This is a genomic window from Kitasatospora sp. NPDC096140, from assembly GCF_040303045.1.
Taxonomy (GTDB): domain Bacteria; phylum Actinomycetota; class Actinomycetes; order Streptomycetales; family Streptomycetaceae; genus Kitasatospora.
The window spans coordinates 1-57,671 of the sequence record NZ_JBEOUW010000032.1 but is presented as its reverse complement, the minus strand read 5'-3'; the positions used below and the strand labels follow the sequence as shown (position 1 = coordinate 57,671).

Annotated in this window: 38 protein-coding genes (1 of these 38 running past the window's edge); 15 read left to right on the top strand and 23 right to left on the bottom strand. The window is 72.1% G+C overall.

The features are described 5' to 3' along the window. Positions 1 to 1,055: the 5' portion of a glycoside hydrolase family 15 protein gene (locus ABT048_RS28660; protein ID WP_350524424.1), read on the bottom strand. 769 nt of this gene lie to the left of the window's left edge; only the first 1,055 of its 1,824 coding nucleotides appear in the window; its start codon is at positions 1,053 to 1,055; its stop codon lies beyond the left edge, outside the window. Between the two features lie 315 nt (positions 1,056 to 1,370). On the opposite strand from ABT048_RS28660, the gene ABT048_RS28655 reads away from it, so the two are divergent. Next, positions 1,371 to 1,736: a hypothetical protein gene (locus tag ABT048_RS28655; RefSeq protein WP_350524423.1), complete on the top strand. Its 366-nt coding sequence runs from the start codon at positions 1,371 to 1,373 to the stop codon at positions 1,734 to 1,736. Positions 1,737 to 1,790: 54 nt separating this feature from the next. Here ABT048_RS28655 and ABT048_RS28650 read toward each other — a convergent pair whose 3' ends face one another. Together ABT048_RS28650 and ABT048_RS28645 are read right to left on the bottom strand one after the other, a co-directional pair. Then, the gene (locus ABT048_RS28650; RefSeq protein ID WP_350524422.1) at positions 1,791 to 2,558 is read right to left on the bottom strand and encodes a hypothetical protein; all 768 of its coding nucleotides are present in this window, start codon (positions 2,556 to 2,558) and stop codon (positions 1,791 to 1,793) included. A 299-nt stretch (positions 2,559 to 2,857) separates the two neighbouring features. Further along, entirely contained in the window at positions 2,858 to 4,228 is a 1,371-nt protein-coding gene (locus ABT048_RS28645; RefSeq protein WP_350524421.1) for a family 16 glycosylhydrolase, read from the bottom strand. Positions 4,229 to 4,687: 459 nt separating this feature from the next. Here ABT048_RS28645 and ABT048_RS28640 point away from each other — a divergent pair, with 459 nt between their 5' ends. From ABT048_RS28640 to ABT048_RS28615, 6 genes are all read left to right on the top strand, one after another. Then, complete coding sequence (locus tag ABT048_RS28640) at positions 4,688 to 5,965, top strand: aspartate aminotransferase family protein (protein WP_350524420.1); 1,278 nt, start codon at positions 4,688 to 4,690, stop codon at positions 5,963 to 5,965. A gap of 360 nt (positions 5,966 to 6,325) precedes the next feature. Beyond that, a complete protein-coding gene (locus ABT048_RS28635) occupies positions 6,326 to 7,588 on the top strand; it encodes a phenylacetate--CoA ligase family protein (RefSeq protein ID WP_350524419.1) in 1,263 nt (420 codons plus the stop codon). Next, a complete protein-coding gene (locus ABT048_RS28630) occupies positions 7,585 to 8,964 on the top strand; it encodes an MFS transporter (RefSeq protein ID WP_350524418.1) in 1,380 nt (459 codons plus the stop codon). The genes ABT048_RS28635 and ABT048_RS28630 overlap by 4 nt, the downstream gene beginning before the upstream one ends. Continuing rightward, positions 8,961 to 10,112 carry a GNAT family N-acetyltransferase gene (locus tag ABT048_RS28625; protein ID WP_350524417.1) on the top strand — a complete coding sequence of 384 codons (1,152 nt, stop codon included), beginning with the start codon at positions 8,961 to 8,963 and terminating at the stop codon, positions 10,110 to 10,112. Before ABT048_RS28630 ends, ABT048_RS28625 begins: the two co-directional genes overlap by 4 nt. 19 nt (positions 10,113 to 10,131) lie before the next feature. Continuing rightward, positions 10,132 to 11,298, top strand: coding sequence for a LuxE/PaaK family acyltransferase (locus tag ABT048_RS28620; protein ID WP_350524416.1), 1,167 nt, complete (start codon positions 10,132 to 10,134; stop codon positions 11,296 to 11,298). Then, entirely contained in the window at positions 11,295 to 13,940 is a 2,646-nt protein-coding gene (locus ABT048_RS28615; RefSeq protein WP_350524415.1) for an acyl-CoA reductase, read from the top strand. Before ABT048_RS28620 ends, ABT048_RS28615 begins: the two co-directional genes overlap by 4 nt. A gap of 67 nt (positions 13,941 to 14,007) precedes the next feature. On the opposite strand, the gene ABT048_RS28610 is transcribed toward ABT048_RS28615, so the two are convergent. Then, on the bottom strand, positions 14,008 to 14,688 hold the full coding sequence (locus ABT048_RS28610) for a TetR/AcrR family transcriptional regulator (RefSeq protein ID WP_350524414.1): 681 nt from the start codon (positions 14,686 to 14,688) through the stop codon (positions 14,008 to 14,010). A gap of 169 nt (positions 14,689 to 14,857) precedes the next feature. Between ABT048_RS28610 and ABT048_RS28605 the strand changes: the two genes are divergently transcribed. Both ABT048_RS28605 and ABT048_RS28600 read left to right on the top strand, forming a co-directional pair. Continuing rightward, entirely contained in the window at positions 14,858 to 17,113 is a 2,256-nt protein-coding gene (locus ABT048_RS28605; protein ID WP_350524413.1) for an MMPL family transporter, read from the top strand. A 131-nt stretch (positions 17,114 to 17,244) separates the two neighbouring features. Continuing rightward, a complete protein-coding gene (locus ABT048_RS28600; protein WP_350524412.1) occupies positions 17,245 to 19,875 on the top strand; it encodes a SpoIIE family protein phosphatase in 2,631 nt (876 codons plus the stop codon). Between the two features lie 101 nt (positions 19,876 to 19,976). Here ABT048_RS28600 and ABT048_RS28595 read toward each other — a convergent pair whose 3' ends face one another. Genes ABT048_RS28595 through ABT048_RS28575 form a run of 5 tightly spaced genes read right to left on the bottom strand, consistent with a single transcriptional unit; the run spans position 19,977 to position 24,163 of the window. Next, a complete protein-coding gene (locus ABT048_RS28595) occupies positions 19,977 to 20,549 on the bottom strand; it encodes a hypothetical protein (RefSeq protein WP_350524411.1) in 573 nt (190 codons plus the stop codon). Then, complete coding sequence (locus ABT048_RS28590) at positions 20,546 to 21,943, bottom strand: hypothetical protein (RefSeq protein ID WP_350524410.1); 1,398 nt, start codon at positions 21,941 to 21,943, stop codon at positions 20,546 to 20,548. The genes ABT048_RS28595 and ABT048_RS28590 overlap by 4 nt, the downstream gene beginning before the upstream one ends. Next, on the bottom strand, positions 21,940 to 22,749 hold the full coding sequence (locus ABT048_RS28585; RefSeq protein ID WP_350524409.1) for an ABC transporter ATP-binding protein: 810 nt from the start codon (positions 22,747 to 22,749) through the stop codon (positions 21,940 to 21,942). Before ABT048_RS28585 ends, ABT048_RS28590 begins: the two co-directional genes overlap by 4 nt. Positions 22,750 to 22,781: 32 nt before the next feature. Further along, the gene (locus tag ABT048_RS28580) at positions 22,782 to 23,606 is read right to left on the bottom strand and encodes a zf-HC2 domain-containing protein (RefSeq protein WP_350524408.1); all 825 of its coding nucleotides are present in this window, start codon (positions 23,604 to 23,606) and stop codon (positions 22,782 to 22,784) included. Next, a complete protein-coding gene (locus ABT048_RS28575) occupies positions 23,603 to 24,163 on the bottom strand; it encodes an RNA polymerase sigma factor (protein WP_350524407.1) in 561 nt (186 codons plus the stop codon). The genes ABT048_RS28580 and ABT048_RS28575 overlap by 4 nt, the downstream gene beginning before the upstream one ends. Before the next feature lie 272 nt (positions 24,164 to 24,435). Between ABT048_RS28575 and ABT048_RS28570 the strand changes: the two genes are divergently transcribed. Beyond that, positions 24,436 to 25,170, top strand: a complete 735-nt coding sequence (locus tag ABT048_RS28570; RefSeq protein WP_350524406.1) for a DUF899 domain-containing protein — start codon at positions 24,436 to 24,438, stop codon at positions 25,168 to 25,170. A 139-nt stretch (positions 25,171 to 25,309) separates the two neighbouring features. On the opposite strand, the gene ABT048_RS28565 is transcribed toward ABT048_RS28570, so the two are convergent. After that, positions 25,310 to 26,815 (bottom strand): DEAD/DEAH box helicase, encoded by a 1,506-nt coding sequence (locus ABT048_RS28565; protein ID WP_350524405.1) that lies wholly within the window; start codon positions 26,813 to 26,815, stop codon positions 25,310 to 25,312. Between the two features lie 371 nt (positions 26,816 to 27,186). Then, positions 27,187 to 27,390 (bottom strand): cold-shock protein, encoded by a 204-nt coding sequence (locus ABT048_RS28560; RefSeq protein WP_045694210.1) that lies wholly within the window; start codon positions 27,388 to 27,390, stop codon positions 27,187 to 27,189. A 502-nt stretch (positions 27,391 to 27,892) separates the two neighbouring features. On the opposite strand from ABT048_RS28560, the gene ABT048_RS28555 reads away from it, so the two are divergent. Then, positions 27,893 to 28,120, top strand: a complete 228-nt coding sequence (locus ABT048_RS28555; RefSeq protein WP_350524404.1) for a hypothetical protein — start codon at positions 27,893 to 27,895, stop codon at positions 28,118 to 28,120. Between the two features lie 261 nt (positions 28,121 to 28,381). On the opposite strand, the gene ABT048_RS28550 is transcribed toward ABT048_RS28555, so the two are convergent. The 8 genes from ABT048_RS28550 to ABT048_RS28515 all read right to left on the bottom strand — a co-directional run bounded on the left by ABT048_RS28550 (position 28,382) and on the right by ABT048_RS28515 (position 46,205). Beyond that, entirely contained in the window at positions 28,382 to 29,608 is a 1,227-nt protein-coding gene (locus ABT048_RS28550) for a TIGR02679 family protein (protein ID WP_350524403.1), read from the bottom strand. Continuing rightward, positions 29,605 to 33,690, bottom strand: coding sequence for a TIGR02680 family protein (locus ABT048_RS28545; protein ID WP_350524402.1), 4,086 nt, complete (start codon positions 33,688 to 33,690; stop codon positions 29,605 to 29,607). Before ABT048_RS28545 ends, ABT048_RS28550 begins: the two co-directional genes overlap by 4 nt. Positions 33,691 to 33,706: 16 nt before the next feature. Then, entirely contained in the window at positions 33,707 to 34,924 is a 1,218-nt protein-coding gene (locus tag ABT048_RS28540) for a TIGR02678 family protein (RefSeq protein WP_350524401.1), read from the bottom strand. 34 nt (positions 34,925 to 34,958) lie between these two features. Next, a complete protein-coding gene (locus ABT048_RS28535; protein ID WP_350524400.1) occupies positions 34,959 to 36,473 on the bottom strand; it encodes a TIGR02677 family protein in 1,515 nt (504 codons plus the stop codon). A 430-nt stretch (positions 36,474 to 36,903) separates the two neighbouring features. Then, positions 36,904 to 39,006 (bottom strand): DEAD/DEAH box helicase, encoded by a 2,103-nt coding sequence (locus ABT048_RS28530; protein WP_350524458.1) that lies wholly within the window; start codon positions 39,004 to 39,006, stop codon positions 36,904 to 36,906. A 317-nt stretch (positions 39,007 to 39,323) separates the two neighbouring features. Next, entirely contained in the window at positions 39,324 to 40,709 is a 1,386-nt protein-coding gene (locus tag ABT048_RS28525; protein WP_350524399.1) for a hypothetical protein, read from the bottom strand. A gap of 25 nt (positions 40,710 to 40,734) precedes the next feature. Further along, entirely contained in the window at positions 40,735 to 41,586 is an 852-nt protein-coding gene (locus ABT048_RS28520; RefSeq protein WP_350524398.1) for a hypothetical protein, read from the bottom strand. Beyond that, on the bottom strand, positions 41,583 to 46,205 hold the full coding sequence (locus tag ABT048_RS28515) for a PDDEXK-like endonuclease domain-containing protein (RefSeq protein WP_350524397.1): 4,623 nt from the start codon (positions 46,203 to 46,205) through the stop codon (positions 41,583 to 41,585). The genes ABT048_RS28520 and ABT048_RS28515 overlap by 4 nt, the downstream gene beginning before the upstream one ends. Before the next feature lie 285 nt (positions 46,206 to 46,490). Between ABT048_RS28515 and ABT048_RS28510 the strand changes: the two genes are divergently transcribed. Together ABT048_RS28510 and ABT048_RS28505 are read left to right on the top strand one after the other, a co-directional pair. After that, positions 46,491 to 46,877 carry a hypothetical protein gene (locus ABT048_RS28510; protein WP_350524396.1) on the top strand — a complete coding sequence of 129 codons (387 nt, stop codon included), beginning with the start codon at positions 46,491 to 46,493 and terminating at the stop codon, positions 46,875 to 46,877. Between the two features lie 252 nt (positions 46,878 to 47,129). Next, complete coding sequence (locus tag ABT048_RS28505; RefSeq protein WP_350524395.1) at positions 47,130 to 47,624, top strand: universal stress protein; 495 nt, start codon at positions 47,130 to 47,132, stop codon at positions 47,622 to 47,624. A gap of 119 nt (positions 47,625 to 47,743) precedes the next feature. Here the strand turns inward: ABT048_RS28505 and ABT048_RS28500 are convergent, their stop codons facing one another. Next, on the bottom strand, positions 47,744 to 50,137 hold the full coding sequence (locus ABT048_RS28500) for a sodium-translocating pyrophosphatase (RefSeq protein WP_350524394.1): 2,394 nt from the start codon (positions 50,135 to 50,137) through the stop codon (positions 47,744 to 47,746). A gap of 219 nt (positions 50,138 to 50,356) precedes the next feature. On the opposite strand from ABT048_RS28500, the gene ABT048_RS28495 reads away from it, so the two are divergent. Then, positions 50,357 to 50,845: an inorganic diphosphatase gene (locus tag ABT048_RS28495; RefSeq protein ID WP_350524457.1), complete on the top strand. Its 489-nt coding sequence runs from the start codon at positions 50,357 to 50,359 to the stop codon at positions 50,843 to 50,845. Positions 50,846 to 51,105: 260 nt separating this feature from the next. Here ABT048_RS28495 and ABT048_RS28490 read toward each other — a convergent pair whose 3' ends face one another. The 3 genes from ABT048_RS28490 to ABT048_RS28480 all read right to left on the bottom strand — a co-directional run bounded on the left by ABT048_RS28490 (position 51,106) and on the right by ABT048_RS28480 (position 54,359). Further along, positions 51,106 to 52,482, bottom strand: a complete 1,377-nt coding sequence (locus ABT048_RS28490; protein WP_350524393.1) for a GH1 family beta-glucosidase — start codon at positions 52,480 to 52,482, stop codon at positions 51,106 to 51,108. A 64-nt stretch (positions 52,483 to 52,546) separates the two neighbouring features. Then, positions 52,547 to 53,308 (bottom strand): bestrophin-like domain, encoded by a 762-nt coding sequence (locus tag ABT048_RS28485; RefSeq protein ID WP_350524392.1) that lies wholly within the window; start codon positions 53,306 to 53,308, stop codon positions 52,547 to 52,549. 403 nt (positions 53,309 to 53,711) lie between these two features. Next, positions 53,712 to 54,359 carry a hypothetical protein gene (locus tag ABT048_RS28480; protein ID WP_350524391.1) on the bottom strand — a complete coding sequence of 216 codons (648 nt, stop codon included), beginning with the start codon at positions 54,357 to 54,359 and terminating at the stop codon, positions 53,712 to 53,714. A 1,288-nt stretch (positions 54,360 to 55,647) separates the two neighbouring features. On the opposite strand from ABT048_RS28480, the gene ABT048_RS28475 reads away from it, so the two are divergent. After that, positions 55,648 to 57,576: a putative Ig domain-containing protein gene (locus ABT048_RS28475; protein WP_350524456.1), complete on the top strand. Its 1,929-nt coding sequence runs from the start codon at positions 55,648 to 55,650 to the stop codon at positions 57,574 to 57,576. Positions 57,577 to 57,671: the final 95 nt, after the last annotated feature.

Here is a 57,671-nt window from a genome sequence, read left to right as displayed (position 1 = left end):
TGGTCGGCGGCGGCGTTCCCGGCCCGCACGGGGTGGGAGCCGCGGTAGCCCTCCAGGTGGTCCAGGATCTCCTCGGTGAGATTGGGGTCCCCGTCGACGCGGTACATGATCTGCAGGCGTTCCCCCGGGGAGTCCGCCCGGTCGTGCATCCGGTCCCCGAGCCACCTCGTGAACCTGGCCGCCTCCTCGACGAACCCGAGGTCCAGCAACGCCCGGACCGACAGCGCGCCGTCACGGACCCAGGAGTACCGGTAGTCCCAGTTGCGCTCACCGCCGACCTGCTCGGGCAGGCCCATGGTGGCGGCGGCGATCGGCGCGCCCGTGGGCGAGTAGGTGAGCAGCTTGAGGGTGATCGCCGAGCGGTTCACCATGTCCGGCCAGCGGCCGCGGTAGTGGGAGGTGCGCACCCAGTTCTGCCAGAACTCGCCGACCTCCCACATCTGCTCGTGGAGTGCGCCGAGGTCGAGCGGCGCGGGCGCCTCGCCGTCGGGTCCGCAGACGGTCAGCTGGGCCCCGGCGGACCCGCCGGCGTCCAGGACCACCTCGCCGCGGACGTCGTCCCCGTCCCGCACCAGGGGGAAGGTGCTCTGCAGGTGTGCGGCGATGCCCGGTGCGCGGAACGAGGCGCCCTCGGGGCCGAGCCGCAGCTCGTGGGCGGCCCGCCCGTAGTCGAAGCGCGGCCGGCACTCCAGGGTGAAGCGGACCCTGCCGCGCACCGCCCGCACCAGCCGGACCAGGGTGTGCCGGTCGGTGGGGCGCTGGGTGCGGTCGGGCGGCATCCAGTCCACCACCTCGCCGACGCCGTCCGGCGACATGAACCGGGTGACCAGGACGGCCGTGTCCGGGTAGTAGAGCTGTCTGCGGGTGTCCTCGGGATGCTCCGGAGACAGGCGGAAGTAGCCGCCCCGGTCGTGGTCCAGCAACGCGGCGAACACGCTCGGTGAGTCGAATCTCGGGGCCGCGAACCAGTCGATGACGCCCTCCGCGGACACCAGCGCGGTGGTCTGCAGGTCCCCCACGAGGCCGTGGTCGGCGATGAGTGGGTAGCGCTCCATGGCGTTTCTCCGAAGGTCTGCCGGACTCCGTCCGATGAAAGTCCTTCTGCTGCCACTGTCCGGTATGTTCGGCCCGCGCGCGCGATGTGACCGCCGGACCCGCCCTGACCAGGCGGCCGTCCGCCATGGGGCCTGTTGGCCCGGGCCGGGTCCACCCGGCGGGATCGCCCTCCTTGCGGCCCGCGGTCGTTTCGTCTTCAACCTCACGGTCGGCGCGGACCACGGGCCGCCAACTCGTCGAACGCCCTTTCCCACCACGGCTCCCCGACTACGCTTGCCTGCGTCAGGCCAAGATCGAACGAGGGGGGACCACCCATGCCGTACGAGACCGGCACGAGGGTGAAGCTGACCAGGGACGTGCAGGTCACCGCGGACGGCGCAGTGGCCAGGGGCGGCTCCCCCGGTCCGCTGTTCCTGGCCGAGGGCTTGCAGGGCATCGTCACGGGCTCGGCGAAGGAGGCCGGCGGCGGTGCCCAGGACCACCTCGCGAGCTTCGACCAGCAGATCCGCGGCCAACAGTTCGACCCCTTCGCGGCGAGCCTGATCGACAACCTCCGTCAGCGCGTCGTCCAGTACTCGGCGTACGACGGCGGAGCCGGTGCCCGGATCACCTACAAGGTGCGCTTCGAGAACGGGTTCGTTCTCCACGGTCTCGAAGAAGAGTGGCTGACCGGAGCCTGAGTGACCGCCCCCGCGGCCCCCGCAGGGCTGCGGGGGCCGGCCGGGCCGCGGCGATCAGCCCGGGTAGGTGATCGAGCCCAGCGGCGGGCAGGGGACGAGCGTGGTGTCGGCGCCGGGGCGTTCGACGAAGGCCCGGGCCTCGGCGGCCCGCCGGCGCCGGGTTTCCAGCTCGTCCGCGTACCAGGCGTCGCGCATCGCACGGGGCTGGTCCCACGAGCCGTCGATCAGATCGAGGCTGGTGTTGCCGGCGCTGCGCTGGAACTCCGCCTTCACGGCGGCCTGTTGGATCGCGGTCTGGGCCGCGGCGACATCGAGGCGGGTGATCAGGACACCCGGCGTGTTCGGTTCGCGGGTCGGCAGGGGGGCCTGCGGGAGCAGCGACACCCCGGTGTCGAGGCGGCCGATGTTGTCGACGGTCGCGTCCTGGGCGTCCCTCACCATGATCTGCATCTCGCGGTGCAGCCAGAAGTACTCGTCGAGGTCGGCCTGGGTGATGCGCATCCGCTCGTACAGGGCCCGGAAGCGGGGGTCCCGGTGCAGCGGAAGCATGGGGGCCATGTGGAGCGCCACGCAGTCGTTGAAGCCCCCGGACACCGCGGCCTCCAGGTGGAGGACGGTCGTGTCCGCCTGCCCCTGCGCCCACGCCAGCCCGGCGAGGCTCGCGTGGCCCGACGCGGCGAGCCAGGCACCCGCGGGGCCGAGCGCCCCGGCACGGGCGACGACGTCGTGGAGGCCCCTGGTCCCCACGCCGGGCCCCTTGCTCAGGAACTCCACCAGCACTTCGTGCAGACGGGTGGTCAGGGAGCTGACGGTGTCGACCATGGATCTCCTCGGGGCCTCGGCGGTGAAGAGCTTCAGGGCGTCAAGTCTTCGACGCCCCGCGGGAGATGACGTGCGGGCGGGGCGAGCGGTTCCGGTTCGTCCGGGCCGACGCCCTCGGGGCACCGGCAGCAGTGGTCGCAGGCCCTCGCCCGCTCCCCCTTCGGGCGGGTCTCGACGGACGGGGGTCGCCGGGGCCGGGGTCGCCGGGGGCCGGGGCCTCCGGGGCCGGCACGTGCGACGCGGCGGCCCGGCCGCGCGGTGGGAGTCCGCGCGGCCGGGCCGCTGTCAGGGCGGTGGGGTCAGTGCTGCCACACCCGCACGTAGTCGACCTGCATGTCGGCCGGGGCGACGGCCGGGTACTTGGAATCGACCGCGTTGTTCAGGATCAGGTACATCGGCGCCGAGGTGATGCCCGTGGTGATCTGCCCGACCTTCACGCCGTCGTAGTAGTAGGTGACCGAGCCCGGCGCCCACTCCGCGCCGTAGGTGTGCCAGCCGCTGTAGTCCCCGTGGGCGCAGCTGCCGGGGCCGCCCGCATCGGAGTGGAAGTGGTAGCAGGCGTCGCCGCCCAGGCCCTCCATCACGTCCATCTCACCGTCGGTCGGCCAGCTCTGGCCGTCCGTCCAGAACGCGGGCCAGTTGGCGACCTGCGAGCCGGACGGCGGCAGGTAGATCCGGGCCTCGAACGCACCGTAGGTGAACTGGGCCTTGCCGTTGGTGTTGATCAGGCCCGAGGTGTACGGGTAGGTCTTGCCGTTCACGGTGGCCGGCTTCTGGACCGCCGTCAGGTGCAGGCTGCCGCCGTTGACCGCGACCTGGGACGGGGAGTACGCGGCGGACTCCTGGGAGTTCACCGGCTGGGTCGTGCAGGTGCTGCAGCCGAACCAGTTGGGGTTCCACTTGGCGGCATCGAGCGAGCTGCCGTTGAACTCGTCCGCGAAGACCTGGTGCCAGGTACCGGGGACGCCGACCGGTCCGGCGGAGGCGCCGCCGGTCGCCGTGGGCGTGGCGGTCGGCGACGGCGTGCCCGTGGCGGACGCGGTCGCGGTGGGCGAGGGCGTACCGGTGGCGGTGGCGGTCGGCGACGGCGTGCCCGTCGCGGTGGCGGTGGGCGAGGGCGTACCCGTGGCAGTCGGGGACGGCTTCGCCGTGGCGGTCGCGGTGGCGGTCGGCGACGGCGAGGCGGTGGCCGTCCCGGTGGCCGTGGGCGACGGGCTCGACGCCGGGGCCGAGGGGGCACCCGAGGTGAAGGTGTTCACCGGGCTCAGGTTGTGCCAGCGGTTGGCGCTCTCGTACGCCACGAAGTACGTGTACGTGCCCGCCGGGAAGGTGCGGCTCTCCGGCGTGAACGTGAGCTGCGAGGAGGTCAGGGTGGCCGGGATCGCACCGCGGAAGTCGTAGTGGGCGCCGCTGGCCGACCGCACCGCGATGGTCAGCGCCTGGACCGCGGTCTGGCGCGTGGCGTGCAGCTTGGCGGTGGCCGTGACCGGGCTGCCGGCGGCGGAACCGGTCGGCGCGACCGAGATCGAGTCGACCACGACCGGCTCCGTCGAGGTGCTGGGCATGGCCCAGGCGGCTGCGCCGGTTCCGGTGGCGGCCAGCGCGATCCCGAGCGCGAGGAAGCGGCGCCCGCCGGTCGTGCTGCGGCGGTGCTTCGAGTGTTTCGCCATACGAGGAAGGACCCTTTCGTTCCCCCCTCGGCTGTGGACTCGCAGCAGCCTGAATGAGGGATGGTCCGTATGCAAGCTCGATGCCCCGGCCGGATCCGCGGCATTGATCATGCACCTGGCCAAGTCTCCTGGTCGGGCGGGGTTTCGGGATGCCGCCGCCGGCCGGCTGTGATTCGGCACACAAGCCGTTCCCCGACCGGGCCTGCGGGCCACCACTTTTCGCTCAATACGGACAAATCACACCAAAACCCCTAGGGGCTCCCGCTCTTGATCCGAATCCGGCCGGGGAACCGGGCGGCCGCGGGTCGCGGCGCATGGAGTCGCGGCCCGTGTCGCGCCCGATTTGGCCGGTTTGCGGAGCGGAGGTCGGGTAGCTTCTCTTCTCCGGCAGCCGTCCACGCGCCCCGGCCGTCCGGTCGAACACCAAGTCGATGCCGTCGCAGGGAGAGTGAGCCCCGCATGTCGAACCTGCTCGGCCGCCATCGCGCGGTCATGCCGAGGTGGATGTCGCTCTACTACGACGAGCCGATCGAGATCGTGAGCGGCCGGGGGCGCCGCGTCACCGACTCCGACGGGCGCAGCTACCTCGACTTCTTCGGCGGCATCCTCACCAACATGCTCGGGTACGACGTGCCCGAGGTCCGGGAGGCCGTCGAGCGGCAGCTGCGCACCGGGGTCGCGCACACCTCGACGCTGTACCTCATCCGCCCCCAGGTGGAGCTGGCCGAGCGGATCGCGGAACTGTCGGGCATCCCGAACGCCAAGGTCTTCTTCACCAACTCCGGCACCGAGGCCAACGAGACGGCGCTGCTGCTCGCCACCCACGCCCGCCGGTCCGACCAGGTGCTCGCCCTGCGCAACAGCTACCACGGGCGCTCGTACGCGGCCACGGCCGTGACGGGCAACCGCAGCTGGAAGAACTCCTCGCTCTCCCCCGTCAACGTGCACTACCTGCACGGCGCCGACCGCGCACGCTTCCCGCACCTGTCCGACGAGGAGTTCCTGGCCTTCTGCGCGGACGACCTGCAGCACGTCCTCGACACGGCCACCGCCACCGACGTCGCCTGCCTGATCGTGGAGCCCGTCCAGGGCGTCGGGGGCTTCACCGCCGCACCGGACGGGCTCCTCGCGAGGTACCGGGAGACCCTGGACCGGTACGGGATCCTGCTGGTCTCGGACGAGGTGCAGACGGGCTGGGGCCGTACCGGAGAGCACTTCTGGGGCATCCAGGCCCACGGCGTGACACCCCACGCCATGACCTTCGCGAAGGGCCTGGGGAACGGCTTCGCGATCGGCGGCGTCGTCGCGGACGGCGCACTGCTGGACGCACTCCCGGCCAACGGCATCTCCACCTTCGGCGGCAACCCGATCGCGACGGCGGCGGCCTGGGCCACGCTCGACTACCTGCTCGCCCACGACCTCCAGGCCAACGCACACCGGCTCGGCCGCCTGCTGATCGACGGCCTGCGGACGGCGGCGGAACGGCTGCCGATCGCGCGGGACGTTCGGGGCAAGGGCCTGATGTTCGCCGTCGACCTGATCGACCCCGGCACGGGATCACCGAGCCCGTCGCTGGCCGCCAGGGTGCTGGAGCACGCGAAGGAGCGGGGCCTGCTCATCGGCAAGGGCGGCCTCTACGGCCACGCCCTGCGGATGGCCCCCGCGCTCACCCTGACCGAGGACGAGGCCCGGGAAGGGCTCGACATCCTCGTCGACTCGCTCGCCGCCGCCTGCTGACACCGCCCCGGGCGGCCGGCACTCCCCGAGCGTGGCCAAAATCCTCCGCGATTACCTTTAGTTGAATTCGAGACATTTCATGTGCGGCTGTCGAATTCTCGACTGAGACGCAGGTCACCCTTCCATTCCGGGCAGCCGGAAAACCCTGCTGATGAAGCCTCAGTTCGCACCATCACCAACCCAACGACAGGCTGTCGACTGGGATCCGAAGGTCCATCAAGGTGCTAGCCTCTCTTCCTGCGAGTAGGAGACCAGTTCCTCCTGACTTCGCCTCAGTGTCGACCGAATGATCTGTGCGCATCCGGATTCGTGATGCGGCACGCTCGGTCCGTTCTCCTCACAGCCTCAGAGCAGGAATTGATGCCCGTTCAACCAATAGCGGAACTCGTACGGTTCGCGCGCCGCAATTCGCCCTTCTACGCGGAGCTGTACGCCGGCCTGCCGGACCGGACCGTCCGGCTGACCGACCTCCCGGTCGTCCCGCAGGCCGACTTCTGGCAGGCCAACACGCCTCGCGACAACCGGCTGCTCACCGGACCGCTGGAGGAGGCGGTGGTCTTCAAGAGCGGTGGCACCACCGGCTCGCCGAAGTTCTCGTTCTACAGCCGGGAGGAGTGGCGGGAGTTCACCACCTCCTTCGGCGCCGGGCTGGTCGATGCCGGACTGCGCCCGGGGCACCGGGTCGCCGACCTCTTCTACGCGGGCGACCTGTACGCCAGCTACACCTTCATCCTCGACGCCCTGCACCGCTCGCCCGTCGCCAACGTCCGGCTGCCGATCGGCGGGGCCGCGCCGCTGGAGTCGACCGCGCAGACCCTGGAGCAGTTCGCGGTCGAGGTGGTGGCCGGCACTCCGACCACGCTGTGCGGACTGGCCGACCACCTGCTGGCCACCGGCCGCGAACTCCCCTCCGTGGAGCTGCTGTTGTTCGGCGGCGAGGGCCTGTACCAGGACCAGGAGCCGCTGCTCGGCAAGGTCTTCCCCAACGCCCGGATCTCCTCGATCGGCTACGCCGCCGTCGACGCCGGGCTGGTCGGCCGACCGGTGGCCGGGGAGGACACCCGGGTGCACCGGGTGTTCACCCCGGAGACGGTGGTGGAGATCCTCGACGAGCACACCGGCGAGCCGATCACCCGGGCCGGCGTGCCGGGGCGGGTCGTGGTGACGGACCTGCGGCGACGGCTGATGCCGGTCCTGCGCTACCCCGTCGGGGACCGCGCCGAGTGGACCGACCCCGCCGCCGGGCAGTTCCGCATCCTCGGCCGGGCCCAGGAGGGCGTCCGGGTCGGGCCGGTGTCCCTGTACACCCAGGACGTGCTCGACCTCGTCCGGGCCGCCGACCCGGCCGGCCGGGTCACCGGTGTGCAGCTGGTCGTGCGCCGCTGGGACGGCCGGGACGGCCTGGTGCTGCGGCTGGCCTGCGACGGGAACCCGAGCGGCCTCCCCGAGCTGGCCGCCGCCGTCGAGGCCGGGATCCACGCGGCGCGACCGCTGTACCCGGAGGCGGTCGCCGCCGGCTACGTCCACCCGCTGTCCGTCAGCTGGGTGCGCCAGCAGGAACTCGCCGTCAACCCGCGGACGGGCAAGCTGATCCGCGTCCTCGACGAACGGCCGCACTCGTGACGGCCCACGGAACGGCCGCCGGGACGGCTCCCGAGACAGCCACCGAAGCGGCCCCCGCGACGACCCCCGCCGCGGGCGGCCGCCGCCTGCCGCTCGTACTGCGCAACCGGCGGTTCGGCGCCGTCTGGGCCGCCCAGGTCCTCACCCAGGCCGCCGGACGGATGTTCCAGGTCGGCGCGGTGTGGTGGCTGGTGGGATACGCCGGCGGCGCGGACCGCGGCCTGGCGTCCGGCGTCTTCCTCGCCGTCAGCACCCTGCCCGCGGTCGCGTTGGCACCGCTGGTGGCCAGGGTCATCGCCCGCTGCCCGCACCGGACGGTGCTGGGCGGCTCGGCCGCCGCCGCCGGTCTGGTCGCCCTCGGCACGGCCGTGTGGACGTACAGCACGGCGCTGCCGATGGCCGTCGCGTACGGCGCGGCGCTGCTGCTGGCCGGCTGCCAGGCGCTCTTCGACCCCTGTCTGACCACCTCCGTGCCGGAGCTGGTCGAGGACGCCGACATCGAGGCCGCAACCGGCTTCGAGCTCGCCACCCAGTCGCTGGCCGGGCTGGCCGGCGGCCTGCTGGGCCCGCTGGTGGTGGACGCCGCCGGGCCGGCGGGGATCATCACCGGGTGCGCCGGCGCCTACCTGCTGGCGGCCGCCCTGATCGGCGCGACCCGCTTCCCCACCGGCCCGGACGCCCACGCCACGGACCAGGCCAAGGACGCCCGGGCCCCGGACGGCGGCGGACCCGCCGCGCCACGGCCACTGCGCCGGATCCTGGCCGAACTCCCCTTCGTCCGACGGGTGTTGCTCTGCTTCGCCGCGGCGAACCTGTTCACCACGGCGGTGTTCGTGGTGATGCCCCTGTTCACCCGCGCGGTGCTGCACTCCGACGGCTCGACCGTCGCCGCACTGGAGGCGGCCCTCGGCGCCGGCACCCTGGTGGGCTCGTTCACCGGCGGCCGCGTCCCGGGCTCCCCCACCGCGGTCGGCGCCGGATGTCTCGGCCTGCTGGCCGTCGCGCTCGGCCTGCCCGGTCTGCTCGGCAGCCAGGCCGCGGCCGTGGGGTCGATGGCGGTCGCCGGCTGGTGCGTGGGCGTGATCGGTGTCCGGTTCGTCGCGCTGTTCCAGCGGCTGGTGCCGACCGGGGACCGGGCGGGCTTCTTCGCCGTGATGCAGGCGCTGCTGGGCGCCACCTTCCCGGTGTCCTCCCTGGTGTTCGGCCTGCTCGGCGACCACCTCTCACCGCGCACGCTCTGCCTGGTCCAGGCCCTCGGCGTCCTCCCGGTCGCCGCCGCCCTGTGGTGGACCGGCCGACGCGAACCGGCCACCCCCGACCCCTCGCCGGCCCCGCAGGGAGCCCCGGCCGCGCAACCGATCGAGGACGCCCGATGACCGTGACGATCGCCCCCGCGGCCCCCCAGGACGTCGCCCAGCTGCGCCAGCTCTACTTCGACGTCTACGGCCACGGATATCCCGTCGCGCTCGGCAGCGACCCGGCCGAGATGCGCCGCCTGATCGCCGACCCGCACACCCACTGGCTCACCGCACGCCGCGAGGACACCGGCCACCTGGTCGGGTCGGTGGCCGTGCAGACCGACCCCGGCAGCCGGATCGGCAAGCTGGTCGGCCTGGCCGTCCACCCCGAGCAGCGCGGCGGCGGCCTGGCCGGCCGGCTGACCGCCGCGGTCTGCGCGGACGCCTTCGCGACCGGCGCCCAGGACTCGATCTACGCGACCGTGCGGGTGGTCACCCCGGGCCCGCAGCAGGTCTTCGCCCGCAACGGCTTCCGCGCCCTCGGCCTGCTGCCGAACGCGGTCGAGGTGGCGGGCTGCGAGAGCCTGGCGCTGTTCGCCCGGCACGCCGACGGCGTCCTGGCCCGACGCGAGAGCGTCGACCTGGTGCCCGGAGCCCTGCTCCCCCTGCTGGAGGCCGCGCGGCAGAGCACCGGCGTCCACTACGGCGACCCGCAGCCGGTGGACGGCCCGCTCGCCCCCGGCGGGCGCAGCGCCCCGGTGACCGCGCCGATGGAGCTGATCACCGCACCCGCCTTCGTCCGCCGCCGGTTCCTGGAGCTCTTCCCCGACCCTGCGCAGCGGTTCTTCCCGCTGCACGTCCCGAACGCCGTCCTCACTCCGCCGGACGGCGCGTTCGAGGCGTACGCCGACCTGGACCCGGTCGCGGCGAGCTGCTCGCTGGTGGCGGTGCACCCCTCCCCGGCCGCCGTCACCGGTGCGCTGGAGCCGCTGATGGCGGCCGTGACCCGCGCGGGCGCCGACTACGTCGAGACGCTGCTGCCGCTGTCCGACACCGCCGGGCTGCACGCCTTCCTGGCGGCCGGGTTCATCCCGAGCGCCGTCTACCCGGCGATGCGCCGGATCGGCGAACGCTTCCACGACTACGTCGTGCTGTCCCGCACCAGCCGTCAGATCGACTTCAGGACCACCGCCGTCGGCAGCCCGCTCCAGCCGTACCTGCCGGCCTACCTGACCGCCTGGACCTCGACCTACCTGCCCCTTCCCCTGGCCGAGGTCGCCCCATGACCGATCCCGAGGTTGCCCCGTGAACATCCATCTCGCGCCCGTCGAGGTCCCGGACCCCGCCGCGCTCCCGCACGTCCAGCAGCTGTGCGACCTGGCCGCCCCGTACGCGGCGGGGCCGGAGACCGACCGCCTGTTCGCCGCCGCGATGGCGGAGAGCCACGCCTGGCACGCGCAGCGCTCGCCGTTCTACCGCTCCCTGCTGGACGGCCCGGCGGAGGCCGCCGCGCCGACCGTCGGCGAGGACGTCCGCACGCCCCTGGTGCACGCCAACTTCTTCAAGCGGCACGAGGTGCTCTCCATCCCGCGGGAGGAGGTCTTCCTCCACCTGACCTCCTCCGGCACCACCGGCCAGAAGTCGCAGATGTTCTTCGACGCGTGGACGATCCGGTCCGCCCAGCGCATGGTGGCCCGGATCTTCGACCACTACGGCTGGATCACCCCCGACCAGCCGGTCAACTACCTGCTCTACAGCTACGAGCCCGCCCCGCAGCTCAAGCTCGGCACCTCGTTCACCGACAACTACCTCTGCGACTTCGCCCCGGCCCACCACACCACGCACGCCCTGCGGCACACCGGCGGCGGCCACGAGTTCGACGTCCACGGCTGCATCGCCGCGCTGCAGCGCTACGCTGAGGACGGCCTGCCGGTCCGGATCCTCGGCTTCCCCGCGTTCCTGCACTTCACCCTGGAACGGATGCGGACCCTCGGCCTGCCGCCGCTGCAGCTGCCGGCCGGCTCGCTGGTCCTGCTCGGCGGCGGCTGGAAGGGGCACACCGACCGGCAGATCGGCAAGGACGAGTTCTACGCCGCGGTCACCGAGCAGCTGGGCGTCCCCTCGGAGCGGATCCGGGACACCTTCGGCTCGGTCGAGCACTGCGTGCCGTACATCGAGTGCGAGCACCACCGCCTGCACGTCCCGGTCTGGTCGCGGGCCGCGGTGCGCGACACCCGCACCCTGCAGCCGCTGCCGTTCGGCGAACGCGGCTTCCTCCACCTGGTCTCCCCGTACATCACCTCGGTGCCGGCGCAGAGCGTCGTCATGGGCGACCTCGCCTCGCTGCACCCGGCGCAGGAGTGCCCCTGCCCGCTTCCCACGCCGTGGTTCACCGTCCACGGGCGTGCCGGCGTCAGCCGCAACCGCACCTGCGCGGCGGCCGCCGCCGAACTCCTGAAGGGACTGTCGTGAACCCGGAAACCATGAACCCCGAGGCCCTGAACCCGGAAGCCGTAAACCGGGAAGCCGTGAACCCCGGGGTCGTGAACCCCGAGGCCGTGGAGTCCGAGGCCGTGAACCCCGAACTCGCGGCGGCCGGAGTGCACTTCTGGCAGGGCTCGTTCGTCGACGACGAGGAGGCCGCCCGCCGGCTCGCCGAGCTCCCGGAGCTCGCCGCCCGCACCCTCGCCGAACCGCTGCCCACCGAACTGGTGCTGAGCGCCTGCCGGCGCCTCGCCGACGCCCTCGGCGCGCCGGACGGCCCCGTCCGCGCCCGCCTGCTCGGCGTGCTGACCGACGGCGGCACCGACCCGGAGGAGGCCGCCGCGACCCTCTCCGAGATCGCCGACGCGATCAGCCGTCCGGCCCTGGAGCGCAAGCTCCGGCGCGAACTCGGCGGGCTGCACCCCGAGCGCCTCACCCGGCCCGACGCCCGGGAGACCACCTTCGAGGCCTGGGCACCGGTCGGGCTGCTGGTCCACATCGCCCCCGGCAACGCGGCCGCCGTCGCGCCGTTGAGCGTCATCGAGGGTCTGCTCACCGGCAACCTCAACGTGCTGAAGACCAGCAGCGGCGACACCCTGCTCGCCCAGCACCTGCTCGCCGAGCTGGCCGCCGCCGACCCGACCGGCACCCTGGCCCGCCGCATCGTCGTGCTGCGCTTCTCCTCCGCCCGCACCGCGTGGCTGCGCCTGCTGTGCGCGTCCGCCGACGCGGTGGCGGTCTGGGGCGGCGAGGACGCCGTCCGCTCGGTCGCCGAGCTGGTGCCGGCCGGCTGCCGGCTGATCGAGTGGGGCCACCGGATCTCCTTCGCCTACCTGACCCGTGACGCCTGGTCGGACGGGGCGACGCTGGACGCACTCGCCGCCGACGTCTGCCGCTTCGAGCAGCAGGCCTGCTCCAGCCCCCAGGTGGTCTACCTCGACACCGAGGACCACACCGAGGTCTTCGCGTTCGCCGAACGCTTCGCGGCCCACCTCGCCGCCGCCTCCGCCGAGCTGCCCCGGCCCGAGCTCGAACCGGCCGAGCACGCCGAGATCACCACCACCGAACTCGTCGCGCGGCTGGAGGAACACCTCGGCCTCACCCGGGTCATCGCCGCCGAGGACGGGTCCTGGCGCGTCCTCGCCGACACCCGCCCGGCCCTGGCGGCCTCACCGCTCAACCGCAGCGTCTGGGTCAAGCCGCTGCCCCGCACCGCCGTGATGACCGTGCTGCGCCCGATGCGCCGCTACCTGCAGACCGCCGCGATCGGCGGCAGCCGCGCCGACGTCGCCCGGCTGTCGCAGGCCGTGCTCGCCGCGGGCGCGCTGCGGGTCACCCCGGTCGGCGGGATGCTCGACGGCTACCACGGCGAGCCCCACGACGGCGTCTACGCGCTCCAGCGCTACAGCCGGCGCGTCAGCGTCCGGGCGGACGAGGCCTTCACCACCACCGCCTGCCTGGACGACCTGGCGGCCCCCGCCGTCGTCCCGGCCGCTCCGAGCGGCCCGCTGCTCGACAAGGCCGGCGTGCAGGAGCAGCTGCGCACCCTCGAACCGGCCCACGCCCACCTGTACTTCCGCAGCGGCGGCAGCACCGGCGTCCCGGCCCTGTCGGTGTTCACCAACGCCGACTACGACACCCAGATGCGGGCCGCCGCCGACGGCCTGCTCGCCGCCGGGTTCGACCCGGCGCGGGACCGCGCCGCCAACCTCTTCTACTGCGGCGGCATGTACGGGAGCTTCATCAGCTTCTTCTCGATCCTGGAACGCCTCAACGCCACCCAACTGCCCATCGCCGCCGGCCCCGACCACGCCGCCACCGCCGAGGCGCTGGTGACGCACGGCGCCGACGCGGTGTTCGGCATGCCCTCCTACCTCTGGCAGCTGTTCCACGCCGAGGGCGCGGCACTGCGCGCCTACGGCGGGATCCGCAAGGTGTTCTACGGCGGCGAGCACTTCACGGCGGAGCAACGCCGGGTGCTCACCGAGGAGTTCGGCGTCGAGGTGATCCGCTCGGCGGCGTACGGCAGCACCGACCTGGGGCCGCTCGGCTACCAGTGCACGCACGCCGAGGGCTCGGTCCACCACGTCCTGACCGACCTGCACACGCTGGAGATCCTGGACCCGCAGGCCGACCGCCCGGCCCCCGCCGGTCAGCCGGGCCGCCTGGTGTTCACCAGCCGCACCCGTGCGGGGCAGCGCCTGGAGCGCTACCAGATCGGCGACCTCGGCCGCTCGGTCGAGGGCGTCTGCCCGTGCGGCAGCCACACCCCGCGGATCGAACTCCTCGGCCGGTACGGGGACGTCGTCCGGGTCGGCACGTACTTCCTCAACGTCCGGCGCTTCATCGCGGTGGCGGAGGAGCGCCTCGGCTACCGCGGCGAGCTGCAGCTGATCCTGGACGCCGGCGACGGCCGGGAGCGGGTCACCGTCCGCCTCGACGAGAGGTACGCCCCCGACCCCGCGGCCGCGGCGGCCGCCTTCCCGGCCGCCATCCCCGAGCTCGCCTCCGCCGTGGACGAGGACCTGCTCGCCTTCACGGTCGAGACGGCCGGCAGCGGGGCCTTCGAGCGGACGGCCACCAGCGGCAAGCTCCGCACGGTGATCGACCGGCGACAGCTCACGCTGTGATCCGCCGGTAGCACCGCACGCGGCCGGGGCCCGGGACACCGGGCCCCGGCCGTGGTCACGGCCGTGGTCACGGCCGGTCCTCGGGCGGTGCCAGACCCGCGGTGCGCGCGGCGAGGCGCGCCTGGGCGGTGAAGAGGCGGTCCCGCGCCTCCCGGTCGAGCGAGTCGAAGTGCCCGTGCGCCTCAAGGGTGACGAAGCCGTGCACGGTGGCCCACGCCAGCAGCATCGCCTCCCCGGCGTCGGGCACCAGCGGGCTGCCGAGCCGGCCGCGCTCGGCCGTGTCCGCGACGATCTCGGCCACGTGCTCCATCACCCGCCGGCCGGCCGCCACGGTCGGGCCGTCCTCCGGGGCCGCGTACCCGGGCACTGGGGATCCGAAGATGAGGGCGAAGCGCTCCGGGTTCCGTTGCGCCCACGCGCGGTAGGCCGTGCAGGTGGCCAGGAAGCGACCGTCCAGGTCCTCCGGCGGGACCGTGTCCCGCGTCGCCGCCAGCGCGCCCGACAGGCCGTCGTAGGAATCGGCGACCAGGGCGGTCAGCAGCTCGTCCCGGTCGGCGAAGTAGCGGTACAGCGCGGGCGGGGTCATGCCCATGCTGCGGGCGATGTCGGTGAAGCGGAGGTTGGCGCTGCCGTGCTCGACGATCAGGCCCAGGGCCGCGTGCTTGATCTCCTCCACGGTGCCGGCCCGCACCCGCTCACGGCGGCTCAGCCCGCCGCTCACCCCGTTCGGCCCGTTCGACCCGTTCATCCTGTTCACCCCGTTCGCCCCGCCCGTCATCGCGTCTCCATCGGCTCCGTGCGGCAGTCACGGCATTGACAATCCGTACCCGTCGCAGGAAACGTTACGCCACATCAGAAGCGTTATGAAGCGTAACGCTCTGCTGGGGCGGAGCCCCGCACGACGTACGGAGGACCCCATGTCCCAGGGACCGCAGGGCGACCGGCGCACGGCCGCCGGTGACGCCGGGCCGCACCGGCCCGGCCCGCTGGGCCGAATAGCCGGCTGGAGCTTCCGCAACCGCGGCCGCACGGTGCTGCTGTGGCTGCTCGCCGCCGGCGTGGCCCTCGGGCTCTCGGTCGGCCTCGGCGCGAAGTACAGCGCGGACTACTCCGCACCCGGTTCGGACTCCAAGCAGGCCCAGGAACTGCTGGCCCAGGACTTCCCGGGGCTGGGCGGCGAAACGATCAGCCTGGTGCTGACCTCCGACAACGGCGTGACCGACGACGCGAGCCGCGCCCGCGTCCGGGGCCTGCTCGCCCGGATGTCCGAGGTGCCGCACGTCAGCGGCATCGACGACCCGTACGGTCCGCGCGGCAAGGTGTCGGCCGACGGCCGCACCGCCCTGGGACAGATCCACCTCGACGTCGCCAATGCCCCCGACATGCCCAAGGCGGACACCCGACGGCTGCTCGACCTCGCCCGGCCGGCCGACGGCGGACTGCACGTCCACCTCGGGGGCATGACGGTCCAGCAGACCGAGCAGGGCTCGATCGGCTCGGAGGGCATCGGCATGGCGGCCGCCGCCCTGATCCTGGTGCTCACCTTCGGCTCGGTCGTGGCCGCCGGCCTGCCGCTGCTCACGGCGCTCGGAGGACTCGCGGTGAGCAGCACCCTGCTGCCGGTCCTCGCGGCGGTCATGCCGGTGCCGGACTGGTCGACCTCGCTCGCCGCGATGCTCGGCATCGGCGTCGGCATCGACTACGCGCTGCTCCTGGTCACCCGGTTCCGCGAGTGGCGCGACGAGGGGCTGGCACCCGAGGCCGCCACGGTCGCCGCGCTGGACACCGCCGGCCGCGCGGTCGTGGTCGCCGGGATGACCGTGGTGGTCAGCATGCTCGGGCTGTTCGCGATGGGCCTGTCGTTCATGCGCGGTGCCGCGGTCTCGGCCATCCTCTCCGTGCTCGTGGTGCTCGCCGCGTCCGCCACCCTCTTCCCCGCCCTGCTCGGCTACCTCGGGCGGCACATCGAGCGCCTGCGGCTGCCGCTGCCCCGGCGCCGCGTCGCGCAGCCCGGGAGCACGGTCGCCGCCGGCTGGCTGCGCTGGAGCCGACTGGTCGAACGCCACCGCGTCCTCGGTGCCGTCATCGGGGTCGTCGTGCTGCTGGCCCTGGCGGCGCCGTTCCTCGGCGTGCGCTTCGGCTTCCCCGACGCGGGCAACGACCCCGCCGGACGCTCCAACCGGCTGGCGTACGACTCGGTGGCCGCCGGCTTCGGGCCGGGCAGCAACGGGCCGCTGCTGCTGGTCGCCGAGGTGTCGCCGGACGCCCCCGCCGACGCGACGGCCGCACTGCCCGCCGCGCTGCGAGCGGCGCCCGGCGTCGCGGCCGTCACCCCTCCGGTGCCGGGCTCCGACGGGCGTTCGCTGCTGCTGACCGTCGTTCCGGACGGCGGGCCGCAGAGCACGGCGACCAAGGCCCTGGTCCGCGACCTCCGCGAACACGTCATCCCCGCCGCCGCCGGCCCCGGCGTCCGGGTGCACGTCGGCGGGGCGACCGCCACGGCGATCGACAGCACCGACAACATCGCCCGCCGCATCCCGCTGCTCGTCGGCGGCGTGGTCACGGTCTCGATGCTCCTGCTGCTCGTGGCCTTCCGCAGCCTGGCCGTCGCCCTCAAGGCCGCCGTGATGAACCTGCTCTCGGTCGGGGCCGCGTACGGCGTGGTCGCCCTCGTCCTGGAGGGCGGCACCGCCGGGCGGCTGATCGGCATCGACAACCCCACCCCGCTGCCCGCCTTCGTCCCCGTGCTGACCTTCGCCGTCCTGTTCGGACTCTCGATGGACTACGAGGTGTTCCTGGTCAGTCGCATGCGCGAAGCCTGGCTGCACTCGGGCGACAACGCGGAGTCCATCGTCAGCGGGCTGGCGGGCACCGCGCGGGTGATCACCGCAGCGGCGGCCATCATGGTCGCCGTGTTCGCGGCCTTCGTCCCGTCCCCCGACCTGCCGATCAAGGTGATCGGGGTCGGGATGGGATCGGCCATCCTGATCGACGCCACGCTGGTCCGGCTGCTGCTGGTGCCGGCCGTGATGCACCTGCTCGGACGCGGCAACTGGTGGCTGCCGGCCTGGCTGGACCGTCGGCTGCCCCAGCTCCACGTCGAGGGGCACACCGAGCACTACCGGCCGGCAGCCGCGTCCGAGGCACCCCGTTCCCCGGCGGTGGTCGGCTGACCGTGGCCGGCTGACGGTGGTCGGCTGACCGGGTGCGGGCCGGGCTGCGGCGATGCCCGCCCGGCCCGCACCCGCCGGCCACGCACCGGCCCCGCTTGACAGTGGCGTCGGCCGGACGTAGACGGGGAAGCATGAACCGGCACGACCCCGGCGAACGGGCGGGACCGCACGGGAGCACGGCGGCCCGTACGGCCACGGGCGCCGCGGCGGGCACCGGTGGCCCCGAGCGCGCACCCGGGGCAGACGAGTCCGACCGGATGCGGACCGAGTGCGAGGACGCCCTGGTGACGGCCGTGGTCAAGGCCGTCGCGGAGAGCGGCGCCCACGCCGGGAGCGTCTTCCTCCGCTCCCGGGACGGACGGTCCGTCGTACTGGCCGCCGCCTGCGGCACCCCGCCCTCCCTGCTCGGCGGCTGGCGGCTCATCCCGGTGAACAGCCCCATTCCGGTGGCGGTGGCCTACCGCTCGGGCCGGACGGTCCACCTGGCCGACGCCGCCGAAACGGTACGCCGGTACCCCCAGCTCGCGGTGGCGCTGCCGTACGCGTTCGGCTCGGCATCGGTGCCGGTCCGGGCGGGGCAGGAGAGCCTCGGGGCGCTGGCGGTGGTGTGGGCGGCGGCGTCCGGACACCCGGGGCTGTCCCGGACCCAGCTCCGTCACCTGCGGACCATCGCCGGCCGGCTCGGCGCCACCCTCGCCGACCTCCGGGCCCGCGGGGGCGCCCTCGACTGCGACGCCTGCACCGTCCCCCTCCAGGTGCCGGCTCCCGACGCGCCGTCGGTGCGGGTCGGCCTGTTCGACTGGCGGCTCGACACCGGGGCCGTGGTCGCCGACGAGGAGCTGTGCGCGCTGTTCGGCCTCACGCCCGGCACGTTCGACGGCCGGGCCGAGACGCTGGCCGCCCGGCTCCACCCCGGCGACCGGCTGTCGCTCCGGGCGGCGGCCCGGAGCGCCCGTGCGGACGGCAGGGTGCTCGCCCGGCGACTGCGCGTCCGCACCGCCGACGGATACCGCACGGTGGAGCTGTGGGGGCGCGTACCGGAGGTGCCCGGCGAGGAGGCGCGGTCCCACCTGGTCGGCAGCGTGCTCGACATCGGGGCCGGCGCCGCGGCCGTCACCGCGGTCCAACGGCTCCGGGACGGACTCTTCTCCCTCGCCCCGGACGGCCGGGTCGCCTACACCAATCGCGGCCTGGAGCAGCTGCTCGGAGTGTCCGGCCCGGAGCTGCTCGGCAACTGCCTGTGGGAGGTCGTGCCCTGGCTGTCCGATCCCGTCTTCGAGGACCGCCACCGCGCTGCCATGGTCTCCCAGCAGCCCGCCACCTTCCTGGTCCGCCGCCCGCCCGACCGGTGGCTCGCCTTCTCCCTGCACCCGGACGCCAACGGCGTGACCGGCAGGGTGGCGCCCGCCGCCCCTCCGCAGGCCGCCGGACCGACCGTGGGGGCTCGGCCACCGAAAGCGGCGGCGGGGGCCGAGGCGGATACCGAGGACCCACCGACCGACCTGGCCGCACCCGCACGCCTCGGCGCCATCTACCGCATGATGCAGCTGGGCAGCGCGCTGACCGCGGCGGTCACCATGGACGAGGTGTGCGAGGTCGTCTCCGCCCAGCTCCTGCCGGCCTTCGGCGGACAGCACCTGGCCGTCTACGCCATCGAGGAGGGCCGGCTGCACCTGCTCTTCCGCACCGGCCACCACGACCGCTTCCTGCACCACCTGGAGGGCCGACCGCTCGACGCCCCGCTGCCCGGAACGGAAGCGCCGGCCCTCGGCGTGCCCCTGTTCATCGAAGACCGGCCCGACCCGCCCGGCGGCCGCCCGACCGGCAGCGGAGCCGGAGCCGGGGCAGGACCCGGCGAAGGACCCGGGGAAGCCGTGGGCGCCTGGGCCTACCTGCCGCTCATCGCCTCCAACCGTCCCGTCGGCGCCTGCCTCCTCGGATTCGACGACGCCCACCACCTCACCACCAAGGACCGCGGCATCCTCACCGCGCTCAGCGGTCTGATCGCCCAGGCACTGGAACGCGCCCGTCTCTACGACGCGAAGAACGCCCTCGCCCACGGCCTGCAGCACGCGCTGCTGCCACACCGCCTGCCCGTCCTGCCGGGCATCCTCACCACCGGCCGGTACCTGCCCGGCACCAGCGGGATGGACATCGGCGGCGACTGGTACGACGTCATCCCCACCGGGGACGGCGTGGCGCTCGTCGTCGGGGACGTCGAGGGCCACAACATCGCGGCCGCCGGCACCATGGGCCAACTGCGCAGCGCCGTCCGCGCCTTCGCCACCGCCGGCCACTCCCCCGGGGCGGTCCTGGCCGGCACGAACCGGCTCCTGGCCGACCTCGACCCCGGGCTGCTCGCCAGCTGCTGCTACCTCCGCATCGAGCCCGGCAGCGACTGCGCCTACGCCGTCCGGGCCGGGCACTGCCCGCCGCTGCTGCGCCACCCCGACGGCAGCACCGAGGTGCTGGAGCTGGCCGGCGGCCCGCTCCTCGGCGTCGTCGGCACCAGCAGCTATCCCGAGACCCGGCTCGACCTACCCCGCGGGTCGGTCCTCGCCCTCTACACCGACGGCCTCGTCGAGGACCGCGGCCACGACATCGACCTCGGCATCGACGAGCTGCGCGCCGCACTGGCCCACGCCCGCGCCGCGGACCTCGACGAACTCGCCGACCACCTGCTGCGCAAGGCCCGGCGCTCCCCCCACCGCTCCGACGACATCGCCCTGCTGCTCACCGCCTACCACCCCGACCCGGGCTGACCCCGACACCGGGACGAGCCCTCGACGGACCCGGCGCCGGCGGGCCCGCCTGGTGGCGTGGATGGCAGGCTCCCCGAACCCGCCCACCGGGGGCGTGCCCGTCACCGTCTGGGCCCTGCCACGGCGTACCCCACGGTGCCGATCGCGAGCAGGATCCACGCGGTCCAGGCCGACGCCGTCGTACCGGGCGGGAAGAGCATCCAGTTCACGACCTCTCCGACGGTGCCGTTCGGGGTCGGGACGAAGAGGGTGAAGCCGAGCCAGCCGGTGGGCAGGGTCCAGGCGAGGTGCGCACCGCACAGCGCGGCCCCGAGAGCGGCCAACCCGACCAGCCCGGCGGCGTCCCGGACGACGACCTCGGTGGGGGCCGGCTTCGCTCCCGCCGCCTGGACCGTCAGCAGCGCCGCACCGGCGAACGCGCCGACCAGCAGCACGTGCGCAGCCCGGCGGGGCACCCACCGGATCGCGCCCGTCCTCTCCAGCACGACGTCCGGCCCGCCGAGCCCGACGGAAGCGGCCGCCACGTTCGCGGTGAGGATCAGGACCGCGAGCCCCAGGTCCATCGGACCGGCACCGTGCCGGTCAAGGGCCCACACCGTCAGCGCGACGAGTGTGACCGCGGCGGCCGAGGCGGGTACCTGCCGTGACCGGGCGTACAGGGTCAGCCACCTCATCGGGACGCCTCCCCCGCGAGCAGCAGGAGCGGATCGCCCGGCGCGCAGGAGAAGGCACCGGCGCGCAGTCCGAGGATCCGGGAGCGCTGCTCGTCCGGTGATGCCGCCATCAGGTTCCGCCACGCCGTGTCGGCGTCCGCCCAGGTCTTCTGCGCGTAGGCGTCGGCACCCTTGTCGGTCAGCGGTCGGAGCTGCGGATCGTGCAGGGCCCAGCTCACGGCGATGCTCTGGGACGCGACGTCACCGCTCCCGGAGCCTTCCCGGTCGTTGTTCCCGTGGCAGTTCGGCGCCAGCCCCTGGGAGATCAGGGCGCGGGTCAGTGCCTCGCCCTTCGCGTCGGCGAACAGTCGCTCGTCGAAGTCGACGAGCACCACATCGTCGGAGAGCTCTCGGTCGTCGCCGAGCGCGCGCAGCCTGTTGTCCTCCCGCACCGTGTGCGGTGCCGCATCGCCCAGGACGCCGCGCAGCACGCTCAGCGCTTCGGTGCCGCGCGCCGCGAGCTCGGGCAGACGTGCGCGGTTCGCCTGCGTCACGCAGACCGGTCCGTCGCAGACCAGGGCGGCGGCGGTCTTGTCGACGACGTAGGTGTCGCGCGGAGCGCCGGGCAGGACCGGCAGGGCCAGGGCCGCACCGACCAGGACCGGGACGATCGCGAGCAGCCGGGCCCGGCGGGTCACAGCCGACAGCAGGGCGAAGCCGGTGGCGAGCAGACCGAGCAGCCAGAGCGTCTGCCCGACGTGCACGGCGCCGGACAGGGTCAGCAGCATCTCCCGGGGCTCCGGGACCGCCGGGGACAACAGGACGAGCCGGTTCGGCGCCCGGCCCGCCGGCACGAGACCCTCCATGGCCGGTCGGAGGAGGTTCGTCAGCACGAGGAAGCACACCACCAGGGCCGGCGGGGTGAGCACATGGGGCAGGGCCCGCGCGACGCCCATGCCGAACACGGCTCCCGCGACGAGGCCCAGCGCCGCCACGAGCGAGATCGGCAGCCAACCGAGGGTCGTGTAGGTGGTCCGGCCGAGGGCCACCTGGACTCCGCCCACGAGGACCAGGAGGCCGAAGCCCGATGCCAACGTGAGCGCCATCGCACCGGCCGGCAGCGCTGCACGGCGCCAGGCCGGCAGCGGGGTGGTCGACAGCAGTTCGGCCGTGCGCGAGCGGGAGTCGCGCAGCCCGTACACGGCGCCCATTCCCACCACGAGCGGCCACCAGAAGGCGAGCAGGTAGCGGGTCCACATGGCCATGGAGGTCCACTGGGCCGCCCACCCCGCGTCGCCCCTCCACCAGATCCCGTCGATCAGGCAGAAGACCGCCAGGCTGCCGCCCAGGACGACCACGCCGGGCCACGGGCCGACGGAGCGCTTCAGCTCGGTGCGTAGGACACGCATGCTCACCAGGTGCCTCCCTGCTGCCCGGAGGTGCGGAGCAGCGCCGAGTAGCCGCGCTCCAGGGGGCTGTCGCCCGGGTGCTCGGGGCCGCCCGCCGCGGCCAGGTCGTCCGGCGTGCCCTGGAAGACGAGGCGGCCGTCGGCGAAGAGCACCACGTCCGAGCAGGCGGCCGCGACGTCCTCGACCAGGTGGGTGGAGACGACCACGCACGTGTCGCGGCCCAGGTCCTGGAGCAGTTCGCGGAAGCGCAGCCGCTGCGCCGGGTCCAGGCCGGCCGTCGGCTCGTCCAGCAGCAGCACCTCGGGGTCGTTGACGATGGCCTGGGCGATGCCGGCCCGCCGCACCATTCCTCCGGACAGGGTCTTCATCCGGTGGTCGGCGCGGTCCGCCAGGCCCACCCGTTCCACGGCCCGCTGGACGGCTGCGGGAACCGCCGCCTTCGGCACCTCCTTCAGCCAGGCCATGTACTCGACGAACTCGCGCACCGTGAAGCGCTTGTAGTAGCCGAACTCCTGCGGCAGGTAGCCGATCCGGCGGCGCAGGGCCCGGTGGTCGCCCATCGCACGCACGGAGGTGCCGAGCAGCTCCAGGTCGCCCTCGGTGGGGCGCAGCACGGTGGCCAGCGTCCGGATCAGGGTGGTCTTCCCCGCTCCGTTGGGCCCCAGGAGGCCGTGGACGCCGGTGCCCAGGGTGAGGTCGAGCCCGTCGACGGCCATCTTCTTCCGTCCGACGCGCACTCTCAGGCCGCTGGCCCGGATCTCCCAGGCATAGGTCTTCGGCGCGGTGTCAGCCGCGGTCATCAGGGGTGCCATGCGGTGGTCCCTTTCGAGGGTCGACGATGGTGTCACAGCGTTGAGTAGGCGTTTCTGCGGGCGATCACGGCACCGACGCCGAGCGCGAGGAGCAGCCCCCACGCGGGCAGCCCCTCCGGCTGGGTGACGAGCTGCAGGGCGAGGGGGACGCGGCCGGTGTCCCACGCGGGTGCCACGGCAACGCCCCACGCGACCACCAGCCCGACGACGGCGCGGGTCACGCCGACCACGCTGCCCAGCGCCAGGGCGGTGGAGGTGAAGGCCAGGGAGGGCAGCAACCACTGCGCGGCCGTCATGGTCCCGGTCAGCCATCCCCCGGCGAGGAGCACGGGCAGGACGACCAGGAGCACCGCCGTGGTGCGCCGGAGGAGCAGGGGCAGGCCGGCCCTGGCGGTCGAGGCCGTCAGTTCGTACGCCGGGTCCAGGCCGCGCGACCACGATGCGGCGACACCGCACATCGGCAGCACGGGCGCGATCAGCAACACCGGCGAGGCGTCGCCGAAGAGTTTCGACGGAGCGACGGCGTCCAGCAGCAGCGCCGCAAGGGTGACGGCGACGGTCATGGCCAGCCATGGCGCCACGACCGGTGTCAGCCAGGCCGACGCCCACCTCGGGCGGTGCCGCCGCGAAGGCGTCCTGACGGCCGCGTCCAGCTGCGGTTCCAGACCGGCCCGGACGGTGTCGAGGAGCGCGGCGACGTCGGGCGCCTCGGTGGTCACGGAGGTCGCCAGGTGGCGCCGGCACGGCGCGCACGCCTCCAGGTGGGCCTCCAACGCCCACACCGTGTCCGCGGCCATCTCCGTGTCACCGCGTGCGTAGTCGTCGATCAACCGCCTCGACGCGTGTTCCCCGCTCATGCCAGCGCCTCCCGCATCGCGATCCGGGCCCGGCGGGCACGGGTCTTGACCGTGCCTTCGGGCAGTCTGAGCAGGACGGCGGTCTCCCGGACGGAGAGCCCGTCGAGCACCGTGGCCTGCAGTACCTCGCGCAGTTCCGGCGCCAGTCGCCGCAGGGCGTCGCCGACGTCGCCGCCGACCGTCCCGGCGAGCGCCTCCTCCTCCGCGGCGGGCACCACCGCCCGCTCGGCGGCGGCCGCCGGCGGTTCGGCGTGGTGGGCACGGCGCCGGAACGCGTCGACGAGGCGCCGCGCCGCGATCGTCCACAGCCACCCGACAGCCGTCCCGCCGACCGCGCTCCCGGCGAACGCGCCGGCCGCGCGCCACACCGCCAGATAGGTCTCCTGCATGACCTCGGCGACGATCTGCTCGTCCGCGCAACGGCGGCGCAACCGCACCGCCAGCCACGGCGACGTGCGCCGGTACAACTCGTCGAACGCCCGGCGGTCGCCTCTGGCCACCAGCCGGACGAGGCGTTCCTCGTCCAGCTCGTCCCATGCTCTCCTGCGTGATCTCACACCAGCCAGACGCCCGCTGCGGCGCACAGGTTCTGCCCCGGCGGTGACCTGCGTCACAGTCCGGAATCCCGGCCGGCTGACGGCTCCGATCCGCCTCGTTGCGTGAGCACGCCGCCGAGCAGGCCGTGCGGCGTGGTCGCGAGGGCCCGCCGCCACGCGCGTACGGTGGATGTACGGCCGGGCGGGTAGCCGGTGGCAGGCACTTCCGGCTGCCACCGCGGACGACTGCACGCCGCGATGCGGCGTTCTGCTCCCACACAGGAGGGAAGGCCATGCCCGAGCACAGGATCGGCACGCAGGAGGAGTTCCAGGCGGCCCGAGAGGAGCTGCTCGCGGAGGAGAAGAGGCTCACCCGGCTCGGTGACGAGCTCGCACGGAAGCGGCGGGAGCTTCCCTGGGTGCCGGTCGAGAAGGACTACGGCTTGGAGACCGCCGACGGGACCAGGTCGCTCGCGGACCTCTTCGACGGGCGCTCGCAACTGCTCGTCTACCACTTCATGTTCGGCCCGTCCTACGAGGCCGGATGCCCGGTCTGTTCATCTATCGCGGACACCCTCAGCCCCAACGCGGTCCACCTGAAAGCCCGCGACGTGACGCTGATCTGCTCCTCGCGTGCGCCGATCGACAAACTGCTCGCCTACCGCGAACGGATGGGCTGGCGCTTCGACTGGATCTCCGCCGCCGGCAGCGACTTCCACCGCGACCTCGGCTTCCAGTACACCGAGGAGGAGCTGGGGCCGTTCCTCCGGGGTGACATCCCGCCGACCGTGCGTCAGATGGCGCGGGCGTGCGGCACCGACGTGCTCGGGTACGTCACCGAGGGCCCCGGACTGAGCGTCTACGCGCTCTCGAACGGCACCGTCCACCGGACGTACGTCACCACTGCGCGCGGCCTTGAGCCCGCCATGGCCTACTACGGCCTCCTCGACCGGACGCCGATGGGCCGGCACGAAGAGGGCGAGGAGACCCACTGGCTACGCCGCCACGACGAGTACGGGAACACCTGAGGACCGTCTCGGCCGCGCTGTCTTCGCCACGCTGTCTTCGCCCCCCGCGACGGCCCGCCCCCTACGAACGGGCGGGCTCCGCCGCCGGGCAAGCGGTCGCCACCGCGGTCGCCACCGCCCCTGACGCGGATCCGTGGTCCTACACGGCGAGGGTGGATCGTCGGGGCGCGCGGCGGCGGCCGGAGCCCTGGTCGCCGCGACCGGAGGCGGCCGGCGTGTCGCCCGCGGTGTGGGCGGGGCGGGGGCGGCGCGCGGACGGGCTGCGGCGCGGCCGCTCGATGACGGGGTCGGGGATCACGGTGGGGATGCCGGTGGGCACGCGGGCGCCGGTGATGCGGGCCAGGTCCTCGCCGCCGGCGCTGACCCTGGTGGTGACGGGGGTGATGGCGGCCGTTGCCATCAGGCGGGCCATCGCGCGGCGCTGGTTGGGCAGCACCAGCGTGACGACGGTGCCGGACTCACCCGCCCGGGCGGTGCGGCCGCCCCGGTGGAGGTAGTCCTTGTGGTCGACCGGCGGGTCCAGGTTGACGACGAGGTCGAGCCCGTCGACGTGGATGCCGCGGGCGGCGACATTGGTCGCGATCAACGCAGTCACCTGGCCGGTGCGGAACTGCTCCAGAGTGCGGGTGCGTTGCGGTTGGAGCTTGCCGCCGTGCAGGGCCGCGGCCTTCACACCGTTCGCGAGCAGGTCCTCCACCAGGCGGTCCGCGCCGTGCCTGGTGTCGGTGAACATGATCACCCTGCCGTCGCGGGACGCGATGTGGGCGATCGTGGCGTTCTTGTCGAAGTTCTGCACGTGCAGCACGTGGTGCTCCATGGTGCTGACCGCCCCCGCGGACGGGTCCACCGAGTGGGTGACCGGGTCCTTGAGGAAGCGCCGCACCAGGCGGTCGACGTTGCGGTCCAGGGTGGCGGAGAACAGCATGGTCTGGCCGCCTTCGGCGACCTGGTCGAGGAGCTCGGTGACGTGCGGCAGGAAGCCCATGTCGGCCATCTGGTCGGCTTCGTCGAGCACGGTGACGCCGACCCCGTCGAGTTGGCAGTCACCCCGCTGGATCAGGTCCTTGAGCCGGCCCGGGGTGGCGACCACGACCTCCGCGCCACGGTTCAGCACCCATGCCTGGCGGCTCATCGACGCCCCGCCCACCACGGTCGCCATCCGCAGGCGCACCGCGTGGGCGTAGGGGGTGAGGGCTTCGGTGACCTGCTGCGCGAGCTCGCGGGTGGGGACCAGCACCAGAGCCAGCGGACGGCGCGGCTCGGCCCTGTGCCCGGCGGTGCGGGCCAGCACGGCGAGGCCGAACGCGATGGTCTTCCCGGAGCCGGTGCGGCCTCGTCCGAGGACGTCACGGCCGGCCAGCGAGTTCGGCAGGGTTTCGGCCTGGATCGGGAACGGCGCGGTGACACCCCGGCGGGCCAGCACCGGCAGCAGCGCCTTCGGCATGTCCAGCTCCTCGAAGGACACGGCGGCCGGCAGCGCCGGGGTGGTGCTCACCGGCATCGCGAACTCGCCCGGCGCCGACGGGCCCCGGCCGACGCTGCGACCGGAGGGGCGCCGGCCCTGGGCGGCCCGGGTGCCGGGGAAGGAACCGCCGCCGGAACGGGAGCCGGCGTTCTGGTACGGGGAGCGACTGGAGCGGTTCATGCAGGAGCCTTCCTCGGGGCGGCACGTCACGAGGAAGGCTCCGTGGCGCGGGGCGACGGCGGAGACCGCGAGGAAACGGGCCGGAAGTGTGACGGTCGGAGCGTGGACGGTGGAACCGTGCGGCACGTCACCTGAGGTCGGCGCTCACCGCACGGTGCGGGAGCGAACGACCGCGAACCGTGAGCTGCCACGGCAGGGCGCCGGTCGGGACGCGGCGCCGTGTCTCGCGCGGGGGGTGACCGCCGCCGCGGAGTCGGAGTCAGGGGGCCTGAGCGGCCGGGAGCGCGTCGTGGCGCAATGCCGAGGGGCCCGCACCGGGCGTGTGCGCGGTGCGGGCCCCTCGCTGCTTGGCGGGTGCCGTGGCAGAAGAACTACAGCGGGCGAATGTTCTCGGCCTGCGGGCCCTTCTGGCCCTGCGTGACGTCGAACTCGACCTTCTGGCCCTCAAGCAGCTCACGGAAGCCGTTGGCGTTGATGTTCGAGTAGTGGGCGAAGACGTCCGGGCCGCCACCCTCCTGCTCGATGAAGCCGAAGCCCTTTTCCGAGTTGAACCACTTCACAGTGCCATTAGCCATTAAGAAATCTCCTTCAAGGGGCTGTCCGAAGCGCGCACAGCGCACGCTCCGAGTCGCCGCGGGAAGCGCCCACCCGGGAAGAGCCGGGAAACAAAAATACGCCTGCGAATACATCAGCAGGCGCACACAAAGTTCATGGGAACCACTACTGCAACTAAAACGACTCTAGCAGGCCCGAGCGCGCTTCGGGTGAACATTTCGCCCACAGTTTCCGGGGGGCGCCCCCGTGATCGCCGGGCCTGAGCCGTCATGGTCCTCAACACGCCTTGACAGCAGCCTCGTTGACACGTCCGCGAGGTTCCGGCGCCGAGCGCCCGGAAGGACGATCCCGGCGGACACGGCGAGCCCCCTCGTCCCGACGGCGCCGCACAAGTGATCACCTCGCGCTCGCCGACACCGCTCAGGGCGCCCCGGACTGCGCGTGCGGCATTATCACCCCTCACTCGAACGCAAGTGCACCGAATGGGCCCGCTCCCGCGATTTCCGGCGCATACTGGAGGGGATGAACAACTTCGCAGCAGCCCGCCGCCCCCTGCCGAACAGCCCCTTCAAGGCCCCGCCCGAGGCGCCCCGCAAGCACTTCGCCGTCGGCGACCGAGTCACCCACGACCGGTACGGCCTCGGCCGCGTCATCGGCGTCGAAGGCGACGGCGACACCGCCGTGCTCGTCGACTTCGGATCGCAGCGGGTACGCGTCTCCCCGCCGTACAGCACGCTGTTCGTGCTCTGACCCGGCCGCCCCCGGCCCCCGCGCCAAGGGCGCACACGCCTCCCGGGTGGAGCGCCCGGGAGGCGTCGCCACATGGCGGGCCGGGCGTGCCCGCGCGGGCGGAACTCCGACGGGCATCGATCAGCACAGCGCTCACCGCGCACACCCTGTCCTCGGCGTGCGCCGCTGCGCCACTGCGCGCCGCGTCGCTGCGTCGCGAAGTCGACGTGGGCGAGGCGAAGCGCTGGTGGTAGCCCTCGGCCCGTCGAACAGGGTGTCGTTCTACTCGTGGCGACAGTCTGCCAAATCGTCGAGGAGGAGGTCGGCGACCACTTCCTCGACCACTGCGGTGCGCAGTTCGGCCATGGCGCCGACGAGCGCCCGGTCCCATGGAGCGGGCGTAAGGCGGCCCGGGTTGGGGCCCGAGGGGACCCGGGGTGCGGCGGCGCGGTAGTCGTCGGCTGTCATCCGCCAGGGAACGGCGCCGGTCTTGACCATGACGTGGGCCGCGATGCGGATGCCCTCTCCGTCGAAGTCACCGTGGTAGCGCAGTGAGGCGCCGTCGTCGACAAGCCGGCGTAGCAGGTGGATCACAGCGGTGTTGGGCCAGCCGGCGGTGCAGACGAGAGGTGGGCAGTCGGCACCGAACCGCTGTAGCGCCAGGGCAAGCACACTGGGATTCTCGGTTATGTGCACCGGTCCTCCGGGACCGGTGAATTCACCAGGTGCGCGCAGTTGGGCGAGGGTCAGGCTGACGGGGTGCCCGGCTCCAGCGCAGATCCGGGAGATCCCGGCGACCGGGCCCTCTCCCCCAGGGCGGAGGCCGACGGCGAGCACGGTGGAGGACAGCTCGTCGTCCGCCACGCCGGCTCGGCTCCAGAGCGCACGCCGTCCTTCGGCGGTGTCGGGCATGTCGGTGCCGTACACCGCCGCCAGTGCGCGCAGGACCAGGGAGGACAGCCGGGTCCCGTCGTCGAGGGCATGGGAGTCGCCGTCGAGAAGGCGGGCGGCGAGGACCGGTAGTGGCTCGCCTCCGGCCGGGAGCGCTGCGAGGACGGCCAGCGCGGCGGTCAGCAGGCCCCGGGTCCGGTCGGGTGAGCCGTCGACGAGGCCGTTGGTCCGCAAGTGGCCGACCCACTCCAGGAGAGCGGGCTGGGCGGTGACCACGCCGTGGCCGGCCAACCACCCCCACAGGGCGTCGCGTTGGCCGGTCCTGCGGTTGCGCTCGGCGGCCCGGTCGTGGATCGGACCGAGGATCGCGGTCACCACGTCCCGAACGGGCCGGCCGCAGGCGTCCAGCACGGCACCGTCGAGTTCGGCGAGGAGGATCGTCGGTTCGGTCGCGGGAAGCCGGTCGAGGCCGAGGAGGTCGGCCAGCGTCTCCCGGCCGATGTCGTCGAGCGGCCCGGACCGCACCCGGCTGACGGGGCGGCCGGTGGAGAGGCGGTCGTGGACGGCCGACCAGAGGGGTCGGAGCTCCGGGAGGTCGAGGGGGTGGCGGTCGGTCATGCCGGTTCTTGCCCATCCGCGTCGTCGGGCAGAAGTTCGGTGCCTGTCCAGGTGAAACGGGCACTGGTGACGGCGTCGTCGCCGTCCCCTCCGGTGATCAGCTGGTGGACGGCGATGCCCGAGAGCTCCCGATAGGTGCACCACTCGTGGTCGGAGGTGAGCACCAGATCGAGGTCGAGCGCCGCAAGGAGGCCGAAGACCTGCCCGCGGTTGACGGTGTCGACACCAACGAAGACCTCGTCGAGCAGGATCAGTCGCGGGGACTCCGGCACCGCCTCGTAGTGGGCGGCCACGGCGGCGAACAGCGGCAGGTGGAGGGCGATGGCCTTCTCGCCGCCGGAAAGCGCGCCGTGGAGCTTCTTGGTGAGCAGTTGCCAGCCCGCACCGTTGGCACGGTCCAGCTTGACGACGAACTGGTGCCAGGCCGTGTAGTCGAGGACTTCGGCGAGCTGTTCCTCCCACGTCGCGGCGGTGTTACGGCTCTTGGCCTCCTCGATACGGCCGCGGAAGAAGGCGTGCAGGGCCTCGCGGTCGGCCTCGGTGATCCTGGCCGGGTCCTTGAGCAGGAGCTCGCGAGCCGTCCTGGTGCCCGCGGGCAGGTCCGGGTGGATCTGCCAGACCAGGCGCACGGCCACCTTGGAGGCGGTGCGGACGTTTTCGAGGTGGCCGTTCATGCGCTCCACGAGCTCGCCGGCCTGGCGGATGCGGGAGGCCAGGTGGCGGCGGGTGTCGCCGGTGAGGGTCCGGTCGAAGAGGCTGCGTTCGGCGGCCGTGATGTCGTCCTGGCTCCGGTCACGGTCGCCGGTGAGGATGGAGAGGAGGTCGGTCGCGCCGACGCGAATGCCGTCGATGGTGGCGGTGAGGACGTGGATGTCCTCCTCGGCTTCGAGTTCGAGGTCGGCACGACTGCTGAGGCTCTGGCGGGCTCGGTGGACGGCCTCGGAGAGACGGTTCAGCGAGTCGCCGAGGTTCCTGGGGCCATGCGGCAGGTTGGGCCACGCAGCGGCGGTCTCGCGCGCCGCTTCGAGAGTGGCGCGGGTGCCATCCTGGGAGGTGAGGACGAGCCCGAGGCTCGCGTCCTCGGGAAACCCGAGGCCGCACAGGCGCCGGAAGCCGTGGGCGGCCTCGTTCCTGGCCGCCACGGCGTCGTCACGCCGGGCGGCGTCCTGGGCCACGCCGGCGCCCAGAGCACCGATCCGGCCTTCGAGGGCGAGGAGTGCCTGGGTGCTGGTGTCGATCTCGCGGCGGGTCCGGTCGAGCGTCTTCCGGAAGTCGCTGATACGGGCAGCCACTTGGCGGTAGTCCTCACCAACGGCGCTCTCGACGGCCTGGAGTGCGGACCGGAGCCCGCGGGCAGCGGCTTCGGCGTCCTCCGCCTCGTCCAGTTTCTCGGCTGCCGCATCCCGGGACGCCTCGGCGTGGCTGCGGGCGGCGTCCCAGGCATGCTGGGCGGCCGTCCAGGCAAGCTGAGCGTCGAGCCACACGTCCGCCTGCTCGCGCAGCGCGTCGACTGCCGTGGCGGTCGCGTCCAGGGCGGCGCGTTCGGTCGGCAGAGCGTGCTCGGCCGAGGCGACGGCGAGTGCGCGCAGCGCGTCCGCGACCGCGTCCTCCTCTCGCGCCAACCGTTCAGCGGCCTCGCGGGCTGCGTCCTCGCGGGCGCCCACCTCGGACTCAGTCCGTTCCCAGACGCGCCTGGCCTGCTCCACCTCCCGGTGGTGCGGGCGGGAACGGAGGTCCACGCCGAGGCGCGTCCGACGGTCGGCAAGGGCGCTCAGCCGCGTCTCGAAACCGGTGACGGCGGTGTCGGCCTCGGCCAGTTCTGTGGCGAGTTCCGCGATCCGCCGTTGCCTGGCGCGTTCCCGGGCCGCGGCACCGATGTGGCTGGACTCCTCCTTGGTCCAGGAACCGACCGCCATCGCCAGCCGCCAGCTTCCGTCGGCCGCCACGGCGGCCGGGTGACCCGCCGGGAGCACGGGACCGTAGGCGATACCGGCCAGCAGCCGTCGCACCCGGTCGGGCGGCACGGGGCCGTCGGGTTCCGGAACGAGGACGTCGAGCAGCGAGGGGCCCGGAACGGGATCGGCCGAGGCAGGGTCGGCCAATGTGTCGTGTCCGGCGACGACGAGACCGCCGTCGGGGGTCATCCAGGCGTCGAGCAGGCCGGCCACTTCCAGGGCCGCTTCGATGCCGGCCTGGTCGGCGGGCGACACCTCCGGCCGGAACGCCAGCAGTCGCCACAGCGGCGCCCCCGGCAGGACCGACCGGTCGGCTGTGCGGGTCGGTGGTGGAACCGGTGGGAGATCGACCGCGGCCGCCGTGCGTTCCAGATCCCCGACGACCTGGTCACGCCGGGCGCGGGCGTCGTCCCGGCCGGCACGGGCGGTCGTCTCGTCGGCGGTGACGGAACTCTCCGCTGCCCGGGCGGCGGCTTCGACCACCGCGAGGACGTCGGTCTCGACCGCGGCGCGGGACACGAGTTCCTCGACGTCGTCGATCGACAGCTCGGTGCAGTCGTCCGTCGCCCACCGGCGCAGCAGGTCGGCGTGGGCATCGACAGCGGTCTCGTAGGCGTGGGCGTTACCGTCGCGCCGTGTGATCGCGTCGGCCAGCCGTTCGCGGGCCGTGTCGAGGTGCCGCTCCGCCGTCGTCCGATCCGCGAGGGAACGCTCGTGGCGCTCGACGGCGGCGCGGACCGCGGCGATCTGACCATGCCGCGAGACGACCGCGCCACGCAGCAGGCGGCGCGCCGTGCGTCCCTGCTCCTGCATGTCCCCGGACGGCCCCGGCGGGGCGCCGAGCAGCGTCTGCACCTCGGCGCAGACGGACTCCATGGCTGCCCGCCGCGCCGCGCCACGCGTCTCCTCCCGGGCTACCCGGGTGCGCTCGGCCCGCTGCTCGGAGCGCAGCCGCGCATCGTCGGCACGCCCGGCGTCCTCAGCGGCCGCCTGGGCCTTCCGGTCGGCAGCGACGCGGGCACGGGCGGCGCTCCCATCAGCCTGGTCGGTCCTGCGACGGAGCTGGTCGAGTTCCTGCCCCTGCCGATAGGCCTCGGAGTCGAGCAACCCCTCGATGGCGCCCTCGGTCTCCTGTCGCCGGTGTTCGAGCTCTTCTCGCGCGCCCCTGCCCTCCTCACGCCGGCGCACGGCTTCGGCGAGCTCCTCCTCGCTCTCCCTGGCGATGCGGGTGAGGTTATCCATCTCGGTCGTCGCGGAGATGAGCGCCGCCGCCCCGGCGCGCAGGACGCGCTGGGCGTAGCCCCGCTGCTGATGCGCGACCGAGGTGGCCGCGGCCACCTCGTCGTCCAAGGTCTTCAGGTGTTCCCGCTGACGGTCGAGGCGTTCGAAGCCCTCGGCCAGTTCGGCGATCTCCCCCTCGCCGAGCGGAGGCAAGGCCCGCGAGAGCAGGGAGGACAACAGCGAAGGGTCCAGGCGCTCGGAGAGTTTGGGGGTGCGGAGCTGGAGCAGTGCGGTGATCAGGGCGTCGTAGCGTTGCTCGCTCAGCCCGGGAAAGAGCGTGCCCCGGACCGCGTTGCGGTAGTCCGTGGGTGATCCGTGCAGCTCGCCCCGGTCTTGCAGGGCTTCGGCCAGTGCGGCGCGGGTGAGTGGCTGGCCCGCATCGTTGACCAGGGAGAGCCCGTCGGAGCGGTCGATCCGCGCTTCGGTGGTGAAGTAGTCCACGGTGACACCGGTGGTGTGCACGCTCGCCTGGAGTCTGGCACCACAGGTGAAGCGGACGGGATCGCCGTCGTCGCGGACGAACTCCAGCCACACGTACCCGACCCGGGTCTTGCCCGAGGTGCCCTCGCCCATCAGGTTCCAGTGCATGGTGCGTTCGGAGCCACCGAAGGTGGACAGCCGGTTGGGGCGCAGGCTCGCGTCGAGCAGGAACGGCAGGAGCACTTCCAGCGCCTTGGACTTGCCGGTACCGTTCTGCCCCCGCAGGAGCAGGCGGCCCTCGTGGAAGGTGAAGGTCTCGTCGTAGTACCGCCAGACGTTGAGGATGCCGGCCCTGGAGGGCTGCCATCGCACTGCCGCAGCCGCCGTCGGGGACGCCGAGCGCTGCGGGAGCTGTGTCACGGTCATCGGAGGTCTTCCCTGGTCAGCTTGCGGGGCTGTCGGTCGTGGTGGCCCGGTAGCGGAACGCCGCGGGCCGCGGGACGATGCGTCCACCACCGATCCGGCGGGCCAGGCCGAAGTCGCCGAGGACGCGAACGGCGTCGGCTCCGAGGCGCTCGGCGCCGTCCTCCGACTGGTAGCTCTTCGCCCACTGGGGGAAACGCCGCAGGAGTTCGTCCGCCTCGGCGGTGAGCTGCTCCGGTGCCATCCCGTCCGGAGCAGCCGTCAGCGGTTCCAGCAGGAGCAGGGCGGCAACGCGGGCCGTCGCGGAGTCGTCCGGGAATCGGCTGTCGGTGGCGATCCCATCCGGGTCGACGAGCAGCAGGCCGTCGGCCCGTTCCTCCAGCACGAAGCCGCCCTGCTCTGCGGCGCGCCGGACGATCTGACGCCCGGTCGGCGAGGTGAGGTAGGCCAGTTCGTCCGCGCCGAGTTCGTCGTAGTGGAGAACGGGGTCGTCGAAGAGCCGGCGCAGCACCGAGTGCCGCAGCCGAAGATTGCGCTGCGCGTCGGAGGCGTCGGCACCGCCGTACCGGGTCTCGCGCACCGTGCCGCGCAGGAGTTCCTCGAAGCGCAGCGGTACGTCCTCCGCCGGCACGGCGAGCCGCGACGGCCCGACGGGCGCCGCAAGCAGGCGCATCAGTACGGTGGCGTCCACCCGGTAGAGGACCTTGGCCTTCGTCGAGTCGACGAAGCTCTCCGTGACACCGTCCACGGTGAGGAGTGCGCCGTAGGACTCCAGTAGCTTGAGGACGTCCACGAAGGCCATGCGCTCGGATTTGCTCGCCGTGTCGAACGGCGGAAGCGCCTCATCGGTGGCGCAGGCCTGGACGACCCGGTCGGCGAGCAGGCCGACCGTCGTCACCGGGACCGGAAGCAGCTCGGCCGCGACGACGCACAGCAGCGTGTAACGCCGGCGGTCGAACGGGGCCTTGCCGGACCGCAGTCGGCGGGCGGGGCGCGAAGCGTCGGGGATCTCCCGGATCTTGAGCAGGCGCGCGTACCCCAGGCGAGGTTCCACCACCAGCTGCCAGCCGCAGTGGTAGTCGAACCACTTCGTCAGCGGGCCCTGCCGACGGCGGATCAACTCGAACGCGGGCTGATCTCCACGCTCGGTGATCAGCGGTCGACCGAGGAGGAGTCTGATGCCTCGGGCGACGTCCTGCCGCTCGGCCAGGACCAGTTGGTTGGCAAGGGTGCTCATACACCTCTCCTGCTGAGGACCGTGCTGCGCTCGCTCATGCGCTGACGTCGCGGGTGACCGATCGCGGGGTGCCCGGACTGTGGATCTCCACCAGGTAGTCAGGCCCCTCAAGTCGGCCGCGGGGGGTCCGCAGGACAGCCCGACCTCCGCCGGGAATCGGCCGGAGCACGATCTCGACACGGCCGTCGGAGGTGACCGCCCGACGGGCTCCACCGGCGTCCGGCCGCACGGCCAGCGCCCGGCCGAGGAGGTCGAGCAGCCGCTCGAAGACTGCATGATCCAGCATGCCGAAACCGGAGAGCCGCACCGGACCATCTGTGCCCAGCACATCCCAGGCCGCTTCGAGTTCGGCGCGCTCCTTCCGGGCCCGCTCGGCGCGGGCCGCCTTGACGCGGGCGATGTCGCGAACTCTGCCTGTACGGGTGAACCTCTCGGTACGGCCGCTGGTGCGCAGCAGGGCCGATACTTCCACCGGCGGGGCCTCGGCCCAGCTCCCCGAGGACGGCACCAACTCGGGATCGGGGTGCGCGAGATGGGCGTGACGGGCCGGGCCGAGACCGAAGGCGGCCGACCACAGCCGGTGCAGGTCGGCCTCCGCGGGCGCCGCGGCGAACCAGCGGGCGAGCTCCCGGAAGTCCTGGACGGCGCTGGACGAGCGGCGTCGTGACTCGGTGATCCGGTCGAGAACCTGGAGGAGCGTCACGATCGCCCGCCGCGCCACGTCGTGCAACTGCTCCACGCGCGGTCGCGACCCGTCCGCCGGCCGGAACCAGGCCTGAAGCCCCTCCCAGCGCGCCCGACGCCGGTCCAACCAGTCCTGCGCGGGATCTCCGTCGACGGCCGGCGGTAGCTCGGCGCCCCGCAGCGCCCGCTCGTGCAGCAGACCCACCCCGCGCTGCTCCAACCGCTCCACAGCGGAGGAGACCGTCTGTCCCCGCTGGTCCAGGTTGACGAGGAACTCCTGGAGATAGGCCACCGTAGCGGCCTTCACCTCTCGGAACGTCTCCAAGTCCGCACCTTCGGCCCGCAGCAGGCGCTGCAACTCGCCGTTGAACGCCTTGGTGTTGGCCAGTAGCGCCTCCAGGTGCCCCTCCAGCTCCTGCACCGTGGTGAAGACCCGACGGTCCGAGGAGGCGGAGTCGCCCAGCAGGACGTACAGCTCGTCGAGCCGGTCCGTGATCGCCTCCAGCACCGCCGTCTGGAGTGCCCCAGTCGATGCGAGCACGGACAGGGCGTGCTCGACCCCGGCGAACGCGGCCTCACCGCGCCGGGTCAGCGAGTACTGGAGGTTGCGGCGCTCGTACTCCTCCGCGGTGCGGTAGTTCTCCGCGTGGTTCTGGACGACGTCCAGCAGCTGCCACTCCCTGAGCTTCCGCAGCGCCTCCTGGAGATCGTCGTCGTGCAGCTCATCGAGCCAGCCGGCCGCCCGCAGCCGGCTCCGGACTTCGTCCAGCCCGAGCGCGGTCTCCAACCGCTCGTTGGCAGCGCCGAAGGCCTGCAGGATCGCACCGTAGAGTTCGGCCTTCTCCCCCGTCGTGAACCGGAACATCTCCGGCGGCACCCTGCGCAACCGCCTCCCCTCCCGTCCGTCGAACACCACAGTACGTGGACATACACCGGCCGCGGACCACAGTGAGGCGATCACGGTCGATCGCAGCACAGATGTGGTAGGAGCGGAATGCCGGCCCACGGCCGAACCACTTGCATTTGGGCTGCGGACCTGTCGAACACCCCGTCTTGGCGCAGTACCTGGGCCGCGGATGCTGTGGGCCACGCCATCAGGATGGTCCCCCGGTCGACGCCAGGAGGCCGACGATCCCACATCGACTGATGTCAACCAGCGTGAAACCGACCGGGTGGGCGGCGATCAGGCCGCGGCACCAGCGCGAGAGGCCCTCCGGGTGCGCTTCTGGGTATCGACGTGGACGAGGCCGAAGCGCTGACTGAACCCATGTGGCGCCGCGAAGTGGCACCCGAGCTCAGTCACGCGGCAATGCGGCCAGGCGCAGCTGTTCTTCCTCCACGATCCGCACCGCCAATGATTGTTCCGAGACATCCACGGCCTCCGGCGTCGACTCCGCCACCTCGCTCCGACGGGCGTACTCGTCGAAGAGCCGATCCTTCTCCCGCAGGATCTCCAGCATCCGCTGGTCGACACTGTCGGCGACGAGCAGCCGGTGCACCTGGACGCCCCGGACCTGTCCCATGCGTTGCGCCCGGCCCACGGCCTGACTCTCCATCGTGGGCTTCACCTGCGGCTCACAGAGGATGACGACCGATGCCGCTTGGATGTTCAGCCCCACACCTCCGGCCTGGATCTGGCTCAGCAGCACCGCGTGGCCCGGCACCGCGGCGAACTGGTCCACCACGTCCTGGCGCCGAACCGCCGGAAGACTGCCGTCGATCGGACCGAATACCCCTTGGCCCAGTGATTCCCGGACGACCGCCAGCACGTCGCGGAAGAACGAGAACACGACGACCTTCCGCCCGTTGTCGGCAGCCTCCTCGATGATCTCCCGAAGTCGCTGCAGCTTCGCCGACCGCTCAGGGTCCGCGTACGCGGCACGACGCATGGCCATGAAGTTTCCGGCAGCGACGGCATCCCGATACGCCGCGAAGTCGGCCGGCGTGAACTCCTCCCACTCGTCGACGTGAACGACATCGGGAAGCTCGGTGAGGACATCCTGCTGGTTGCGGCGGAGGTAGGCCGGAGCCACCGCCTTCCGGAACGCCTTCGGACCGGCGGCGGCCGAGCCGTTGTGGATCCGGGGCAGCAGTTCGGGCTGAAGGTAGTGCACCAGGTTGCGGAACTCCTCGACCCGGTTCTCCATCGGAGTGCCGGTGAGGAAGAGCACCCTCGCGACCCGCTCGGTCCACGCCGCCACCGCCCGGGAGCGCTGCGCCTTGTGGTTCTTGACATAGTGGGCCTCGTCGACCACGACCATTCCCACGGCCAACTCCGAAGGGACTTCCAGCTGGCGGAGGCCGTCGAACGTCACCACCACGACACCGCCGGCACGGAGCCACTCGGCACGTGCCGTCTCCCGGTCCTGGCCGTGAAACCGGTAGGCTCGCAGGGCGCTTCGAGACTCGATCTCCCGGGTCCAGTTGATCAGGACGCTCGCCGGACAGACAACGAGGAAGTGTGTGCTCCCCTGCGACCGGAGGTGTGCCATCGCAGCGATCGCCTGAACGGTCTTTCCCAGACCCATCTCGTCGCCGATGATCACCCGCTTCTGCCGGAGCGCGAAGCGGGCTCCGAAGGCCTGGTAACCACGGAGCGACACCTTGCACTGTGTGTCGTCCAACGGCTCGGCCCGGACCCGGTCGGACAGTTCATCGGGCAGGAAGCCCTCGGAGGCGCTGACCTCGGTCGGAGCGATCCCGGAAACCTCGCCGAGGATGCTGTAGAACTCGGCTGCGTGGTGCTCGAACTCCGTCCACGCCTCGGTCTCGGAGGCCGGCGGACGCAGGAGGTCCGCAGACGTCTGGGCGAAGAGCATCGGCACCGCCCGCAGCTCCGACTCCGCGAGCAGGGCCGTGAGCTGATCGATCGCCACGAGGGCTTCCTGCTTCCGCTGCCGTCCGGCGAACAGGGCGCGGATGGCACCTCGGGCCGGTTGAGCAGTGGAAATGAGGCCGGTGACCTCGACGACGACACGCTGCGCGATCTCATTGGCGCGGGCAGTCTCGGGGCCGGCGACGACCAGCCGGTGAAGCGCGATGACCAGGGTCGTGCTCATCGCGTGCTGGTGATCGACGTCGAGCCGGATCGCCACGGTCTGCTCGGCCGCCTCGGCGATCCGGCGGGCAGCAGCAATGGTCTGGGCAGCCGTCTGTGTGCCGATTCCCGGGATCAGCTGAAGCGAGTGGGCCGAGGCGTCCACGACCTGCTGCACGGTCCTGAATCCCGCAGACTCCAACGCACCGACCCTGAGGCGTCCCTCGGTCACATCCCTGAGCCGGGCCACGGGGATGGCTCCCAGTTCGTCGCGAACCAGCCGGTCCCTCAACGCGGTTGCTGCCTCGGCCACCTGTGAGACGGCACGCTGGTGATCTTCGGTCACCGCGAGCGCGGCCATGTGGAGTCGCTCGGCATCCGCAAGGACAGCCCGGGGCTTCCGAACGGTCCGCTGCTTGTCCCCCACCCACGACTCCCTACCCCGGCTCGACCGTCCAGCGCCTCTCCAGACCTCCACATGATTCCACCCGGCCCCGTCCATGCGGCCGCGATCGTCTTCATCGTCCGTGACTCGCGCTCGTCGCCGGCACGACAGCGACGGAACCAGAGCCCCCACGGACGTTCCGCTCCTGCGTCGGCTGAGCTCACCGGCGCGTGGCGGCTCCGGTGGGGCCGAAACCTCCCACCGGAGCCGAACCCGTCGCTTGTCGACCAATGTCAACCCAGGACGCGGATGGCCAGTACCGAACCGTCACGGTTCAGGGAGACCGGCCCGTTCCATTTGGCGTCCCACTGCTCGTCGGGCCACTCCTCGCGGAGGGCGTGGGCCTTCTGCCGGTACTCCTCGACCCGGCCGGCCGCAAGACCCTTGAAGAGATCCCTCGCGATCCCGGAGAACGCCTCCACCCGCGTACCGTTCAGCCGGAAGACGTGATCCGTGCCCACGAAGTCGACGCCGTGTACGGAGTACGCGATGTCCTGGACGATGCCCGTCCCCGCATGCGTGAACAGCTCGAAGTGGCGCTTCCCCTGGCGCTTCGACAGGTACCGCGCGGTGGGCTCACCTCCGCCCGTGAAGGCCATCAGACCGGCCGCGTCCGCATGCGCCAGGACGCGGCGGAACCATCCGTGGTCCTCGGGCCGAACGTGGTAGCCGGTCACCATCCGCGGCTTCTCACCGGTCCCCCAAGCGAGGTCGATTCCGGGTACGACGGCACGGTCGTCCGGCGGGCTGTCCAGGTCGACCTCATCAGCTCCAGCAGGGATGGACAACGTTCCGCATCCGCTCGCCTCCAGCACGTGGAGCGTGATGGGCTCCTTGCCCGGGATCTCCGTGCCGAACACCATGGCCGGCGTCTCCTCCGACCTGCCGATGTGGACGGCCTCGACGTGCACGGCAGCGGTGGACAGCTGGGCGTGCACCTGCGCGGGCTTACCGTGTGTCCCCTTGCAGGCGACGAGCACGATCTTCGAGGGAACGCCGGGCTTCCACACCTCCAGGAAGAAGTGCGGGCGCTTGGGCGCCCGGTGCGTCGAGTGGTCCTTCCCTGTCAGCGTCCACCCCGCGCGAAGAGCGATCTCGGCATCGATGACCGACACCGAGTGGTCCGGGTAGCGCCGCCCGAGCACCTCCTGGGCGACGGCCAGGGCGAACCCGATCCCCAACTCGCCAGACTGGACCGCCTTGTAGTGACGGATCGGGTTGCGACCCTCATCGGAGAGGGTCATGAAACGCCCGTGGTTGCCGTTCAGTGCCTGGCAGTACTTGAGGCTCGCCCAGTGTTCGGCGAGCCCCCGGCCGGCACCTTGCCGAGCCAGGACGTTCGCCCTGCCGAGGGTGTGCAGCAGCTTCCACGGCGTGAGCTCGATCGACTGCCCGCGGTCCCCCACGGGTACGGCATGCAGCCCCGGCTTCCGACGCAGCAGTTCCTGGCTGTTCCCGCGCCGTTCCTTGTCGTCCGAGTCGGCCACCGAGGCCACGCTTCCGGCCAGGCCGGAGGTCGAGTGGATCGCCACGTTCCACGGCTGGACGAGGTCCCTCAATACGGCAACTGCGTGCTTCCCCATCATCTCTCCCCTGGTCGGGTTGCGGATCGCGTTCATTGCTGTCGGTCGGTCCCCGGTCGGGCTACCTGACCCGGTCGGGGTGTGTCTCGGCGAGGTCGTTGAGCGCAGCGTTGACCACCTGCCAGCAGATGCCGAGGGTGTCGCGGTCCGGCCGGTGGTTCTGACGGGCCTCGGCATTGGGGTGGACGAAGTTCCGATACCTGCGCAGCTCGTGGCTGAACTTCTCGGCATCCGCGCCGATCCAACCCGCCCGGTGACAGGCCTTGATCAGCCTGTCCAGGTTGATGCTGTCCTCCGTGTCCCGCCCGAGGAGGGACGCGTCCCGCTCCACGACCGTCCGGAGGAGTACACCCTCCATCAGCGATCCGAGCATGATGATCGCCGCGACGTGGGCTCCGTTGGCGTAGCAGGTCCGTGCCTCGTCCAGGCGCCATTGGAGGAGCTCGGCCATTGCCTCGTCGGCGATGAGGTCCGCCATCACGACCTTGAGCTCGGAAGCCCCGTAGTGCGTCGGATGGGCCAGTGCCGGGTCACACGGAAGCAGCCTGGCGGCGCCACCGGGGTTCTCCAGCCGGTAGCCCTCGTGGATGAGGAAGGCGTTGACCCTCGCCAGCACCTCGCCGAGCAGTTCGGGCTCATCGAGGTACTCACGCGGGTCGGCGAGCCGGAGCAGCACCTTCTCGACCTCCCCCGGCTGGTCGCGCCGTTCCATCAGCAGCTCGGTCGCCCAATCCCTGCGGTACTGGCCGTCGTACTCGGGCACCTCCTGCCAGCCGGCCCGCTTGAGGAAGCCCGCGATCTCGAAACCTCGCCGGTAGTAGAGGTCGTCGTCACCCGCGACGACGCGGCCGAGTTCCTGCAGGGTGTTCTCGTCCAGGGTGAGACCGTGCTGCTGGGGCTGGGACTGGGTCATGCCGCTCCTTCAGTCGATTCAGTGTTCGGGCCGGAGGCGGATCCGTCAGGAGGTCCGTCCTCGTTGTCGAGGCTGCGCGTCCCCTCCGGCTCGTGCTCTTCCGCTCCCTCGTCGGGGAGCTCGTCATCGGCCGGCAGTTCGAGCGCCGTCCACGGTTGGGCGTCCTCCGGCGGGACGGTCGGCCGGGAGTAGTCGGCCGGGTGGATGCCCTGCTGGTCGAGCTCCTGCCACAGTCCCGCCAGGGCTTCGTCCGGGTCGAACCTGAACTCGCTCTCACGGATGCGCCAGAACCTCCACCCGACTCGCTGGAGTTCACGGTCCCGCTGCTGGTCGTGCCGGATCTGGTCGAGCGTCGAGTGGTAGTAGTCTCCGTCGCACTCCACACCGAGGCGGCCACGGGCGCCGACCACGACGAGGTCGATGCGCTTGCTGCCGGCCGGGTACTGCGGCACGACGTGGTACCCGCGCCGCTTCAGCCGCAAGTAGACCTGCTGCTCGAAGAGGGAGTCGAAGGGTGCCCGCCGGACGTCGGGCAGCACCGGGCCGATGTCGTCCGCCTCGGCCAGGGCCGCAGGCGGGTTCTGCATGTAGCCGAGCAGGTTCAGCCGCAGGTCGCCGGGTTTGAGCCGGTCCGGCGGTACGGAGTAGAAGAGCCGCATCTGGTCCTGTGCGCGACTGGCCGCCACGTTGTAGGCCTGCTGTTCGCTGCGCAGGCCGCCCGAGATGCGCCGGACTCGGTCCACGACCATCGACAGGAAGATGACGTGCCGCTCGTCGCCCTGGAACTGGGCCGGCGTGCCCACCCGGATGCGGTGGCGTTCCCGGACCGGGGCCGGAAGGCGCTGCTCGATCAGCTGCTCAAGCAACTTGACCTGGCCGACGGTGCCTTGGAGCACGATGACACCCATGGTCTTGTTCTCGTAGGCCGGATCCGTGGTCAGGTCGGCGAGGCAGTCCACGATCGCCTCGGCCTCCTTGGGGTTCCGGATCCGACTGTCGCGTCCCTCGGCGACCCCTCCTTCGACGTAGTGCGTCAGCAGAGGGTCGAGTCGCTCACCGCCGTACTGCCGGAGCGGGATGAGGCCCGGCGGTGTGTAGAAGGTTTCCGAGGACCAACCGATGATTTCGGGCATGCAGCGGAAGTGCTCCTGCAGGCGGATCGTCGATGGGAAGAGCGCCGACAGCAGCTGGTACAGATTGGAGTGCGGCATGTACAGCTGGCGCAGGTGCGGCGGCACTTCCGGAAGGTGCGCGGTCAACCGGTCCTGGATCTGTTGGGTGCGTCCGAATCCGGTGACCGGGGGGGTGCACTGCTTGTCGTCGCCGACCACGATGATCCGCGGCGCGAGCCAGAGGAGGAAGAGCGCGTCCATGCCGGCCTGACTGGCCTCGTCGACGATCACCACGTCGAATGCGTCCTGCCTGGGCCGGATCATCTCCGCCACCCGTGCGATGGGCATCACCCAGGCCGGCACCGCCCCTTGGGCGATGTCCATCGCGCTGCGGGCGGCAGCCTTGAAGTGGGATGCGTTCTTTCCCTTGCCCTTGCCGTACGAGGCCATGTGCGTGCGGTAGGCCTGCAGCGCCGAGCGCTGCTCCGAGGTCATGCGGACGAGGCAGTGCAACCGACCCTGCGCGGCGGCCAGATCCCCCGTGAGCTGCTCCAGCTTCGCCTCGTGCTCGGTCAGCTCGCCGTCGAGCCTCTGCTCCCGGCCGGGCGCGCGTTCGTCGTCGATGAACTCACACGCCTTCGCCCACGCCCATGCCTCGCGGAGCCGTCCGACACGTTCGTCCCAGGCCGGATCGTCGGCCTCGGCTTCGAGCCGACCCGCGAGGGCGGGCGACGCGGCCCGAAGGCCTTCGAGCAACTCCGCGCAGCGCCTCCGCCGTTGGTCCCGCCGCTGCGCGGCCGCGAGGGCTTCGAGCGCCTTCGCGTACCGGTCGACGTCGCGGTCCCTCAGGGCCTGGGCCATGGCGAGCGCCTCGACCGGCGTAGCCGCACTGTCGCCCTCACCACACAGGAGATGCTCCCACCGATCCAGTCGCGCGGACGCCTCCTCGGCACGCTGCCGACCTGCCAACGCCGACGCGGCCTCGGCGAAGTCCTGCCACCCCTGCGGTCTGGTCAAGTCGAGGTAGACACCGTGGCGTACGAGGACCTCGTCGATCTGCTCGCGAATCCGGCCGAATGCGTCGATCTCGGCCAGCTGTCGGTACCGCTCGCGCAGTGCCGCCAGCCGCACCTCCAGCGGTCCGTCCGGGAGGGCCGCTCCGACGTGTTCCCAGCGCGTGGCGACGGCCGCCAGCGCCGCGTAGGCGTGCAGATGCGCGAGGACGGCGCCCAGGTCGTCCGTGGAGGCCGGCGCGATCCCGTCCACCTGACAGGTACTGAGGAGCTCCTCGGCCTCCCGCTGGGCCCTCGGCACGAAGCGGGTACGCAGCTGACGGCCCCCGGCCAGGTACTTCGTCAGGGCCGGGATCGTGGCCGCCATGCGATGGGCACGGTCCGGGGTCAGGGACCCCGGAAGGACCACTGTCCTCAGACCTACTCGTTCGAGACCGTCGGTCACGTCGGACAAGACGCCCGCGACATCCGTGACGCGCTGCCAGAGATCGGGATTGCGCCGGGCGAGCCGATCCGCCAAGGCACGCGCCACCCAGCCCTCGGTCCCCCAGCGTACGGCCTCCCACGGAACGCTGAGTCGGTGCAGCCGGCTCCGCCCGGAGCGCAGCAGTTCCGCCAGCTCGTCAGTCCTGGCGGTTTCGAGCGCGGCCAACTGGGCCCGCACCCCCACCGCTGCGGGAGAGAGCCCGTTGACACTCAGCTGACCCGCCGCGACGGCCGCCGCGACCTGGCCGGGAGTCGGCAGCGCCTCGACCGAGGGGTACACCCCGGACTCCGCCCACTGCCCGGCGCCGTCCCTCAGCAGCGCGAGCAGCTCATCCGCTTGGGCGGGCGACAGTGGAGGCGTGCTCTGAGCCCGATCGGGCAGCCTCCCGATCCAATTCAGCCGCACCGCCTCGTCCTGCACCTTCTGCACGATCGCGGCGAGTGTTCCCGAGTAACCCGGTGCGACCTCCGGGTGCTGGTAGACCTCCGCCTCCCGCAACGAGATCACCTGCTCCGTCAGCAGCTTGATCCGGCTGCGGAGCTCGTACCGCCGCTGGGTCAAGCGGTTGATCTCTCCCCGCAGCTGCTCGGTGTCGCCCGCCGCCACCTGATCGCTCAAGGCGTTGATGGTGCGTTCGAGCTCGTTCGCACCGTCCTGGCTGGTGCTGCTGAGCAGGAGAACGCACAAGTCCCGCACCGCTGGGGGCAGCTTGTCCCGGAGAACCGTCAAGGCCTGGTCCCTCGCGCTGGTGACGAGGACCCGCTGGCCCTGGGCCAGGAGGGCGGACACCAGGTTGGCGATCGTGTGCGTCTTGCCCGTTCCCGGCGGCCCCTGCACCACCACACCCGTGTCGCGCTGCAACCGTTGGAGGACGGATCGCTGCTGGGCATTGGTCTTCCCGGGGAACAGGGGTTCGTCACCGAAGAGCGCGGGAGCCGGCCTCCCGCCCCAGTTCTGCCGGTCTCCGGAATCCAGCGACATCACCAACTGTGCGAGCCCGAGCGGAGCCTGCCGTTCGGACACCACGGTCTCAGCGATGCGGTCGTAGAAGCTCAGAACCGCGTTTCGGTCCCTGGGACGCATCAGGAGGGCCGGCGCGAAGGTCAGCCTGGCACCCACCTCCGGCCCCGCCGGCGGACGCCAGTTGCTGCTGAACGCCACCGGTCGAGGAAGCACCAGGTCCTGCCACTGCGAGAGACAATCCAGTGCCTCCTCACTCAGCAAATGGAGAGGCCTCGCGGAGAGCTCTTCGTCGAACGCCGCCGAGCGTTCCGGCGCCCACCCGTCGTCCGTGTCGAGGAAGTCACGGTCTTCGAGACGAACTGCCCCGTTGCCGGTGAGACGCACCGTGATCCGTGCGGTCCGCCGGTCCACCTGGGTCTCCACTCTCCGTGAGAGCACGTGCCGGTGAATCACCCCGCCGTTCGGTTCGCTCCAGGACAACAGGCCTACAGCAAGGACGAGTTCGTACTGGTCGTCCTGCTGTGCCAGCTGCTGGTGCCAGTGGTAGATCTTCTCGTAGAGCTCCCGCTGCAACCGCTCGGCCCGTTCGCGTTCCGCCCACAGGCGCCAGCGCGCGAGCCAGGGTCCGTACGCCCGCAGGACCTCATCAGCGTCCTTCCTCGCGACGGTCGCCGCACCGTCCTGCCAATGATCGTCGCCAATCGATCCCGGGATCCAGGACCGGTACGGCCCCTCCTCGGCCAGCGGCGGGTCCTCGGCATCGGCATCCTGGCACCGCCGCTCGTCGACCCACCCTTCGAGCACTGGCGGAGGTTCCGGCGCTGCAGCCTGCGGAACGTGGTCCAGGACAAGCAGCGGACGCTCGTCGTCGGACGGCCTGGGCACCTTCGCCGGCAGGTCGGCCAGCCAGAGCGGACCCCAGGAACGCGTGTCCCGGAGCCGCTGATGGCTGCTCTGCACGACCTCGCGCAGGAACCCGACCAGCGCAGCGGTCTGGCCGATGACATCCGGATCACTCGCATGGCGTGGTGGAACGCTCACCATTCTCCCCTCGGTCGGTGACGAACGTTCCAGGATGGGGGCGGACACCGTGACTGGAAGGGCATCACGGCAAGGTGGCCGAATACACCCTCAGTGATGGCCGACATACATTCAGTCGCAGGGCGCATGCAGCGCAGAGATCAATTCCATTGCGCTTCAGTGCGCCCCCACGATCTCCCGCCAGGGCCCGAAAGCACGCCTTGGTGCCCCAACAGCCGCTATAACTTGATCTGTTCGCCGACCGCAGGCGATCCGATGGCGATGAGTCGGACTGAAGGAGATCACGGGGTGGACGGCAATGCCCGTCGCACTTTCGAGGAGACGGTGATCTCCCAGGCTCAGGGATGGGCCGACGAACTCATCGAGTTCGGGCCTCGCAACACGCTGCTTCATTTCAAGGACACCAAGAACGGCAGCCTTGACCCGACCTTCACTGCCGCCGAGGCCCAGCACGCACTGCTGACCGGCCGGAAGGTCCGGCTCGCGGCACTCTTCCCGGATCCACCCGAACACAAGGCCGCCTGCCTCCGCGCGCGCACTCTTCGCCGTCGGATCGTGGAACTCGACGAAGAACAGGGTGTGGAGGCCGGCCGCCTGGGGTGCGGACTGCTCTGCGTCGATCCGCCGACGGCCACGCAACGGACTCCGGGCCCGGCGGCCGAGCGCGAGCCGTGAGGCTCGGCCGGGCCGCACACCGCCGGTTCCTCGCGCCGGCGGCATCGGCCGCCAGGGTGCATCGGAGCCGCCGAACAACCGGTCACCGAACGTGTCCGACCGGACACAGGTCATGGGCAGCGATGGTGCCCACGGACGGACAGGGGCAGGCTGAGAAGTGCACCCCGCGACGGACGGCCGATCGGACCCGCAGCCGTTACGGGTCGCGCCGGCCGCGCTCCACTCCACGCACCGGGTCCTCGGAGGTCACCCATGACCGATCCCGCTGCCCGCCACACGCTCGGCCCGATCGTGGTCGGCACGGACGGTTCGCCCCAGGCCCGGAATGCCGTGACCTTCGCGCTCCGCGAGGCCCGACTTCGCGCCACCGGCCTGCGGGCCGTCTGCGCGTACGAGTACACCCCCACCCGGCGCTCCGGCTTCGAATGGACGGTTTCCTCGGGCCCCGACCGCGGCCCCGTCCCCCAGCAGCGCGACCTCGTCACGCAGGCGGTGGCCGACTCCGTCAAGGAACTGCAGGAGCAGCTCGGCGAACCGTTCGTGAACGTGGAGATCGTCTGCGAACCAGGCCGCCCGGCGCAAGTCCTCCTCGAAGCGAGCAAGGACGCCGGCCTGCTGGTCGTCGGCTCCCGAGGGTCGGGTGCCTGGGGACGCCTCGCCCTGGGATCGACCAGTACCGAGGTCGTCCACCACGCCCGTCTCCCGGTCGTCGTCGTCCCGGCGGAACACGACACCGCAGCTTCCTGAGCGGGTTCATGGCCGACAGTGCGGCCGGGGCCGAGTTCCGCGAGGGCGATCCGCTCAAGCTCCACCGCCGTCAGCAGTCGGCGCAGAGCGACCACCGGCGTTCGAACGTCGATCTGCGGTCAGACCGGCGACGACGGGACGGGGGCCGGTTCCTCCGGCGCCCGGGTGCCGGGGGGCTCCTCCTCGGTCCCGGGAGCGATGCCGCGGCGCTCGGCGACCCACACCGCAATGATGACGACCGCCAGCGCCACCAGGGCGATGGCCAGCCGAAGGCCGAGGTTGGCGTGGGAACCGAAGCTGAGTTTGACGATGGCCGGGGCGATCAGCAGCGAGACCAGGTTCATCACCTTCAGCAAGGGGTTGATGGACGGTCCGGCGGTGTCCTTGAACGGGTCTCCCACGGTGTCGCCGATGACGGTGGCCGCGTGGGCGGGGCTGCCCTTGCCCCCGTGGTGGCCGTCCTCGACCAGTTTCTTCGCGTTGTCCCAGGCACCGCCCGATGTCGCCAGGAAGACGGCCATCAGGGTGCCCGTTCCGATCGCACCGGCGAGGTACGAGCCCAGCGAGCCGACACCGAACAGGAAGCCGATCGCGATCGGGGCCATGACGGCGAGCAGGCCCGGCGTGGCCAACTCGCGCAGCGCGTCGCGGGTGCAGATGTCCACCACCCGGCCGTACTCCGGCCGTTCGGTGCCGTCCATGATCCCGGGCCGGGTGCGGAACTGTCGGCGGACCTCGAAGACCACCGCGCCGGCGGAGCGCGAGACGGCGCTGATGGCCAGGCCGGAGAAGAGGAAGACGACGGCGGCACCGGCGAGGAGACCGACCAGGTTGTTGGGCTGGTCGATGGCCAGGCTCAGGCTCGGCCCGTGGGCGGCCGGGCCGATCTGGGCCTCCGCGGTGTTGATGGCGTCGGTGTAGGAGCCGAACAGCGCGGTGGCCGCGAGTACGGCGGTGGCGATGGCGATGCCCTTGGTGATCGCCTTCGTGGTGTTGCCGACCGCGTCCAGTTCGGTGAGCACCTGGGCGGCCCGGCCGGTGACGTCGCCGGACATCTCGGCGATGCCCTGCGCGTTGTCGGAGACCGGACCGAAGGTGTCCATCGCGACGATCACGCCGACGGTGGTCAGCAGCCCGGTGCCGGCCAGCGCGACCGCGAAGAGTGCGAGGATCAGTGAGCCGCCGCCGAGCAGGTAGGCGCCGTACACGGCTGCGCCGATGGCCACCGCGGAGTACACGGCTGCTTCCAGGCCGAGCGCGACACCCGAGAGCACCACGGTCGCCGGGCCCGTCAGCGAGGTCCTACCGATCTCCCGCACCGGGCGGCGGCTGGTCTCGGTGAAATAGCCGGTGAGCTGCTGGATCACGGCTGCCAGCACGATACCGATGGCCACTGCGGCCAGAGCGAACAGCCGCGGGCTGCCCGCGTGCCGGGTGATCTCGGCCGGCACCCCGTGGAGACCGGAGAAGTGGGCCGGCAGGAATGCGAATACGGCGCCGGCCACGAGAACCAGCGATACGCCGGCGGAGGCGAAGAAACCGCGGTTGATCGCGGTCATCCCGCTGCGGTCACCGGCCCGCGGCGACACCAGGACGATGCCGAGCACCGCCGTGAGCACCCCGATTCCGGGCACCACCAGTGGAAAGGCCAGCCCGACGTCGCCGAACGCGACACGGCCCAGGATCAGTGCCGCGACGAGGGTCACGGCGTACGACTCGAAGAGGTCTGCCGCCATGCCCGCGCAGTCCCCGACGTTGTCGCCCACGTTGTCGGCGATCGTGGCCGCGTTGCGCGGATCGTCCTCCGGAATCCCCTGTTCCACCTTGCCCACCAGATCCGCCCCCACGTCGGCGGCCTTGGTGAAGATCCCCCCGCCCACCCGCATGAACATCGCCAGCAGTGCCGCGCCGAAGCCGAACCCTTCCAGCACCTCGGGTGCGTTCGCCTGATAGATCAGCACCACCGCCGTGGCCCCCAGCAGGCCGAGCCCGACGGTGAACATACCGACCACCCCGCCGGTGCCGAAGCCGATCCGCATCGCCTGGTGCGAATCCGAGCGCACCGCCTGCGGCGCGGCCGACGCCTCTCCCTCGGCGGGCGCCCGTGTCGCGGCCGCCCTCGCCGCCGCGGCCACCCGAACGTTGGCGCGTACCGCCAACTGCATCCCCACGTACCCGGTCACCGCCGAGAACGCGGCCCCGACCAGGAAGAACACGGAACGGCCGATCCGCTGCCCCCAACTGTCCGCCGGCAGCAGCAACAGCACGAACGGCACCACCCCGGCGAACACCCCAAGAGTGCGGAACTGGCGCGCGAGATAGGCGTTCGCACCTTCCTGCACGGCTCCGGCGATCTGCCGCATGGTCGGGGTGCCCTCATCTGCGGCGAGCACCTGCCGTGCCAGTGCCCAGGCCACCACCAGGGCACCGGCTGCGATGGCCGCGACGATGACCACAAGGGTTCGGTCCGACCCGGTCAGCACCGGTGCGACCGCGGTCCGGACGCCGACCATACCGTCCTCCTTGACGTTGCGCTGGTGCGCCCTGCGCCAGGCGCCCGTCAGGGGTTGGCCCCTGTTCAAACCGAGGCTAACCCCTGGTGCCAGAGGCCCTCAGAGCATCGGCGCCAACCGGGTGACCCACCGTGCGACCACTGCTGGCCCGCCCGAGAATGGAGGCCTAGGGGCCGGCGGCGACGCATGACGCCGACGAACGCGCTGGGAGACACCGCCATGGACTTCGAAGTGATCGTCGAGATCCCCGAGGGCTCGCGCAACAAGTACGAGATGGACCATGAGACCGGGCGGATCCACCTGGACCGGATGCTGTTCACTGCTACGCGATATCCAGCCGACTACGGGTTCATCGAGCACACCCTCGGCGGGGACGGTGACCCTCTTGACGCGCTCGTCATCGTCGGGGAGCCGACCTTTCCGGGATGCAGCGTCACCTGCCGCGCCATCGGCATGTTCGTGATGACCGACGAGAAGGGGCCGGACGAAAAGGTGCTCTGCGTGCCCGCGCACGACCCTCGATTCTCCCACCTGCAGGACATCGAGGACGTACGCTCCTTCGACCTCATGGAGATCACCCACTTCTTCGAGGTCTACAAGGACCTCGAACCCGGGAAGTCGGTCGAGGGCTCGCACTGGGCCAACAAGGCCGAGGCGTACGCCGAGATCGAGGCCTCCCGCGCCCGCGCGGCGACCGGGGGCAGCTGACGCCGGGAGCTCGGCGCTGAGCACTGCGCCGGGCAGGTCGTCCCGCAGCCCGCAGGGTCGGACGACCTGTCTCACCGGGTCAAGACCGGCCTTGCACATGGTTTCGACCACTGACAGAACCCTTGGCGACGGCTTCCGGACCCGCTGGACACCCTGTCATTCCCCTCCACCTGCCGCGCACCACTGCGAGCACCCGCATTCCGCGACGCCCACCGACCGGCATCGAGCCTGGCAGGTGTCACCTCCACTGCCGCACCCAACTACCGTTCACGAACTGACCGGTGAGCAGAGATCAGGTCGCGGTACCAGGTGTAGGAGGCCCTCGGGGTGCGCTTCTGGGTCGCGAAGTCGACGTGGACGAGGCCGAAGCGCTGGTGGTAGCCCTCGGCCCATTCGAAGTTGTCGAGGAGGGACCAGGTGTAGTAGCCGCGGACGTCGACGCCTTCGGCGGCGGCCTGGGCGAGGGCGTCGAGGTGGGTGGCGAGGTAGTCGATGCGGGGCTGGTCGGGGTCGGTCTCCTCGGTGACGGAGCAGCCGTTCTCGGTGATGGTGAGGGGTGGGAGGGCCTGGCCGTAGGTGTCGCGGAGGTCGAGGAGGAGGCGGGTGAGGCCGTCGGGGACGACGGGCCAGCCGAAGGCGGTGTGGGGGACGTCGGGGATGTCGACGAGGTCGAAGGGGAGGCCCGGGTCGGTGGGGGCGGCGATGCGGGTGGGGTTGTAGTAGTTGACGCCGAGGCCGTCGAGGCCGGGGGTGTGGATGAGCTCCAGGTCGCCGGGGCGGACGGCGCCGTAGATGTCGTCGGGGACACCCAGGACGGAGAGGTCGGGGTAGCGGCCGAGGAGGACGGGGTCGGTGAACAGGCGGTTGTGCAGGGTGTCGTAGGCGTGGGCGGCGGCGAGGTCGGCGTCGGAAGCGGAGGCCGGCTCGACCGGGGTGAGGTTGTTGGAGAGCATCACCCCGAGACCGCGCTCGTGGAGGGCGGCGGCGGCCAGGCCGTGGCCGAGGAGCTGGTGGTGGGCCGCGGGGAGCGCCTCGAACATCAGGGCGCGGCCGGGGGCGTGGGTGCCCAGGGCGTAGCCGAACACGGTGTGGACGAAGGGCTCGTTGAGGGTGATCCAGGTGGGGATGCGGTCGCCGAGGCGGTCGGCCATGACGGTGGCGTACTCGGCGAAGCGGTACGCGGTGTCACGGTCGAGCCAGCCGCCGGTGTCTTCGAGGGCCTGCGGGAGGTCCCAGTGGAAGAGGGTGGGCAGTGGGGTGATGCCGGCGTCGAGGAGGGCGTCGACGAGGCGGTCGTAGAAGGCGAGGCCGGCGGGGTTCACGGCGCCCGCGCCGGTGGGCTGGATGCGGGGCCAGGCGATGGAGAAGCGGTAGCCGTCGAGGCCGAGGCCGCGCATCAGCTCGATGTCCTCGGGATAGCGGTGGTAGTGGTCGCAGGCCACCGCCCCCGTGTGCCCGTCGCGGACGGCCCCGGGCCGGGCGACGAAGGCGTCCCACACGGAGGGCCCGCGCCCGTCCTCCGCCACTGCCCCCTCGATCTGGTAGGCGGCGGTGGCGGCACCCCAGCGGAACCCCGGCGGCAGGTCGTAGCGGTCCGGCACATCAGCCTCCCGGGCGTGAATATGAGGAAGGCTCATGTTACTGACGTCACGCCGAAACACCAGGGGGACCGACCGCCGACGCCGAACCCGCCGGCCCCGGTCAGCCTCCGACGGCGACATCGGCGAAGGGCACGGGACTCAGGCCGAGCGGGCCCCCGAAGGGAGAGTTCAGGGCGTAGACGAGGACGACCATGAAGGCGATGAGGCTGGTGAAGCCCATGGCCAGGACGAGGTGCGTACCGGTGCGCTCGATGCCGAAGAGGAACATCAGGCCCAGGGTGAGTGCGCCGCCGGCGAGCAGGCCGAACCACATCACGCCCGACATGCCCCGCCTCCCGTCCGCCTCACGGCCGTGGCGCGCCTGGTAGGCGACCGAGATCTGCCCGAACGCCAGCTGGTCGACCTGCTGTTGGGCATTGGTGGTGGGCTCGAAGGACGTCCAGGCGTTCTGTACGTCGTGCAGGAGCGTCCAGCCGCGCGTGCCCAGCGGCTTGCCCTGCGCCATCAGGGGCCACTCGTCGTTCCGGACGTAGGCGGCGTAGGTGTCGGCCGCCGCGCGGGCCCGCTGAGCAGCGGCCGGTGGCAGCCCGTCGGCGAGCAGATAGGTCTGGTGCAGTGCCCCCGCCTCGGCGCTGAGGTTGGTGTCGGCGTCCGACTTCGCCTCCCACACCGTCACCAGCGCAAGGCCCAGCACCAAGGCGTACAACACGCCGACCATCATCGTCAGGTACTCGGCGGTGTCGTCCCGCACCTCGCCCTCCCGCGCCGAACGCCTCGCCCTACGGCCGTTCAGCAGGACAGCACCGCCGGCGACCACGACGAACCCGACGACGATGCCGATCACGGCGATCACGTGTTCCATGGCGCCCCCGAGCTCGGGTCGGTCCGGCGCCGCAGCCTCCGGCGACGCCACGCGATGGCTGCGGCGGCCGTCGCAGGAACGAACAGGAGCAGGAAGAACAGGAGAAATCTGTGCAGCAGCGGGGGCGTGCCGTGGCCGAACCGGCCGGAGTGCAGAAGGGGTGACGACACGTGGTTTCCCCCTGCCAGTGGCCCCGGGGAGCCGGAGGGTGTAGGTGTTGTGGACGACGCGCCGCCGGCGCCACTCGGCGAGGCCTGCCCGGATTTGTGCCCGTTGCCCGGCGTCCCGGCACCGGAAGCGCCCGTCCTCGGTGCCCTCGGTCCGCCCGAGGGGGACCCGGATGCGGGCGACCTGGGTGCACGGGCCCCGACTGCGGGAGCTCCGGCGCCGACTACCCCGCCCGTCATGGGTGTTCCAGGAACAGGGGCTGCACCGGCTGCCCCCGGGACGCCGACGGATGTTCCAGGAACAGGAGCTGCACCGGCTGCTCCCGGGACACCCGCGGATGCTCCAGGAGCGGAGGCCGCACCGACTGCCCCCGGAACGCCCGCGGATGTTCCAGGTACAGGAGCCGGGACCCCGGGCGCAGCGACTCCGGGCGCGGGCGCTCCGGCTGCGGGAACTCCGGGGGCGGCAGCCCCGCCCGCGGGCGCTCCAGGAGCAGCAGCCCCGGGCACAGGTGCACTGGGCGCAGGTGCCCCGGCTGCGGGCGGCGCGGGTACAGGAGCCCCGGGGACGAGGCCCCCGCCCACAGGTACCCTCGCTCCGCCTGCAGGGCCGCCCGGCGCCGGACCGCCAGGTACAGAGCCCCCGGGCGCAGCGCCACCGGGCACAGGACCACCAGGCGCAGCGCCACCAGGTACAGAACCACCGGGCACAGAACCGCCAGGTACAGGACCGCCGGGCACAGGACCACCAGGCGCAGCGCCACCAGGCGCCGGACCGCCGGGCACAGAACCACCGGGCACAGAACCACCGGGCGCAGGACCGCCAGGCACAGGACCAGGAGGTACAGAACCGCCGGGCACGGAACCACCAGGTACAGAACCACCAGGCCCCCCTGCTCCGCCCGGGGGAGCCTCGGGTGCTGGGGCCCCGACTCCGCACGCAGGTGCTCCAGCCGTTCCCGGAGTTACCGGGGCTCCCGGCGTTGTCGGCGCCGACGCGCTCGCGCCCGGCGCGGTTCCCGGCGTCGCCGCTCCCGGGGGCGGCGGTGCGCCCGGCGCGGGTGCACCCGCGCCGGGGGGTGGTGCAGGGTTGGCCTTCACGCCGGTGTAACCCGAGTGCGCCGTGCGGGAGAGGCCGCGGTGCCCGTAGGCCGTCACCCCGTGGGCGGTGACCAGGCCCTGGTGCTCACCGGGCAGGGCGCGCAGGGTCGCCGTGCAGACGATGGTGGCGACCGGCTGGAGTCGGGGGATGCCTCCTGCCTCGCCGTCCTGGCAGTGCGGCTCGGTCCCGGGAGCGAGGGTGTCGGCGATCCGGATGTCGGTCACCGGGGATCCGCCGCTGTTGCGCAGCAGGTAGCGCACCCGCACCTGGTCGCCGGCCTTCACCCCGGGGGTGCCTGATTGGCCGTCGACGGTCACGGACAGCTCCAACTCCCCGGCCACGAAGCCATCCTGGGGAAGGACGGCGAATGCGTTGGCCAGTGGCTGACCGGCGACCGAGCCGGCCAGCACAAGGCCGGCGACAGCCGCACAGAAGGACGATTTCCAGCCAGGCATATGATCCAGTAATGGCCTGGGGAGTGGCCCGCGCTCCTTCTGACACGCCATCCGGGGGTATCGACCCGCGCCGATCACACCACAGGGCTATCGGCAGCAGGGGCGGCCGTGCAGCGGCCGCAGCCCCGCACCGTCCCGGACGTGCCCCCCGGACGGGCACCGCCGGAGGACCTGCGTGACCACTGAGGAGCGGGTGCCAACCCGCTTCATTCGCTGGGCAATTCATGGACAAAGCCCGGTAAAGGCTGCGCGCGACGCCTTGAGGCGCCGGAAGACCCGTCAGTAACCTCGGGGCGACACCGCGCGACAAGGAACGCCTGCGGTGCGGCCCCCCGATGCCACCTCGGCTGTCATGCGCCTGACATGCCGCATTCCGGGGCCATCCCCCACCTCCCGTACAGCGCAAGCACCACGCCGGTCCGCGGCCACCGCCGGGGCCGGCCAGCACATGCCGCGATCCGTCAGCACGGGCCCGAGCCCGTACCGGCGAACACCCCGTTGCCGGCACCGGCCGCGCCCTCGTCCCCCACGGAGGGTCGACTCTTGCGCTCCCACTCCCCCAGCAGCAGCCTGCGCCCGCCCAGGGCGCGCAGGTTGCTCGCCGCCCTGCCGGCCATGGCCATGGCCGCGACCGGTCTGCTCGCGATCGCCGCGCCGAGCGCGAACGCCCAGAGCGACGCGCCCACGGCCGGCGCCGCCACCAAGCGGGTCTGTGCCGCCCCGAGCCACCCCGGCGAGATGGCCTGCCTGGCCCTCGTCCGCACCGACCTGGCCCAGCACCTGACGCTGGCCCCGAACATCAACCCGTCCGGGTACGGCCCGAGCGACCTCGCCTCGGCGTACAAGCTCCCCGCCTCGGCCGGCTCCGGCGCCACCGTCGCCATCGTGGACGCCCAGGACGACCCCAACGCCGAGTCCGACCTCGCCACCTACCGCTCGCAGTACAACCTGCCGGCGTGCACCACCGCGAACGGCTGCTTCAAGAAGGTCGACCAGCGCGGCGGCACCAGCTACCCGACCGCCGACAGCGGCTGGGCCGGCGAGATCTCGCTCGACGTCGACATGGTCAGCGCGGTCTGCCCCAACTGCCACATCCTGCTGGTCGAGTCCGACGACGCCTCCATGGACAACCTGGGCGCCGCGGTCAACACGGCCGTCTCGATGGGCGCCAAGTACGTCTCCAACAGCTACGGCGGCTCCGAGGACTCCACCGACCCGACCTCCGACTCCAGCTACTTCAACCACCCGGGCGTCGCGATCACCGTCTCCTCCGGTGACTCCGGCTACGGCGTCGAGTACCCGGCGGCCTCGCAGTACGTCACCGCGGTCGGCGGCACCAGCCTCAACCACGCCTCCAACACCCGTGGTTGGAGCGAGTCGGTGTGGGGCAGCAGCTCGGGCGGTGACGGCGCCGGCTCCGGCTGCTCCGCCTATGACGCCAAGCCCAGCTGGCAGCACGACTCCGGCTGCGGCAAGCGCACCGTCGCCGACGTCTCGGCCGTCGCCGACCCGGCGACCGGCGTCGCGGTCTACCAGACCTACGGCGGCTCCGGCTGGAACGTCTACGGCGGCACCAGCGCCTCCTCCCCGATCATCGCCGCGGTCTACGCCCTCGCCGGCGCTCCGGCCTCCGGCACCACCCCGGCCTCCTACCCGTACGCGCACACGGGTTCCCTGTTCGACGTGACGAGTGGCGCCAACGGCAGCTGCTCGCCGTCCTACCTGTGCACCGCCGGCGCCGGCTACGACGGCCCGACCGGGCTCGGCACCCCCAACGGCACCGCCGCCTTCACCTCCGGCAGCACCGGCGGCAACACCGTCACCGTCACCAACCCGGGCAACCAGAGCACCGCCCAGGGCTCCTCGGCCAGCCTGCAGATCCACGCCACCGACTCGGCCACCGGCCAGACCCTGAGCTACGGCGCGAGCGGCCTGCCGGCCGGGCTGTCCATCAACGCCTCCACCGGCCTGATCACCGGCACCGCGACCACCGCGGGCAGCTCCACCGTGACGGTGACCGCCACCGACGGCACCGGCGCCAGCGGCTCCACCACCTTCGGCTGGACCGTCACCGGCACCGGCGGCGGCTGCACCGGCACCCAGCTGCTGGGCAACCCCGGCTTCGAGACCGGCAGCGCCTCGCCCTGGACGGCCAGCTCGGGCGTGATCGACAACTCCAGCGGTGAACCCGCGCACGGCGGCAGCTGGAAGGCCTGGCTCGACGGCTACGGCAGCACGCACACCGACACGCTGAGCCAGTCGGTCACCGTGCCGGCCGGCTGCAGGGCCACGCTGAGCTTCTACCTGCACATCGACACCGCGGAGAGCACCACCTCCACCCAGTACGACAAGCTGACCGTCCAGGCCGGCTCCACCACCCTGGCGACCTTCAGCAACCTCAACGCGGCCGCCGGCTACACCGTGCACAGCTACGACCTGTCCGCGTTCGCCGGCCAGACCGTCACCGTCAAGTTCACCGGCACCGAGGACTCCTCCCTCCAGACCAGCTTCGTCCTCGACGACACCGCCCTCACCACCTCCTGACCCGACGACAGCAAGCGGCGGCGACCACGTCCTCGTCGAGCCGGCAGCCCTGGGCGTCGAGCAGCCGGAGCTCGATCGCGGGCGCCGACCTCGGG

Bases quoted from the DNA above. Each gene is read 5' to 3' on its own strand.
- ABT048_RS28570 (WP_350524406.1), top strand. From the start codon at position 24,436: ATGCCCGAGCACAGGATCGGCACGCAGGAGGAGTTCCAGGCGGCCCGA.
- ABT048_RS28595 (WP_350524411.1), bottom strand. From the start codon at position 20,549: ATGAGGTGGCTGACCCTGTACGCCCGGTCACGGCAGGTACCCGCCTCG.
- ABT048_RS28650 (WP_350524422.1), bottom strand. From the start codon at position 2,558: ATGGTCGACACCGTCAGCTCCCTGACCACCCGTCTGCACGAAGTGCTG.
- ABT048_RS28485 (WP_350524392.1), bottom strand. From the start codon at position 53,308: ATGGAACACGTGATCGCCGTGATCGGCATCGTCGTCGGGTTCGTCGTG.
- ABT048_RS28555 (WP_350524404.1), top strand. From the start codon at position 27,893: ATGAACAACTTCGCAGCAGCCCGCCGCCCCCTGCCGAACAGCCCCTTC.
- ABT048_RS28490 (WP_350524393.1), bottom strand. From the start codon at position 52,482: ATGAGCCTTCCTCATATTCACGCCCGGGAGGCTGATGTGCCGGACCGC.
- ABT048_RS28625 (WP_350524417.1), top strand. From the start codon at position 8,961: ATGACCGTGACGATCGCCCCCGCGGCCCCCCAGGACGTCGCCCAGCTG.
- ABT048_RS28605 (WP_350524413.1), top strand. From the start codon at position 14,858: ATGTCCCAGGGACCGCAGGGCGACCGGCGCACGGCCGCCGGTGACGCC.
- ABT048_RS28645 (WP_350524421.1), bottom strand. From the start codon at position 4,228: ATGGCGAAACACTCGAAGCACCGCCGCAGCACGACCGGCGGGCGCCGC.
- ABT048_RS28600 (WP_350524412.1), top strand. From the start codon at position 17,245: ATGAACCGGCACGACCCCGGCGAACGGGCGGGACCGCACGGGAGCACG.
- ABT048_RS28635 (WP_350524419.1), top strand. From the start codon at position 6,326: ATGCCCGTTCAACCAATAGCGGAACTCGTACGGTTCGCGCGCCGCAAT.
- ABT048_RS28495 (WP_350524457.1), top strand. From the start codon at position 50,357: ATGGACTTCGAAGTGATCGTCGAGATCCCCGAGGGCTCGCGCAACAAG.
- ABT048_RS28550 (WP_350524403.1), bottom strand. From the start codon at position 29,608: ATGACCGACCGCCACCCCCTCGACCTCCCGGAGCTCCGACCCCTCTGG.
- ABT048_RS28525 (WP_350524399.1), bottom strand. From the start codon at position 40,709: ATGAACGCGATCCGCAACCCGACCAGGGGAGAGATGATGGGGAAGCAC.
- ABT048_RS28640 (WP_350524420.1), top strand. From the start codon at position 4,688: ATGTCGAACCTGCTCGGCCGCCATCGCGCGGTCATGCCGAGGTGGATG.
- ABT048_RS28655 (WP_350524423.1), top strand. From the start codon at position 1,371: ATGCCGTACGAGACCGGCACGAGGGTGAAGCTGACCAGGGACGTGCAG.
- ABT048_RS28580 (WP_350524408.1), bottom strand. From the start codon at position 23,606: ATGAGCGGGGAACACGCGTCGAGGCGGTTGATCGACGACTACGCACGC.
- ABT048_RS28560 (WP_045694210.1), bottom strand. From the start codon at position 27,390: ATGGCTAATGGCACTGTGAAGTGGTTCAACTCGGAAAAGGGCTTCGGC.
- ABT048_RS28535 (WP_350524400.1), bottom strand. From the start codon at position 36,473: ATGTTCCGGTTCACGACGGGGGAGAAGGCCGAACTCTACGGTGCGATC.
- ABT048_RS28565 (WP_350524405.1), bottom strand. From the start codon at position 26,815: ATGAACCGCTCCAGTCGCTCCCCGTACCAGAACGCCGGCTCCCGTTCC.
- ABT048_RS28475 (WP_350524456.1), top strand. From the start codon at position 55,648: ATGGCCATGGCCGCGACCGGTCTGCTCGCGATCGCCGCGCCGAGCGCG.
- ABT048_RS28515 (WP_350524397.1), bottom strand. From the start codon at position 46,205: ATGGTGAGCGTTCCACCACGCCATGCGAGTGATCCGGATGTCATCGGC.
- ABT048_RS28505 (WP_350524395.1), top strand. From the start codon at position 47,130: ATGACCGATCCCGCTGCCCGCCACACGCTCGGCCCGATCGTGGTCGGC.
- ABT048_RS28500 (WP_350524394.1), bottom strand. From the start codon at position 50,137: ATGGTCGGCGTCCGGACCGCGGTCGCACCGGTGCTGACCGGGTCGGAC.
- ABT048_RS28585 (WP_350524409.1), bottom strand. From the start codon at position 22,749: ATGGCACCCCTGATGACCGCGGCTGACACCGCGCCGAAGACCTATGCC.
- ABT048_RS28610 (WP_350524414.1), bottom strand. From the start codon at position 14,688: ATGAACGGGTCGAACGGGCCGAACGGGGTGAGCGGCGGGCTGAGCCGC.
- ABT048_RS28530 (WP_350524458.1), bottom strand. From the start codon at position 39,006: ATGGCCGCGCTCGCGGTGACCGAAGATCACCAGCGTGCCGTCTCACAG.
- ABT048_RS28545 (WP_350524402.1), bottom strand. From the start codon at position 33,690: ATGACCGTGACACAGCTCCCGCAGCGCTCGGCGTCCCCGACGGCGGCT.
- ABT048_RS28540 (WP_350524401.1), bottom strand. From the start codon at position 34,924: ATGAGCACCCTTGCCAACCAACTGGTCCTGGCCGAGCGGCAGGACGTC.
- ABT048_RS28520 (WP_350524398.1), bottom strand. From the start codon at position 41,586: ATGACCCAGTCCCAGCCCCAGCAGCACGGTCTCACCCTGGACGAGAAC.